The organism is Vibrio sp. 10N.261.51.F11 (genome assembly GCF_041471665.1).
GTDB lineage: Bacteria > Pseudomonadota > Gammaproteobacteria > Enterobacterales > Vibrionaceae > Vibrio > Vibrio crassostreae_C.
In genome coordinates, this window is the sequence record NZ_JBFROW010000057.1 from 1 (window position 1) to 55,440 (window position 55,440).

Sequence of the window (55,440 nt, forward strand, 5' to 3'; positions counted from 1 at the left end):
TTTAACTGATCGGCATTACCGCTAATCCGCGGCTATTTTTAATTATCTAAACGAAGTTCCTATTACTTCGATCTTTCTACTTCTTTGTCTCTTCAACCACGGCTTTCATCAATACTGATGTATCCATGCGGCCTTGTCCTTCGGCAGACAGTGCCTTGTAGGCGTTGTTGGTCTTTTCAGTCAGTGGAAGCTGGATGCCTTGGCGCTCAGCTTCATCTAGACAGAAACCTAAGTCTTTGATCATCCAATCAATTGCAAAGCCAAAATCGAACTTGTCTTGTGCCATTGTGGTAGCGCGGTTCTCCATCTGCCATGAGCCAGCAGCGCCGTTTTTAAGGCAATCAACCAGAGTTGGGATATCCAAACCTGATTTTTCAGCAAGCACTAAGCCTTCAGATAAGCCATTCAACACTCCTGCAATGCAGATCTGGTTAACCATTTTCGCGCGTTGGCCTTGGCCGACTTTACCCATAAGAACTGACGACTTACCGTAAGCTTCGAACACAGGTTGAAGGTCGTTGAAAAGCGCTTGTTCGCCACCACACATGATGGTTAGCACGCCATTTTCTGCGCCCGCTTGGCCACCAGATACAGGTGCATCCATAAAGCGAATACCGGCTTGCTTCGCTGCCACTTCAAGCTCTTCAGACAGAACTGCAGACGTTGTAGTGTGATCGACAAGAATCGCGTTTGGCTTCATCGCTGCCAATGCGCCTGTTTCGCTGGTTGTCATGCTGCGTACGTCGTCATCGTTGCCCACACAAACCAATACCACGTCAGCTTCCGCTACACATTCAGCCACAGATTCTGCCGCTTTACCTTGGTGTTTATCAGCCCAGTCTAGCGCTTTACTGTGAGTGCGGTTAAATACCGTTACTTCAAAACCGGCTTTGACTAGATGGCCTGCCATTGGGAAACCCATAACGCCTAGCCCGATAAAACTTACTTTCATTTCTTTCTCCTTTTATTTGACCAAACCATCGCTATGAAAAGATCGAACACTCTCAATCAATGCATCAATAAGCAGGGTCAAAGCCTTTGGCTGATATTTTCTTTCTTTGTACACTAAATACGCTTGGCGATCACCCCGATGATACTCAGGGAGTACTTAAATCAGATTCATGTCGGGATAAGACGAACAATATAATGAAGTTCAGCGATAAATCGCGACCAGAGAACGCTTTGTCAGCCGTACATTATGGAACGATGATCAAGGAAAATCAGGTATAACGTTCATAAAAAAACCGAGCACTAGGCTCGGTTTTTTGTATTCTACATTTACTCACAAGAGCAAAGCTATCAATTATAGATTGATATTACAGCTCAGCGTTGTGGTAAACCTGCTGAACGTCATCACAGTCGTCAAGCATGTCTAAGAACTTCTGGAATTTCTCAGAATCTTCTTCAGCTACTGGCGTAGTTGTTTGAGGAACGAAAGTGATTTCCTCAACGTCTAGCGTTAGCTCTGGGAACGCAGTGTTTAGTGCAGTCTTCGTTTTGAAGAACTCAGTCGTTGGAGCGAATACAGTGATAACACCGTCTTCTAGCTCAACGTCAGTCACGTCTACGTCTTCCATCATTAGCGTTTCTAGGATGATCTCGTCGTCTTCGCCTTTAAACTGGAATACAGCTTGGTGAGCGAACATGTGAGAAACAGTACCTTCAACACCGATTTTCGCGCCAGTCTTAACGAAACATTGGCGAACGTCTTGGAAAGTACGGTTGCCGTTGTCAGTTAGACAGTCAACGATTACGCTTGTGCCACCTGGGCCAAAACCTTCGTAGCGAGCTGGTTGGAAGTCTTCACCGCCGCCGCCGTTCGCTTTATCGATCGCTTTTTCGATAACGTGTGCTGGTACTTGGTCTTTCTTCGCTTTAGCAATCAGGTGCTTAAGAGGTAGGTTCATGTCTGGGTCAGAGCTGCCGTTCTTAGCCAGTACGTAAATCTCTTTACCGTATTTAGAATAAACTTTAATTTTTGCGCCTGCAGTTTTCGCCATTGAGGCCTTGCGCACTTCAAAACTTCTTCCCATCGGGATCTTCTCTCTGATTCAATTAACGGTGCAAATTCTAGCAAATTACTGTGTCATTTCAATTCTACAGCACTGCTGGGCAAGGTTTGTCTGCGTTTATGCGACACCCATTACCCGTTTGTATTTTTCTACAGACTGTTCAAACCACACCTTTTCATCTGGGTCACCTAGCTTCATTGCTTCTTCAACAATGGCTTCAGGGCCACATTTCGCTTGCTTCAGTTTCCATACAAGAAACGATGCTTGCTTATCCAGTTCGATTTTATTTTTCTCGCTGGGTGGAAGGAGTGAAAGGTTGATAGACATTGCTAGCCTTCGTCTGTAATACACTTGGCCGAGAAATATATCATAGAGCAGCCTCATAAAACCAATACTATGAGTAACAGAAAGGGTTTATGAGACCCGAAACCAAGCAAGTCACTGATGCAGGTCAAGCTAGTTTGGGAAAGTGCGTTTAGCTCAAAGCACCAATAAGTTTGCACGATATAAGCCAGATCTCATATAAAATAAATAAGAAGAACACGGAGCGTCAATAACTGTGATCCTGTTTATTTCTCACTATCAGTGGGAACTCGCGTTAAGCCCTGCTTATTACTCACATTGAAAAACAAAGCAGCATCCCACGAAGACTCCATCAAATGAGAATAGATAGACATATTTTGTTTATTCTTATTTATAAGTAACTCTTTAATCGTGCCCAATGTGTTTGTGTTGGCATCAATCTGAGTCTGACAGTATTTAACAATAATGACAGGAGGAAGAGAGCCACCAACTCGAAATATGATGTATCCATCTCGTTCCAATTCCATACGAGAGTAGATTTTCATATTGTCAGGAGTTCCATCAATATCATTTATAATCTTCTTAAGCTTGCTATAAAACTCTAATCCATCACAAAAACATTTGTCATTAGCAATAAAACCATTGATTTCGTTAGTTTTATTACAATAATCCTCAACGGATTCAGGGGTAACTGGATACCGAGTCTCATTAATAATGTAACTACTTAAAGTTTTTAACAGCTCAGTCTCGCTCTTAGACAGTTTCATACCTAAGTCCAAAGCAACACTTACTAGGTTATGGCTATAAGCTCTGACCTTTTTTTCAAGTAAATCTTTAGGCGCAGATATGAGTAATGACACAACCCCTGATTTAAGTAACAACTCAAGTGCATAGCCCAACATCAAAACACTCGATTTGTAAGCAGCATCTTTGATAGTTAAGACCTCAAAAACATCACTTGATGTGTAAGAGGTAGTAGTCATTAATGATTCAAGTTCTAGTGTTTTCTGATTGCCGTTTTCTCTAAGTAATTTCGCACTAATGAGTTTGCTATCTGCCTCTTTAACCCAATCAAATTTATTGAAGATCCCTTTTTCGCCACTCGATTTTAAAGGTGCTTTCATCAAAGTCCTACTGTCTCGATTCATGTATGTTTAGTTGACTGAATATTGATTTGTAATTGAAGCTTAGAATACCACTGAAATCCGGTCACTAGAGGCATAGTAAGTTGAAGTATGAGCGTATCACTCCTATTCCGGCAACAGATAGCGCGTGCTTCTACCACCAGAACCAGATTTAACTAAGCAGCCATGCTCAATCAAAGCGTTCAAATGACGTGTTGCTGTGGCACTACTCACCTTTGCTACTTTCTGATATTGGCTGGCATTGATACCTTCTGAAAAATCACCATCGAGCATCCTATTCAGCACTTTTACTTGCTCTGCTGTAAGCTTGGTTTGGTCGATGCTGCGCCAATAGTTGGTCTTATATACAGTTTGGTCGACCTCAGCGAAAACCCCTGTAAACGTCTCGTCTAACGTATCTAAGAACCACATCAACCATTCGCTAATATCGAGTCCCCCTTTCTGGGTTCGCTCCAATATCTCGTAGTAATGCTTGCGGTTAGCGAGAATTCCCACCGACATCGCATAGAAGCGTACCGACTGCTGCTCGGCCTGTGCTAACGCCAAGTCGGTCAACAATCGAGTAATACGACCATTACCATCATCTAACGGGTGTAAGGTGATAAACCAAAGGTGAGTGATTGCGGCTCGCAATAGAGGATCGAGTGTGGCGTCGGTAAGTGAATCATTAAACCATTTGATAAATGTATCTAGCTCAGCATCAAGAATGTCTCGGCTAGGCGCTTCAAAGTGCACGGTTGGGCGGTCAATTCTTCCTGATACCACTTGCATCGGAGCGTCACCTCGTAGCTGACCTCCAACTACAGGGTTAAACATGGTGTAGCCTTGAGGAAACAGTCTATCGTGCCAATGTAAGATCCTATCAAGCGCTAGTGGCTCTGTTAGGTTCTGCACCGCATCCAACATAATTTCAGCTAGGCCATCGGTTTGTTCTGTCGTTGGAAAAGGTCGATCTTCACTGACACCGAGTTTATTGGCTAAAGAAGACCGGACCGAGAAAGCATTAAGCTTTTCTCCCTCAATCGCACTGGAATGGACTATGTTCGCTAATAAGGTGTCGAGCATGGTTTGGGATTGATCTGCCGACTGTGAGGTAATCTTGCCCAATAGAATGCCCTGATTAAGCCGTACTTCTCTTAACCTCACGCCTATTTTCTGATTATCCCAAACAAAGTTTGGCCAATTATCTTGCTGCCAAATCCACATATTACACCCCATGATGCGAAAGTATCACTTATTCAACTCATACTATGAGCTGTTTAAGGCAATTATTCAACTCACCTAATGAGCCGAATAATGAGTTAATCGCATCACAGAGGTTGCAAGAGTAACTTCTAACCTACAAAACTATTCACTCACCGCGAACACATCGCAGCGTGAGGCGCAGATGAAATCATTCTTATGCAAGCCTTTGATTGAGTGGCTCCACCAAGTGACGGTGACTTTGCCCCACTCCAATAAGATCGAAGGATGGTGGAACTCTTCTTCTGCCAGTTCTGACACTATGTTGCTGAATGCCCATGCTTGCTTGTAGTTCTTAAACTTGAACACCTTCTCAAGCTGCGGGATGCCGTCTCTTTCGATGATCTGCCAGTCTGACAACTCCAACAGTAAAGATTGTTGTTCATCTTCACTTAGGGCAATCGCGTCGATACTGCAGGCTTCGCATTTTTGTTCATTCAACATGTGTTGGTTCCTTGGGTTCAAAAAGTGGTGGTAGTAACCCCGCATCGATGGCGAGATCAGCTTGCTGTAATAGGTTTTCCTGACTGATTTTAAAGAGCTCAGATAGCTCGTCGATCACGTAATATTTCGGCTGCATGATGTCGATACGATAAGGCGTTCTTAAAACCGTTTGCAGATCGAACCGCTCGCGAACGGCCAAATCCCCTCCCAACGCATACATAGTTTCCGCTGGAGACGAAAGAATGCCACCGCCATAGATTTTCAGTTGTTGGCCTTCTTTTACTAAACCGAACTCAACCGTAAACCAATACAAACGGGCAAGATAAGCGCGCTGTTTAGATGTGGCGGCTTGGCCTAGTTTTCCATAATGCTCAGTGAAAGCCGCGAAATCGGCATTAGTGAGCATGGCACAATGGCCGAAAATTTCATGAAAGAAATCAGGTTCTTGTAAGTAATCGAACTCGTCTCGCGTTCTCAGAAATGTCGCAACTGGGAATTTCTTATTGGCGAGCAAATCAAAGAATCGGTCGAAATCGATCAATGCAGGCACAGGCTGAACTTGCCAACCGGTTGTTTCCATTAGCACTTTATTTATCTCTGGCAGCTGGGGAACTCTGTCTAATGGTAGATCCAGCAAGGTCAAACCGTGCAAATAAGCATCGCATGCGCGGTCATTAATCACGTCCAGTTGCCTTTTCACTAAGTCGTGCCAAATAGCGTCTTCTTCGAGGCTCCACTCAACCCATCCCTCTTGGCTCACGGGCTTAGAATGATATTGAGTCATTACACTCCTCCTTTCGAATGTCTCACTTTAAGCCTATCTCCACTCCTTATAAGCGCCAATTTGCGCGATTTTTCGAAACAAGCGATCGTGTAACATTTTATTTACACAATTCCACCAAGCGCTTATTTTGCTGAACTTTTGACTTTGTAAAACCTAAATACCAGACTGAAAACGTTAACTTTTTGTTAAAGGTAAAGGAATGCACGAAAGCAATAAGCCCATTTGGCAGCCAAGCGAGCAGCGTATCGCCAATGCCAACTTAACCCGATTCATCGATAGCCTTGAACAGTCTTGGTTAAACCTAGATAGGGACGTAAAAAACTATGCCGAACTCCACCAATGGTCTGTAGTTCAGCCGGAATCGTTTTGGCAAAACGTGTGGCAGTTTTGTGGAGTAGTCGGCTCACAAGACTCTATTAACAAGGCAGAAAGCGAGACCATCAAAGCTCAAGGTGGGAGCCGCTGGCAGCAGCCTAAATCGAACCGTGATGCGGTCTGGTTTCCGAATGCTCAAGTTAACTACGCCGAGAACTTGCTGCGTTTGGCACACACCATGCCTGATGAGCTTGCGATTTGGTTTGAGAATGAACGTGGCGAACAACAGAGTTATACATGGGAAACCCTGTGTGAAGCTGTCTCTAGTGTTCAGCAATGGCTTGTCGATAGCGGAGTGAAACAAGGTGATATAGTTGCTGCGTATACTCCCTATCTGCCACAAACCGTGATAGCCATGCTAGCCGCCACCAGCTTAGGCGCGATTTGGACATCGACCTCGCCTGATTTTGGAGTAGAGAGTGTGATTGAGCGATTCGGACAGGTGAAACCTAAGGTGCTGTTCACCTGTGACGGTTACACCTTCAATGGCAAAACGTTCGATATGGCGGGCAAGAACCGTGAAATCATCGAACACTTAAACGAATTAAAACAGGTGTGTGAGATCGGTTATTTGAAACCGAGTAATGACTTAGAGAAGAGCGATTTAGAGAAGAAAAAAGTTGAACATGATGTGTCGATTCTAAGCTGGCACAGCATCATTAATCACTATCAGACAAAACCTCTTCGATTTACTCGTGTCGGCTTCAATGAACCGTTGTTTGTACTCTACTCTTCCGGCACCACAGGCAAACCCAAATGTATAGTGCATTCTGTCGGTGGCACTACCATCAACCACCTAAAAGAGCACCAGCTTCATTGCGATATTAAACCGAGAGATCGCGTGTTCTACTACACCACTTGTGGTTGGATGATGTGGAACTGGCACGTATCTGCGCTCGCGAGCGGTGCTTGTTTGGTGATCTTTGATGGTAGCCCGGTTTATCCGCAACCCAATGTACTGTGGGACTTGGCACAGCGTGCAGACGTATCGACATTTGGCACCTCAGCCAAGTATCTAGAAGCGATTGAGAAGGCAGAACTCTCGCCGATCGACAGTCACTCTCTTCCTCACTTAAGAACACTGTGCTCGACCGGTTCTGTGCTTTATCCAGAACAGTTCGATTACGTCTACAAACACATCAAGCAAGACCTGCATTTAGCCTCAATTTCTGGAGGGACAGATATTTGTGGCTGCTTTGTTTTAGGTAATCCCATCTCGCCAGTGTATCGCGGTGAGTGCCAACAGGCCGGGCTCGGCGTCGACATCAAAGTGTTCAATTCGTCTGGCCACAAGGTTAATCATGAACGTGGCGAACTGGTGTGTACAAACTCCCTACCCAACTTCCCCGCTGGCTTTTGGAATGACACCGGAGAGCGCTATCACAGCACCTATTGGGATAGGTTCGATAATGTGTGGCATCACGGTGATGAAGTCGCACAGAGCGTGCATGGTGGCTACCTGTTCTACGGTCGAGGCGACACCACCCTCAACCCCGGTGGGGTAAGAATTGGGACTGCCGAGATCTACCAGCAAGTGAACACCATTGACGGCATCATCGATTCGATAGCAGTCGGTAAAAACATCGACCGCAATGAACAGGTATGGCTGTTTGTTCAGCTGCAGCAAGGTGTGAGTTTAGATGAAAAGTTACTGACAGCCATCAAAAGCAAACTCAAATCCTCTTGTTCGCCAAGACACGTGCCAAGCCAGATATTTGCGATCAGCGACGTGCCAAAAACACGCTCTGGCAAACTGGTGGAGTTGGCTGTGAAACAGGTGATCAATGGCAAAAATGTAGAAAACCTCGGGGCTATCGCTAACGCCGAGGTTTTGGAAGAGATAAAGAGTGTTGTTTCGCTTTAGTGTTCCTATCTCAAAAAATCCAAGCTAGAAGAAAGTAAAGTAACCAGTTATCTATGCGAAACCTGACGAATATCTGAGTTGATGTCATCAATAAGCTGTCTTGCTGATTCATCTCTTTGCTTCACTAATGCAATGAACAGCAAATCAGTAATAATGTTTTGAGCTGTTCGGGATGCTATCGATGAACTTCGGTATTGGCTTTCATCAGCAATCGTATCAAAGGATAAATCCGCGATGCTTCGAAGTTTACTTTTACGAGCGGAGGTAAGAGCGATGACCTTAACACCTTGCTCCTTTGCTGTTTCTGCGGCGATTAACACATCTTTTCTTTCCCCTGAAAACGAAATAACAACTTGGACATCTTGCGGGGTAAGCGTACGGGCTATCGCTATCTGAACGTGACTGTCTTGTTCTGCTAAAGCGGTAATGCCTAATTTCAGCAATTTAAAGCTAAACTCTTTTGCCGTGAGTGCTGAGCCTCCAATACCCACGACTTGCACTCTATTGGCACCATCTAACAGTCGAATAGCTTCCGTGCAGGTATCAAGTGACAGCGCATTGGTTGTCTGGATCATCGCATCGGTTTTTTCTTGCACAAGCTTTTGAGAAATAACGCTGAATGGGTCATCGGCCAGAATATTACTGTGCAGTGGGGTGGTTTGAATGGCGTGCTTTCGACCTATATCCTCCGTCAGCGCTAACTTGAATTCACTGTAGCCTTTAAAACCAATTCGCTGCGTAAATTTCACGATACTTGATTGACTCACGTTGGTCGCTTGCGCCAGTTCTTGGCTTGTCAATGAGGCTGCCTGTTCCACATTTGATGTTATCCAATCCGCAATTTTTCTCGCATTGGCAGAGAGCTGAGTACGACGGCTGACAATTTTATTCACGACTGACACATTTCACCTCGATTATTTTAGAATAAAATATTCCTAATGAAGAATAATTAATATTCAGTTCAAACCGCCAATTAAGTCGGAATGCCTGGGATTTAGTATAAATTTATCACAATTATTCCACCTAAATCACCACTTCAGAATAACTCTAACTGTGATTTTTATCACTCAAACGGAATATTTTATTCTTTAGTATCGCCCTCAGTTTGTATTGGGTAAGAGAACAAGTAATGAAGATCGATTTGAACCGTTTGGTTACAGAGAGCCGCAATCCTGCAAGCGCAGACATTGATAAGCTATCAACAATTGACATGCTAGCCGTCATCAACAAAGAAGACCAACGTGTTGCGTTAGCCGTAGAAGAAGTCCTTCCTCACATTGCAAAAGCCGTTGACGCGATCACAAGTGCTTTTGCAAAAGGTGGCCGATTAATCTACATCGGCGCTGGCACTTCTGGGCGCTTAGGCATTTTAGATGCAAGCGAATGCCCACCGACTTATGGCACGAGCCCTGAACAAGTCATTGGCGTTATTGCTGGCGGGCACCAAGCCATCTTAAAAGCTGTAGAGAACGCGGAAGATGATCCTGCGCTCGCACAAGCAGATTTAAAATCGTTGGCGCTAACAGAGTCAGACGTAGTCGTCGGAATAGCCGCGAGCGGTCGAACTCCATATGTGTTGGGTGGCCTCACCTATGCTCGATTCATCGGAGCGACCACTGTGTCAATTTCATGTAACCCCGGATCTCCAATGGCAAATTCCGAAGACATTGCGATTACTCCAGTTGTCGGCCCTGAAGTGGTGACTGGGTCATCAAGAATGAAGGCCGGTACCGCTCAGAAATTGGTTCTCAATAAGTTGACCAGCGGCGCCATGATCCGCAGTGGGAAAGTGTTTGGAAATTTGATGGTTGATGTAGAGGCGACCAACGCCAAACTCGTCCAACGTCAAATCAACATTGTTATTGAAGCAACCGGAGTTGACAGCAAACACGCTGAATATGCGCTTAACGCTTGTAATAACAACTGCAAAACCGCAATTCTCATGATTTTGGCTGGCATCAGCGCCGAAGAAGCCTGTGCACGACTCAATAAAAGCGGTGGTTTCATCCGAACTGCACTCGCCGACGAATAATTAAATTCAGTTATAAAAGGTAATTCAAATGGCAAAAATAACGCCTACCATGATTGAAGCTTTACTGTTGGCCGTTGGCGGCAGTGGCAACATTCGTAAATGTGGGAACTGCATGACCCGCTTACGTTTAGCCCTCGTAGACATCAATCAAGCGTCTCTGGATACCATCAAGAAAACCCCAGGCGTTCTGGGTGTGGTAGAGAGTGACGAACAACTTCAGATCATTCTTGGGCCAGGTAAAGCGCAACAAGCTTCTGAGCTGATGAACAGCTTGATGCTTGAGCAGCCTGAAGCGACCGTAAAACAAACTAATGCAGAGGAAGATTTGTCTACGGTTGCGGCTGAACAAAAAAAGCAAATGAAGAGCAAGCAAACCAGTGGAGTACAGCGATTTCTTAGTAAGTTCGCTACCATCTTTACCCCCTTAATCCCTGGCTTTATCGCGGCGGGTCTGTTGCTTGGTTTTGCAACCTTACTTGAGCAGACCTACATTATCGATCAAGAACCAAGCAAGTCGCTGTTAGACCTTGTTGCCTACATGAAAGTATTTGGTACCGGCCTTTTTGCCTTTTTGAGCATTCTGATTGGCTATAACGCCCAGCAAGCCTTTGGCGGCTCTGGCGTTAACGGGGCGATTCTGGCTTCACTGTTCGTCTTGGGATATGACCCAACCGCCACGTCCGGCGTCTACTCAGGGATGAATGAGTTTTTCGGATTCTCTATCGACCCGCGTGGCAACATCATTGGGGTATTACTCGCGGCAATCACCGGTGCTTACGTAGAGAAACTGGTTCGAAAATACATGCCCGATGACCTCGATATGATCCTAACGTCTGTCGTCACGCTTCTCATTATGGGCGCGGTCACCTACTTGTTGATCATGCCGATTGGTGGCGAGTTGTTCAAAGGCATGTCTTGGTTATTCCTTAACTTAAACGACAACCCATTTGGTGCCGCTTTACTGGCTGGCCTATTTCTTATCTCTGTCGTGTTTGGTATTCACCAAGGGTTTGTTCCTGTCTATTTTGCACTTATGGAAGCGCAAGGCTTTAACTCTCTGTTCCCAATCTTGGCGATGGCGGGTGGCGGTCAGGTCGGCGCGTCAATGGCGTTGTACTTCAAAGCCCAAAAAGACTCTCTTCTTCGCACTCAAGTCAAAGGGGCTATTGTGCCTGGTTTGTTGGGTATAGGTGAGCCGCTGATTTACGGCGTCACACTTCCACGAGTAAAACCGTTTGTTACCGCTTGTATTGGCGGTGCAGCAGGCGGGTTCTTTATTGGATTGGTCTCTTACTTAGGGATGCCAGTCGGTTTAAATACAGTGTTTGGCCCATCGGGTATCGTCGCTGTGCCATTAATGACTTCTAACAGCGGTATTTTTGCAGGGATGGCGGTGTTTGTTATTGGTCTTCTTATTTCGTATGTCGTGGGTTTCTTTGCTACGTACATGTTTGGTTCCAAAAACGTTGATTTAACTTAGGTAAAAGCAGTGATGAAATTGAATAAGATCATTTTGAGTACAGCAGTATTGTCTGTTGTGGGTTGTTCGAGTGGCATGAATAAATTCAGTAATCAAGACCTAGAGCAGTACCAGCAACAACCAGAAAAATACGCTGAAAGCGTCGTAAGTACGATGAATAACAGAGAGTTAATTGGTCAAACATTGATGATGGATTTTCGCTCGTGGGGCAAAGACCCATACACCGATGAAGAGATCCCTGTAACTCGAATTAACCATGACATAAGCTCGATGATCACCGACTACCATATCGGCGGTGTAATTCTATTTCGCCAAAATCTAGTGAATTCGAATCAAATCGTCGAGTTCACTGATGCCTTGCAAGAGGCGAGCAGTAACCTACCTCTTCTCATCGCGACTGACCAAGAAGGCGGTTACGTCACTCGATTGCAGAATGGCACAGAGATGCCAGGAAACATGGCGCTAGCTGCCTCTGGTGACGCGAACAATGCTTACGTTGCTGGCAAGATTCACGGCTCAGAGCTGTCCGCTTTAGGCATTAACTACAACTTCGGCCCTGTGGTTGATGTCAATGTGAACCAGAACAACCCAATCATTGGTGTGCGCTCGTACAGCAGCAATGTTGATGTGATCAATGAAATGTCTACCGCCTACATGGATGGTATTCATGAAGCTGGCGTGATCAGTGCACTGAAGCACTTTCCTGGGCATGGCAACGTGAGCGTCGATTCACACTACGATTTACCAGAAGTCAGCTACTCACGAGAAGAGTGGGAAGCGATCGACCTCGCTCCATTTAAGTACGCGATTGAGCACGGTACCGATTCCATAATGTCAGCGCACGTGACGCTACCAAGCGTGGATGACACTATGATCCAAGCGACCTTAAGTGACAAAGAAATGCTAATCCCTGCAACGTTCTCCAAACCTATTTTGACTGGGGTTTTACGTGACAAAATTGGCTTTGATGGGCTAATTGTGACCGATGCGCTCGATATGGGGGCCATCGCTGACAACTTTGATCGCAACTACGCAGTTCACGCTTCACTTTACGCCGGTGCTGATATTGCTTTGATGCCGCTTCAAATTACCAACCGAGATGAAATCAAACAGTTGGAAAGCCTATTTGTCTACCTAGAAGACAAAATGGAAACCAATCCAGAGTTCCTTGAGCGTATGAAAGAAGCCGCAACTCGCGTTATAAAGAAAAAGCTTCAAATGGGTCTGATTTACCAAACCACAGACAAACAGTTTGCCATCGACTCAGTAGGCTCTGAAGCGAACAAACTTGAAGAGAAAAAGGTCGCTGATGCATCAATCACGCTTATTGAAAACCAAAATAATGTATTGCCTGTCGATCCAAGTGAAGCCAGCAATATCCTAGTTATTTCTGATGAAGATAGCCGCAATGCACTTGTAACCAAGTACCTGAACGTTGTGAAACAAGAGACAGGTAATCACCCAATGTTCATTAGCGAGCAGAAAGCGGCATTAATGGAAGATAACTTAAATGAAAATGAGCTTCGTAGCACCATTGTAAAGTCCGATCTGATTATCATGTCGACATACAACCTAATGGGCCACGCGGCAAATGCTCAGAAAATCGTAGATATCGCGAACGCTGAAGGCAAAAAACTGGTGATGATTTCAACGCGTAATCCTTACGACATTGCCCATGTAGACGGTGTACAAGCGAACATCGCTATTTACGGTATCACAGGGTTCGACGTGACCAACAATGACCGCAATTCACTTGAAGCAAACATTAGCTCTGGTATTCGCACCTTGTTTTTAAACCCTCAAACGGGACTGCCTCTGAACGCACCAACAGGAACTCTTCCAGTAGATGTAAAAAATGACAACGGTGACGTTATTTACCCATTCGGCCATTCAGTGAACTACCAATAATTCGTCCTAGGAATAATAAAAATGATAAATAAAAAGTCTGGAGCTACCCTACTAGCACTGCTTCTACCTAGTCTCGCGCTTGCGACTGAAGACAACGCCGTAAAAGTTGAAACGGAAGAGCTAACCCAAAACTTTACCTCTGAGTGGAACGTTGCGTCGAACATTTACATGGAAATGGAAAAGTTTGAAGGGCACAGAGACCCTGATGGCAATGCAGTGATAGACAAACTCACCCCAGTCGCACAGCTATTCATTAATAGCCCTAACTCCAAATGGAGCTATTTTCTTGAACATAAAGTGGCGCGCCGTTCGATCACTGAGGATCTAAATAACACAGATAACTCGTTTCAACGAAACCGTACTCAGATTGGTGCGACTCGTAACTTAGTTCGCAACGATGATGTGGTCTTTAATCTGAACGCTACATACCGAAAAGAATCTAACGACTCTGCACCGGGAACAGATGCTCGTGGCAGCAACAACCTGTACTGGATAATGCCTAGTGGTGAGTTTAAGATCACCGATAAACTCTCATTCTCTTACTGGGATGCGTTTTACTACTATGATCGCTTCGTAGGAGAGAACGATTACGAGTGGGAAGCGGAGCATGGTTTTGCGTATAAACACAGTGATAGTTTCACAGCAAAAGTCTACCTATACACCGATTGGACTTGGGATAACGACCAAAACAAGAACTGGGAACAAAACCAGATTCGTGGGTACTTCCCAACTAAAATTAATGACAAATGGAGCGTGATGCCTTATTTCCGCTACTTCATCAACGAGAAAATCTATGATGCGTCAAACAACTACAACGTCGTCAATGAGACAGACGACGGGCTGCGTTTAGGTTTGAATATCGACTATAAACTGAGCCCTAAATCAACGTTGTGGGTAGGTATGGCTTACGAAGAAACCAAGTGGGATGAGTCTAAGTCTGCGGGCCTAACCAGTGGTTCAGACAACAGCCAGAAATTCTATCTAGCTCAAGCGGGTTGGAAGTATAAGTGGTAACAGCTTGATTATATTTTCGATGTAACAACATACCAACCGGAGGCGCGTTCTCCGGTTGGTATACTAATGATCATGACTTCTCCCGTTTCATTGATACTAATCTGCACCAATAAAACTGCACACTCAATCAAGCGACTTTCCAATACGTGAAGATATTCGTATATTGCTAAATGAGCAATCAGGCTAGAACAGAATAGTCCAAAAACGGTTTTGGTAGCGTAAGGGAAAAGTATTTGCGTTTACATCAGTGAATCTACATGGAATCATTCGCATCCGCTTGATTCTCTGGCATCGCCTCAATAAAAGCAGGTAACTGATTGCACGCTTCGACAATTGAGTTAATCAGCGGATAAGGTGACATATCAACGCCAAAACGCAGCGCGTTATACACCTGTGGCACCAAGCAAATATCGACAATGCATGGTGAATCGGTGAGGCTATACACCGAATCACCGTGTGCTTTTCTGTGCTTTGCCAGTTTCTCTTCTAGAGCACGGAAACCTTGGTTCATCCAATGATGAAGCCAGTCCATTCTCGCCTCTTGCTCGCAAGACAATTCTCGCTCCAAATACTGCAACACGCGCAGGTTGTTCAGAGGGTGAATTTCTATCGCAATATCCTGAGCCATAGCCAACGCTTGATAACGCAGCGGTGTTTGCTCTGGAATGAGCGAGGAGTCAGGGCTGCTCTCACACAAATAGTGTTCATCGAGATATTGAAGAATAGCCAGTGACTGATTGAGTTGAACTTCACCATCCACCAGCACCGGCACTAATTCACTGGCATTGAGTTCGCGATATTGTGGATCATGCTGCTCGCCGCCATTACGCACCAAATGGACCGATTTAGACTCATAGTTGAGTTGCTTTAGGTTTAATCCAATACGCACCCGATAGGCAGCCGAAGAGCGCCAGTAACCGTAAAGTATAATGTTCTTGTTCACGATGCTCTCGCTCATACTGAAACCCTATTACGTGGATTATAGCGCTCGATACTGGCTCACTTTTTGGTCTATCGCGCCAAAAATGGAATCACCCGCCGCATCAAGCATCTCAAACTTGATCGAGTCACCAAACGACATGAATTGAGTCGACGGTTTACCATCACGAATCGTCTCTATCATGCGTACTTCAGCAATACATGAATATCCCACACCACCTTCAGAAATCGAGGTGCCATGGTCAGTGCCTTGTTTATTAGAAACCGTGCCTGAACCTATGATCGCGCCCGCCGATAATGGTCGAGTTTTAGCTGCATGCACAACCAACTCTGCAAAATTGAAAGTCATATCTATACCGGCATTCGGACAACCAAAAGGCTGGTCGTTGTAGGTCGATATCAGCGGTAAATGTACCTTGCTGCCTTTCCACTGTTCGCCAAGCTCGTCAGGTGTGACTGCGACCGGGGAGAACGCCGAAGAAGGCTTAGACTGGAAAAAGCCAAAGCCTTTCGCGAGCTCTGCTGGAATCAAGCCACGCAGTGACACATCGTTCACCAACATCAGTAAACGAATCGAATCATGCGCTTGCTTGGCGCTGGCTCCCATTGGCACATCTCCGGTAACAACCGCAACTTCACCCTCGAAATCAATACCCCATTCGTCGCTGGCAAACTCAATATTGTCACGCGGCCCGATAAACGCATCTGAGCCGCCTTGGTACATGAGTGGATCAACCCAGAAGCTTTCTGGCATTTCAGCACCACGAGCCTTACGCACCAGTTCAACGTGGTTTACATAAGCGCTGCCGTCTGCCCATTGATAAGCGCGTGGAAGAGGCGATTCACAATACTGAGGTGCAAACACTTCACTGCCTGTGACATGTCCGTTGTTTAACGAGGTGTATAACTCTTCTAACTGAGGTGCAACGCTGTCCCAGTTATCCAATGCTACCTGCATGGTTGGCGCTAGATGCATCGCATGGAAAATTTCGGTGGCAGCTACACATTGTTTAAGATCTTTACTTACGACCATCAATAGACCGTCGCGAGTGCCATTTTTCTTGGTTGCTAATTTCATCCTTGTCCCTTACTTCTTATCGTCAGCCATGGTTTGAGAACCTGTCTCTTGCAAACCCGTGTCTTGCCAACTGTAGACATATTCTTTGTTCTCAACGCTATCGAGTTCACCAGAGAACTGCAGCGCATGGCGAGTATCGATCATCACCGCGACTTCATCGGTGAACTTTTTCTTATGCGCTTGCCCAGCCTTAAAGGCTTTAGGATGAGGCCCATGAGTGAAGCCCGCCGGGTGGAAAGTCACCATACCCGCTTCAATATTATCGCGGCTAAAGAAGTCACCTGCGTGATAGAACAGCACTTCGTCGTAGTCATCATTGTTGTGGTAGAACGGCACTTTCAATGCACCTGGATCGCTCTCAATCGGGCGTGGTACAAAGGTGCACACCACAAAGCCTGCGCCAACAAAAGTGGTGTGTGCTGACGGTGGCAAGTGGTAACGATGTGACATCAGCGGTCTGATATCGCGCCAATTCACTTTCACCACCGCTAAGTCGCCATGCCAACCAATTACATCCAATGGATTGAACGGATAGGTGATCACACTGACTTTGTCGTGGCGTTTCACCTGAACCTGAGTTTGATTTTCTGAATACTGAGCGCGGAATTGCTCATTGATAGAAGGTATGTCGAGCACCGCCGGATCAAACACCGCGTGATTGCCGACCATGCCCTTCTCAGGCAAGGAATAAGCCGCGTCGGTGTTCTCAATCATCAAGATGAACATCGGCTCACTTGGCTCCAAGCGCCAATTGGTTGAGCGCGGGATCATCACGTAATCCCCTTCACTCACCTCTAAATGACCATAGTCGCAATAGAGATCTGCCCTACCTTGGTGAATGAACAGCAGCTCATCACCGTCAGAATTACGCACCAAGAAATCCATCTTCTCATCCATGCGCCACACACGGATTTTGCAGTCCGCATTGTGCAAAAGATGAGGCACCGCCCAAGGGGTTATCTGGCTAGCTTTCTCCACCAGCGTAAAATCAAAAGCGCGAGGACGTAAATCACCCTCCCACTCCGACCAACCTGTTGGGGCATGCTGGTGATGAAAGTGAGCGGCAGGGCCAAAGAATCCACTTCGGCCCGCTTCTCGCTCATAAATTGCCTCTTCGGGGAAGTCGGCGTGCGCTTGTTTAGAGCACACCCCCTCCCGATGAGGAAACGAGATCCATTTATGCATCGTCTAATACTCCTCGACGAATCTGGTCCTCTTCAATCGATTCAAACAGCGCCTTGAAGTTACCTTCACCAAAGCCTTCGTTGCCTTTACGCTGAATGATTTCAAAGAACACAGGCCCAATTACCGTCTGTGTGAAAATTTGCAGCAAGATGCCGTCTTTGGTCGGCGCGCCATCAATCAGAACCCGTAAATCGCGCAGCAGATCGGTGTCTTCACCGTGGCCCTTCACACGCTCGTCGACTTTCTCGTAATAGGTATCTGGGGTTGGCATAAAGTCCATGCCGCGATCACGCAGGGTTTTCACGGTTTTGTAGATGTCATCCGTTGCGAGCGCGATGTGTTGGATGCCTTCGCCGTTGTATTCGCGGATGAACTCTTCGATTTGTGATTTGTCGTCTGAAGACTCATTGATAGGGATGCGGATTTTGCCACATGGCGAGGTCATGGCTCTGCTCACAAGGCCTGTCAGCTTGCCTTCAATGTCGAAGTAGCGAATCTCGCGGAAGTTACCGATGCGCTCATAAAACCCAGACCAAACATCCATATTGCCTTGTTTCACGTTGTGCGTGAGATGGTCGATTTCATACAAGCCAACATTGGCTTCGGCCATGCGCTGTTCCGCATCGTCATAGAATCGGAAATCAACGTCATAGATGCTCTGCTTGCCATAACGATCCACAAAATAGAGCAGGCTTTCACCGATGCCGTAAATGGCAGGAATACTCAGCTCCATCGGCCCTATTTCTGTTTTGTACTCTTCACCGCCGCCCTTAAACGCTTGTTCCATTGCAGCTGTCGCTTCGTTGACACGAAAAGCCATGCCACAGACCGATGGCCCATGCACTTTAGCGAACGCTTCCGCTTGGCTGTGTGGCTGCTCATTGACGATAAAGTTGATGTCACCTTGTCGATACAGCCAAGCCTCTTTTGAACGGTGCTTAGCGATCTCGGCAAAACCAAGTGACACAAACAGCGCTTTAAGTTGCTCGATTCCCTTGTGGTCAACGGCCGTGTATTCAACAAACTCGAATCCATCCGTACCAAGCGGGTTGTATGTATCCACCATGAACTTTCTCCTTGTACCTATTGGTTTTGTATTACGTGTTTTTTGTCCTTAATTAAATTTGGCCCACAAGCGGAAAGATTGGAATGCATCGAAGGAAATGGGCAATAACGCTAAAAACCCGTCAAGTTGTAAAATAATTGTTACACACAAACCCTCGCAACAGGAAAGTGAGTGCTATCAAGGGATTGAAGAGTGGTGGTTTGATTTACAGCAAAGCAAGAGATGTTGCTTAATTGTTACAAGTGATTTTTTTGGCTAAAGCAGAAAGAGATAAGTGTATGTTGAACGTAAAAAGAGCATCACAAAACAGGTGATGCTCTTTTAAAAAGCTTCATATCCCAGCGGTATTCTTATGGGACGAAGTATCAAACCTAACCCATTACTTTAATGGTTGACGGTCAAATAGAGGTTGTTTCTCTCGTGAGCACGTCATCAATTTAGGCAATCACAGAACGAGACTTTTTCAAGCGAACTGAAAGCACGGACATTAAACTGATAAGCACCAATAGCCCGGTACCGGCACCACTACGTTCAACATCTTCAGCGCTATCATCACTTCTTTCAGCAATGTCTTCACTTGTTGCTCCAGATATCGGGATAAGTTTTACAGCCACCACCCTCTCGTCACCTACTCCATCATTACAATAAGCAAAGTGTGCGGTTGAATCATAAGCCATAGAAGAGGAGCTACTTTCACTCGCAAAACATTGTATTGCCGTCCCTGAGATAACACCCGCGTCATTAATGTCGGTTGCGTCCAATATTCTAAAGTGGTTGTTGGCATCACTGTCGTCACCACCGTTAGTTAGGTCGTCTAACCACCAAGCTTGATCATTATATCTTGCACGTCTATCAGCATCGGTACCAGTGTCGTTATAAGGGAAAATGAAGCCGCGATGCCTTCTTTCATGTCCGTCTACTTCAGCGTGAGTTTCGGCGTCAACATAGCCAACGATTTCATTGTAGCTGTTGATCTCACTTGCTTTTCCCTCTGCACTGTCAAAGAAAATGTCTTCACCTAAACTTGCGAAGAATGTGGCTGTTGGCGTTGTGTCATTCGCATCAGCGACGAACATACGATTATCAGACACACGATCCGACGGATAATCACCATCTCTTTTTGCATAACCAATAACCATCATGTTTTCATTAATGTCTGTTGCGACAGAATTACTGTGAATGTATGAATCACTCACTTCTACCGTCGTATTAGCGATAAATGTAGTCGTCCAAGCATTTTCCGAAACGCTGAAATTTGACGTACTGCTTGGCCTAAACACAGCAGCCTGCATAAGAAAGTTATCTGAATCATCTAGTTCCGTATTGTAACCAACTAAAACAGGATAAGAGCTATATGTCCCTCTAGACGAAATCGTTGCAGCCCTCACACTCGCTTGTGCTGAAGCTTCATCATCGTTGTAAGAGTAATAGGTCGAACTGGTTTCCCAATCGGATACTGCAAAACGGTTTCCATCATCATTGGGACCATTCGCATCGGTTATATTCCAGACAAAAGCTCGATTAGCAAAAGCAAAGTTCTGACACTCTGGATATAAAGCAGGCTCAATATCTTCATCGATACAATTATCTAGATCCTCAGCATCACTGTCGGATGTGTACGGAGAGTCATAATCTTTGTATCCATCACTGTAATAAAAAGTCGCAACGGACGCGCTTCCGACCACATAGCTTTCCCCTCCATAACTGAAAGAGTCAAAAGCCATCGTTCTTCCCATTTGGGAGATTATATTCGCTTCGCCGTCAGCATCGCTGATCGTAATGCTGGTATCGGCTTCAGGTTGGAGAACCGTAAATTCAGTGCCTGTATCGTAGTAACCACGCTGCCTATACAACTGAATATATTGGTTGTTATAACTGTAGTAACCACTGCTGGTGTTACCAAGAACAAAACCATTCTCGTCAACTTTAGTGATGACCTTCTCCTCTGTTCCATCAACAAAGGAATAACTATAACTGCTCACATCAGGTGGGTTGCTGCCAACATCTGGGATCTCGCTTAGCGAAGAAGAATCATAAAAAGCCGTGGAATTGGTCTGATAGCTCGGCCCGTAATACGCATCACGCTCATTTTTCAAGCCTCCAATGCCCGCATCATCATCGCCATACCACAATAAAGAACTCCAAGCTTCACAAGTCGCGTAGCCAAGTTCGCTCGTGCAGTAGCTATAGATATCGTCATAATCCAAATAGTAGAACGTGTTATCGATACCAAAGGGGACCTCCTCTTTAAAGGAAAAACCTGGTTCTGCATTTTGAGCTTCCCCTGCGAATGCGTAGTCGGTGTCACCACAACTGGTACTAAAGCAATCCGTTGTACCAAGCTCTGGTTCAACTGCGACCCCATACACCGATTCCGTTTCTACTGGTGATTCCTCCAAAACCACCCTATAAAGCGCAGCGTTACTATAAGAAGCAACCAACAACGTAGAAGAGACAACGACTGATTTTTTTACCATTGCCTTCATTCTACGGCTCCTAAAAAATAATCCATTTCAATACCAACGATAGCTTTCTGCCTTTATTGCTAAAGGCATTAAATTCATGAGTTCAATAGTGGACTAGGATAAAAATAGAAAATGTGGAAACTATGTAGAAACAATGGAGGTTTAAACAACCTGACTTGATGGGCTAATGATCTGATGCTCTTATAAAGTTAAGCGCTAACTTTCATCTCCTAGATTTATCCATTTTCTCTGCTAATTTGATCGCTAACCTATTTGCGTCAAAGAATTACACTTATATTTGGTTACGAATAGGAATTAAATGATGAACAAAATCACGACAGCATTACTTTTACTGACATCGACATTCGCGCTTCAAGCGTGTGCTGAAAGCCGTGAAGGCCCAAGAGAAATGCCAAGCTTTGAAGAAATGGATGCAAACGGTGATGGCGAATTACAATTAGAAGAGCTCAGAGGTCCACTCGCCGATGACTTTGATAAACTAGACGCAGATGGAAGCGGTGGTCTATCGGAAGAGGAAGTTCCGCCACCACCACCAAGACGTCAATAATGGTTAGAGGGTTATCCTAAAATAGTGATAATTCAATGCGAGCTGATGGGGTATAGCACCCTGTCAGCTCGCTATTCATTTCTAACAAAAGAGTGCTTATACATGGCCTAAGATGAATAAAGAAATCAATGTCCATATTTCCCACACGATCGAGGGCTAATATTGGTTTATCTCATTTTATTGTCTTAACTCACTCTATCGTCTTAATTCACTTTAATTTCTGGAGAGAACGTGCGCATATCAATTTTCACCAAACTGTTTGTTTCAATACTAATGGTATGCGTGACCATGCTCTTTGTACTGACCTATTTTATTAACTCCAGTTTTCAAAGAGGGCTCCAAGATTTCACAAATAATAATGAGATTGCCCTAGCTCAAGAACTCGCCAATAACTTAAAGCAATATTACTCACCTTCCGAAAAGTGGAGGCGGCTAGAGCGTGAACCACATTTAATCGCCAGTAGCATTAGCGGCCCCTCACGACCACATCCTCGTGACAGACACCCATCGCCACCACCATTAAGAGAGCCGGAAGCGCCAGGCCTTCAACCTATTTGGCAACGACTCAACATTTTAGATCAAGACGGGCGAGCCATAATTGGACCGCCTGAAAACCTACATCATCTTGAAGATGGTCAGCATCAAGCACTAGTCGAAATAACACTGGATGATCAAGTTATTGGGTATATCTCCATCGTCCAGATGGATGAAATATCAGGGCCTTTAGCAGAAAGCTTTTTCAAACAACAAACGACGCATGTAAGCACTATCGCATCGATTACCGTGTTGCTTTCATTCCTTATCTCTTTGTTTCTTGTTAGGCGATTTTTGAAACCATTGCGTGCTTTGTCGAAAGGTGCCAAATCTATCGAAAATGGCGATCTCGATTTCTACATTAAAAAAAGCGGCAATGATGAATTGTCCGATCTCATCGGAATATTCAACGGTGTTGTCGAGACACTAAGAAAACAGAAAACACTTAGAGAACAGTGGTTATCAGATATTTCACATGAACTTAGAACGCCTATCACCGTGCTTAGAAGTGAACTAGAAGCGCTACAAGACGGTATCCGATCTCCTGAACCAAAATACATCGACTCGTTACATCAACAAATCATCACACTAGGTCAACTCGTTGAGGATCTTCACCAACTCTCCCTGTATGACATCGGATTTAACCTCAATGTTAAAAACAACGTTGATATACATAAACTGATTGATTCTGTGATCGTTCAAAACTCGATCCGTTTAGAACAAAAAAACATCACATTAACAAAGCACTATGACCATTCGGCGCCACTGTTTACCTCGTGTGATGAGAGATTACTGACACAACTGTTTGTGAATCTGTTAGAAAATAGCGCGCGATACACTGGCGATAATGGGTATGTATCGATAGATGTTACCGACATTAGTGATAGTATTATTATCAACGTTGAAGACAGTGATCCAGGTGTACCTGATGCATCACTTCCACGTCTATTTGAGAGGCTTTACCGCGTTGATAAATCGCGTAGTCGCTCAAGTGGCGGTTCTGGACTTGGATTATCTATCTGTAAAAATATCGTTGAAGCGCACCAAGGACACATTACTGCCGACCACTCAGAATTGGGTGGACTACGAATCATCATAGCGTTACCAAAGGAAATAAAATCGTGATTTTAGTCGTCGAAGATGAGCCTGCATTAGCAAGTGTACTGTGTGAGTACTTAGAGCACTCTGGCCTTGAAAGTCATCATATTATCGATGGTAACCTTGTCATTGACTGGGTAAAGCAAGCATCGCCTAAACTCATTATTCTCGACCTCATGCTACCCAATAGAGACGGGTTGGATATTTATCGAGAGCTGAGAACGTTCAGTGACATCCCAGTGGTTATGGCGACAGCCAAGGTCGAAGAGATCGATCGACTCGTTGGGCTTGAATTGGGTGCAGATGATTATATATGTAAGCCGTACAGCCCGAGAGAAGTAGTCGTGAGGGTGAAAAATATTTTGCGCCGTTCCAACAAGCCCCAAGCCACGTCAGCAACGAACGCCATTGATATTGATGAATTGAGTATGACCGCCGTCCTATGTGGTATTAAGCTAAGTTTAACGCCAGCTGAGTTTCGGCTTTTGCACCTTCTCTATCAAAATGTTGGCCGCATTTATAGTCGCGATCAATTGATTGATAAAATCTACGACGATAGAAGAGTGGTCAGTGATCGCACTATCGATAGCCATATCAAAAACTTACGCAAAAAAATGGTCTCGATAAATGAAAAATGTGACTACATCAAATCCATTTACGGGATAGGTTACAAACTAGAAATAGAATAATACGAATCAAAAAGCCGCTGTAGTCAGCGGCTTGATGAGTTCTAGAACGAACCTAATTCGAATATAAGATTCAATTTAATCCCAGTTGAGAATCGACCAGTTCGGTTGTTCAGCTAACGCTTTTAAACGCGGACATGGGTTCACCAGATAGGCAAAATCGGCGTGTTCACACAAAGGTAAGTCGTTGATTGAATCCGTATAAAAGTGAATGTCTGAGTAGTTAGTTTCTTGATTGTCTAACCACTCTTTTAAACGCGTCACTTTGCCTTCACGATAGCTTGGTACGCCTGATATTTGAGAAGTAAAACGGCCTTGGTTTTCAATCAAATCAATACCGAGTGCATTCTCGATACCAATCTTACGGCCGACCGCTTCTACTAAGAAAGTGACGCTGGCTGAGATGATCAACATGTCGATATCGTCACGCTCTAACTGCTCAATCAAAGGTTTCGACTGCTTGAACTGTTTAGGCAAAATATGCTGTTCAACACACTCTTCCACCAAGGCGGTGACTTGCTCTGTTGGCATATCGGCTAATGGCTGCATGGAAAACGTGAGGTAATCTTCCATGTTCAGTTTGCCTTCCGAATACAGGCCCATTAAGCGTTTATCTTCATCAATAAAGTTGGGCGCAGTGGCAATGCCCTTTTCAACCAAGAACTCATTCCAGAGCATCGCTGCATCGGCATTGATCAGCGTTTCGTCCATATCAAATACATACAAAGGTTTGAACATCTTAGGCTCTCACAGGTTGAATTTCGTTAAGGTTAAACAGGAGTTCAAGTTGGCTGCCGTTTGCCAACAGTCGCTCAGAGGAACGGTTAAGTAAATCGACAGTTAATTCACATTCATCGACGTCCACTTGGTAGCGAATCACATTACCCAAGAGCTGGTGGTTACGAATTGTGCCCGTTTTCGGCGCAGAGATATGCTCGCCATACTGTCGGCCTTGCTCTTTCACGTAGATAGATTCAGGGCGAATCGCCACTTTCCACTCTGTTTCAATATTGAAAAGTTGCTTGGCTTTGTTCGCTTGCACCAGATTGTAGTGCCCCATGAACCCAGCAACAAACTCATTAGCAGGTTGAGTGTAGATCTCTTCGGGTGTGCCGGCTTGTACGATCTCACCTTTATTCATCAAGAAGATGCGGTCAGACATGATCATCGCTTCTTCTTGATCGTGAGTCACGAAGATCGTGGTCAGGTTCATCTCTTTTTGAATATCTCGAATCTGTTGGCGAAGGTGTTTACGGATCTTCGCATCCAACGCCGAAAGTGGCTCATCGAGCAATAGAATACGCGGCTTGACCACCAAGGCTCTTGCCAAGGCAACACGCTGACGCTGACCTCCCGAAAGCTGATGCGGGTAGAATTTCTCTTTACCCGTTAAGTCCACCAGTCCAATCACTTTCGCCACTTCACGTTTAATCTCGTCAGCAGCAAGCTTTTTCATCTTGAGGCCAAACGCAATATTGCCTTCAACCGTCATGTTCGGGAACAGCGCATAAGATTGAAACACCATGCCGATGCCACGTTGTTGCGGCACTTGGTGAGTAATCTCTTCACCGTTGACCCAGATCTCGCCACCATCAACAGGATTCAGGCCAGCCAAGCTGCGCAGTAGAGTCGATTTACCACAGCCACTTGGGCCAAGCAGAGTAATGAATTCGCCCTTCTCGATGGAAAATTCAATATCTTCAAACACCGTGTTGTCACCAAAGCTCTTGGTGAGGTTTTTTGCATTTACATAGCTCATTATTTTGTTCCCTGGCTGAAACGACTTGCCAACCAAGTCAGTAAGAAAATAAACAGGAAGTACGTCATCACAAGGGCTGACGTGAAGTGGCCGCTGGTTTGACGCATGTTGTATAGGTAGATTTGCAGTGTCTCGTAACGTGTACCCACCAAGATATTGGCAAACACGAACTCGCCCAATAGGAACGAGAACGACAAGAACAGTGACGCCATTAAGCCTTTCTTAAGGTTTGGCAGAATAATCAACAAGGATGCTTTAGTAGTACTCGCGCCGAGCAGGTGTGCCGCGTCCATCAAGTCTTGCAGGTTGATCGCTTCAAAGCTGTTGGCAATCGCGCGGTACATGAATGGCAGCGCGATGGTGAAATAAGTACCAATCAAGATCCACGGTGTGCCAATCAGTGATATTTCGCTATCGGCATACAACTGAAGCAAGCCAACCGACGACACCACGGGTGGCACAGCAAATGGCAATAAGATCAGGATATTCATCACCTTGTCGAGCTTCGGAAAATAGTAAAACACCACGAAAATCGCAGGCAGAACCAACACCACACTCAATGACAGCGCCGCCACACAGATAAATAGCGAACGACCAAAGGCTTGTAAGAAGCGAGGATCGGTCAGCAGGTTGATATACCAATCTAACGTGAAGCCATCCGGCAGGATCGTCGCGCCCCATCGAGAAGAGATCGAGTAGATAAAGGTCGCTAAGATCGGGATCACCATGATGCCGACAATCGAATAGACAACCGTTTTATGAAAGCGAGTATTTACGGTATTCATTACTTTCTCTTCCCTGCGTAGCTTTTGCTGATCAGCCATTGGTTAATCACGGTGATGAAGGCCAGCATCGCCATCAGAATCACAGAAATTGCGGCGGCTAGGTTTGGTTCTAAGAACAAGTCGCCCGATACCAAGCTCGCGATTCGAATCGTAATCACGTTGTAGTTGCCCGAGGTCAAGGCATACACGCTCGCATAGGCGCCAATCGCATTGGCAATCAAGATGATGAAGGTGCCGAACAAAGCCGGAGATAACACAGGCAGCGCTATTTTGGTCCAGTATTGCCAAGTTTTCGCGCCAAGCAATGCAGAAGCGGCTTGCCAGTCGTCACTCAGAGCATCAAACGCTGGATAGAGCAACAACACCGCCAATGGGATCTGGAAGTAGATGTAAATCGCCAGCAAGCCCCACTTGCCGTAAAGGTCGAAATCACCCAGCAATCCATACTGCTTGAGCAACAAGGTAATCGCACCGTTGGTCCCAAGGATGATGATGAAAGCGAAAGACAACGGAACGCCAGAAAAATTACTGCTCATGTTGGTGAAAGCAATCACCGCATCGCGGATTTTAGAATCAACGCGGCGCAGTGAAGAAACGAGCAGAGTCGCAATCGCTAAGCCAACAATGCTCGACCAAATCGACAACCATAAACTGTTGCCAAAAGCCTGCATCATAAAGGCAGAATCGAACACTTCAGCGTAGTTTTCGATAGAGAGTTCGTCGTCATAGAAGAAGCTGTTGATCAGCACCCAAACCATAGGTGCCAGTTGGAACAGATAGAAAAACAATGCGAAAGGCGCAAGCCACAAAGCGGGCTTGAAGCGTTGAAACAAAGATTTGGTTTTGGGTTTAAGCGCAGAGCCATCGCTCTGCGTGATTACAGAACTGCTCATAGGGCCAACAATTCCTGAGTGTAAGATTTATCGTGATCTAAGTTGAGTAGCTGACACACGCTGCCGCAGATGTCGGTCTGTTTCACTGCACAAGCTTGGTGTGTAAACTTATCGCCAATCACAAAGAAAGGCACTTCACGCTCTTCAGGCAGAATGCCACCATGAGACAGGTCATTGTTCATGCCATGGTCACTGGTGATGATCACTTGATAACCATCATCTACCCATTTCTCAAGGTAGTTCGATAGGTAGATATCCGCGCCACGAGCACTATTACGGTACTGGCGAGAATCCAGCCCGTGCTTATGTCCCATGTCGTCAATGTTCATTGGGTGAATCAATAAGAAATCAGGCTGATGAGTGACGCGCAGGTGCTCAGCATCCAAGAACAAGGCTTCATCTGGGTAGTGGTCCCAGTGGTAGAAACAACCGTGTTGGATGTTCATGGTTTCATCGTTGGTGAAACGGTCACGTACTGCATCAAATGGCGCTCGGTTATATAACTCGCTCACCCAATGATATGCCGCTGCAGCCGTCACTTTGCCCTGCGATTTAGCCAAGCTAAAGATCGACTCGTGATTCGATAAACGCACGATTTGGTTGTTAACGATGCCACTCTCGACAGGGCGAACCCCAGTTAAAATGCACTCATACAGTGGACGGGACATAGATGGCAGCTCACACTGCACAGGGTAAAGCGTGGCGCGCAGCTTGTTTTTTTGCGTGCTCATGACTTGCGAATCGCCTTGTTGATTTTGGGAAACGCTGTGATTACTGTTTTTCGAGTCACTAAGTTCTAGAAGGCCGTTCAGGTAGCCCATGCAATCACGGGCTACCTGATAGTTCAGTCCATCTAGAACAACAAGGATAACCTTATTGCTCATGGTCTATTCTCTATTGCTTGTTTCTATAAGCCACCTATTGAAGGTGGTGTGTTAAGCGGGGTTATTGCTGGTGAATCAATACGCTTTCTTGCCATTGACGTGGCAGGCGACGTGCTGATTTTTCCCATGCTGAGAAGTCAGTCACTGGGTGAACATTGCTGTATTCATCGTTTGAGATCAGCTTGTCTTGTACTGATTGAGGTAGCGTAACGCTGCTACGGATTGGGCGCGCGTAACCTTCTGCTAAGTTGATTTGGCCTTGGTCACTGAAGATGTATTCACGAGCCAACTTCGCCGCATTCGGGTTTTTCGCGTATTTGTTGATGATGGTGGTGTAACCAGAGATCACTGAACCATCTTGTGGAATGCTTACTGTAAAGCGCTCACGGTCGATCTTGTCGCGGTAGTTCAGTGCATTGAAATCCCACATGATTGCCACTTCCACTTCACCTTTTTCAAGGTTCGCGATGCTTGGATCTGTGTAAGACAGGCGGCCTTGCTTCGCTAGCTCACCAAAGAATTTAATCGCTGGTTTTAGGTTCGACTCGTCACCACCGTTAGCAAATGCAGCCGCTAGAATTGCGTTGTTTGCTTGCGCAGCTACGCCTACATCACCGACTGTTACTTTGTAGTCGCCTTCTAGTAGATCGCTCCAAGATTTTGGGGCATCTTCAACAAGGTTATTGTTTGAAATGAACGAGATAGTACCTGTGTAAGCCAGAGCCCAGTGACCATCTTTGTCTTTCGCCCAGTCTGGAATGTCATCCCAAGTCGTTGGCTTGTATGGCTGCGTTACGTCTTTCTGCACAGCGACACGTGCAAAGGCGAAACCAACGTCACCGATATCTGCGGTTGCGTTTCTTTTCTCTGCTTCAAATTTCGAGATCTCTTGTGCCGAGCTCATGTCTGTATCCTGATGCTTCAAACCGTAGTTTGCTTTCAGGTCAGCCCATGTGCCTTTCCAGTTTGCCCAACTGTCTGGCATACCCACACTGTAAACTGCACCCTCTTTTTGAGCGGCTTCAATCAGTGACTCAAGATCAGCATCCTTCGCCATCGCTGGCATTGAAAGTGTTGCCGTTATTAGCGTTGCGCCGATTAATTTTGCAGGTGAACCAATCAGTTTGGCTGGCGATACAGTTGAACGGCTAAGCAAAGTTTTCATTGTCTCTATCCCTCTGGACTAGGTCAGTAAGTTCGTTTTGTATGCTATCGCCAGAGTGTGACGCTTTCGCGCAACTTATTTGACAGTTAGGGTGCATTTTCGTGGCAGTTATATTTCACTCATATGACAGTAAGCCTTTGTTTACTGTCACATTCCTGTTAACTCCATGGTTTACCTTATTGAGCATACGAACTTATGGACTAGATCAGTAATGAGAACATTGGCTACAGCGCAATCAGGGACACAGCTAGGCAGAATTAAGGCGAGCATTAGAGAGCAGCTTCAATCAGGCATCTTCACCGAAGGGCAAAAACTGCCATCCGAAAGAGAGCTCAGCGAGCTGTTTTCAACCACACGAATTACGCTCAAAGATGCGTTGGTCTCATTAGAAACCGAAGGTTTGATATACCGAGAAGAGCGCCGAGGCTGGTATGTGTCACCCGAACGTGTTCGCTATAACCCATTATCACGTTCTCACTTTCATCAAATGATTCGCGAACAACATCGTATTGCAGCAACCAAGTTGCTCAGCACCCGAACAGAAATGGCCGCAGGCGATTACGCCAAAGCATTAGAAATAGAACAGATAACCCCGATACACGTGATTGAGCGATTACGCTTTATTGATGGCAGAGCGGTGCTGTTTGTTGAAAACGTCTTAAAAGCGCCGTTGTTTGAGAAGGTGTTGTCAGAAAACCTCACCATGTCACTAACAGGAATCTACCGAGAAAAATACGGCTACGAGACCCAACGCTCGCGTTTTGATGTGATTCCCACTTCTGCCCCTGCTCATGTCGCCAAGGCGCTGAATTTGGCAGAGGGCCAGCCTGTTTTGAAGATCTGCCGAGTGAACTACAAACAAGACGGTGAGCTAATGGACTGCGAGTTGGAGTACTGGCGACCGGACTCTGTGGTGATTCATATTGATAGTATTGGTTAGCGCCACATGGCCATTTGTATAGTTTTAGGCTTAAGTTTAGGTTTGGGAAGAAAAAGCTAACATACAAAAACTCCGACAAATTCTGACGGAGTTTTTTAACGATCGAACCTTGAAGCTGTGCAAGCTATCTAACTCATGAATCAAGCTTGAGGAACTGTCTTACCCTTGATGAATCTGGGTTAGTGAAAAACTTCTCTGGGTTGGATTTTTCAATCAATATGCCTTTTTCAAGAAACACCACCTGATCCGATACCTGACGCGCAAACTCCATCTCATGTGTCACAACCACCATGGTGTAGCCCTCTTGCGACAGTTTCTTCATCACCAACAACACCTCTTCGACCAATTCAGGGTCGAGCGCGGACGTTGGTTCATCAAACAGCAACACATCCGGTTCCATCGCGAGAGCTCTGGCAATCGCGACACGTTGCTTTTGCCCACCCGATAACATGCTTGGGTAACTCTCTAGTTTGTGTGACATCCCAACCTTGTCGAGTTGCTTACGAGCCATCTCCTCGGCGTCTGATTTCGCTATCTTCTTAACATGAACCAGCGCTTCCATGACGTTTTGCAACACGGTTAAATGCGGCCACAAGTTGAAGCTTTGGAAAACCATTCCAAGACGCTCTCGAAGTTTCGCCAACTCTTTGTATTTGAGTGGCTTACCCGTTTCAGAGTTGATACCAATACGCTCATCACCCATAAAAATCGTGCCGCGCTCTGGCTGCTCTAACCAGTTCATGCAACGCAGTAGCGTCGATTTCCCCGAACCTGACGAGCCGAGAATACTCACCACATCGCCTTTGTTGATGTTGAGGTTGATGTCTCGCAGTACTTCGATGCCATCAAACTGTTTCGACAGGTTTTCAACCTTGATGATCGTCTCTCGTTCTTCCAATAGTGGCTCGCACTCAATCACTTCCAAATTCACGCCCAAAGAAGGGTTAATCGGTGCTTCCGTTTCAATAATCTCTGATTGTTTAAGCATGGCTAAGTCCTCTAAGTTCAACTTTGGTTTGGATTCGTTTGGTGATGGTTTCAAGTGCAATACTCACGGCCCAGTAGAGCGCGATAGCAATGATGAACGCATTCAATGGGATGAAGTAGGTCGATTGAATGCTGTTGGCGGCCGCGGTAATTTCTGCGACGGTGATGATGCTAAGAAACGCAGTGTCTTTTAAGCAGATGATGAGTTGGTTCGTGATCAGTGGAACCGACTTAAACAACACATTTGGGGTAATAACTCGGGTAAATGTTTTGAATTTAGAGAAGCCATAAGCGTGCGCCGCTTCGATGTAACCAGGCTCTAACCCCTTACGAACACCTCTGAAAATCTCACAGAAATACGTACCATGATAGAGGCTGAGTGCGATGATTCCCGCAGTCACTGCATCTAGTCGAATGCCAACCTGAGGCAAACCGTAATAGAGCAGATAGGCAAAAATCAGAAACGGTAAGGTGCGCATCATGCCTATCAAACTGTTGATGGTGTACTTAACACCGAGTCTCGAGTTTTCGAGACAGTACAACAAACCAATGCCTATGACGAAACTCAAGATTGAAGACGAAACAAAAAGATAAAACGTGGTCACAAAACCAGAAGCAAACAGCTCTTTTTGTTGCCAGATAATATTCCATTCTTCCATATTTACTCCTTAAATTTACCCACTCAATGACGCTTCACAAGCAGGTAAATGGTGTAGCTGACCAAGTAGTGATGACGGCCAAACTGTTGCTGCTACTGTAAACAGATGTATGCACTTATTGCTGCAGATAAGTGGCTCGGTTTTCAGCCACAGCTTGCAACTTCACCAACACGCCAATAATCAACATGTAAATGGCACCGGCACATAGAATCGGCCCAAGTGGTTCATAGGTAACCGCAGAGATTCGATTGGTGACACGAGTTAGGTCGACGATGCCGATCACCGCAATCGCTGGGCTGCCTTTGATTAAGAACGACATCTCATTGACTAGCGCTGGTAGGCTCATGATCACCATTTGCGGGAACATGATGCGGCGAAAATAAGTGATACGTCTCATACCAATGGCTTCTGCCGCTTCCATTTGTCCTTTTGAAAAGTTAAGAAAGGCATTGCGCCAAATCTCTGCATTGAATGCCGATGTATTGAGTGTGAGAGCTAAAATAGCAGAAACGTGTTTATCTAAATTGATGCCAAATGACGGAAAAGAAAGGAAAATAAACAGAGCCAGTGTCACCAAAGGCGTTGCTCGTGCCCAGCTGACATAGATACCCAACATTTGATCCACAAACGGGATTTTCATCATTCTAACTAAGGCAATCATTAGGCCGATGACGACACCTAATACAATCGATACTGCCGATATCCATGCCGTTGCCCACGCGCCCTGTAGTAACTGTTCCCAAGCGTAATAATCCATAAACGACCTCTTTGATCAGCGACTTCTTTCGATAGATTGTGCGCCAAAGACTCATGGGTTAAACCGCTTTGAACCCATTGGCATGGACACAAACAGCCGCTAACTGTTTGTGTCGGCGCATGCTTATTCATCTATTGAACGGCTGTTAGCTTGTGATACTGCTCAACCGAAGTGATGGCTTCTGAAGGGAGTTGGTCGAACGATTCACCGAACCACTTCTTCTGCAACTCTGCCATTTTTCCTGTTTGCTCAAGGTGTAGGAAGAATTCCGTTAGGTAAGCCAAAAGCTCAGGATTATCTTTAGGAACTGGCCAGCTAACGAAACCTGGGCCAGAGACTGCTTCGCCTTTTTTGAATACCTTTGACTTCGACTTCACTACCTCGTTAACTGAAACCACACTGTTGATCACATAGTCTATTCGGCCGATTGCCAAGTCGGAATACGCTTCTGGGTAGGATTGATACTGCACCACTTTACCCAAAGATTTGCCTTGTGCTTCGAGCATCACTTCGAGCTCTGGAAGCCTTTCTAGCAAAGCACTGCCCGCTTGTAAGCCCACTGTTTTTCCATCTAAATCGGCTACCGTATTAATATCTTCCGCGTCAGCTCTGGTTAAGAAGTAATGCTGCGCTGAAGCGATAGGTGGAGTGAAATCAAAGGCCTTCAAGCGAGCATCGGTAATGATCGCGCCAGTTAACGCCACATCATATTGACCCGCAGATACCGAAGCGAGTAGTCCTGTCCAAGGTAAGATCTCTTGTTCGATATCGAACTTCGAATATTCACGTAACTCATCAAGCAAATCTTTGTTAATCCCCGCAGGCTTACCGCGGTCGATATAGTTGAATGGAGAGTAGTTGTCTTCTGTCGCCACTTTCATGAAGCCTTGCTTTTCGATGGCTGCAAGCTCCGATGCTTGTGCGACTCCAAAACAACCCAGTACAACTGTCGCTGCCGCTGTTGAAACCCATGCCTTCATCGTCATTCCCTGTTTCATACGCTTTCCTTATCGAGATTATTTGCCTGCCTTTACTTTATGAACGGAATGCATCGGAGACGTAGAGCCAATTTAATTTTCAGGTTGGGACAGAACGATTTTCTAGTTTGGGACAACGTAATTTTCGGGGTTGAGAGAGAGCAAAACACACTCTTAAAACATCAATATGAACTCTGGCGCATTTCTTGCTCTTTTATACAAATTGGACTGAGGTTCACTGAGAATAAGGACTGTATCTCATGGCGATAAATCACAATTGTTTCATCGAGTTTGATTCCAAAAGAAGCCTGCAAGAACAAGTACGTAGCTATTTGGTGACGGCGATATTGAATGGTATTTTTCCGGCTGAACAAGCGCTTCCGTCTTGTCGTAAGCTGTCTAGCCAATTGGGTGTTTCACGCAATACTGTCTCCTTGGTGTACGACAGTTTGCTCGACGATGGCTACCTCATCAGTAAGCCTCGCAGTGGTTATTACCTTTCAGAAAAGTATGAAAACCCGAGTGATACTATCGACGCGAGTTTGGATCATTTTGAATCAGCCGACAGCGACAATGCACCGGATTGGAGCAAACGCGTTAAGCTGCAATTGGGCCAATACCCACGCATCGTCAAACCCTCGCATTGGAGTTGTTACCAATACCCATTTATTTTTGGCCAACCCTCTATCAATGACTTCCCATTGGCGCAATGGCGAGAAGCCACAAGAAAGGTCACCTCTGATCCACATGACCATCGCTGGCTGTGTGACAAGGTCGATAAAGACGTCGACATGCTGGTCGAACAGATACGCACAAGGGTGCTTCCTCAGCGTGGTATTCACGCCCAAAGTGATGAGATCCTCATAACCTTAGGTTCGCAGAATGCACTGTATTTGATTTCGACTTTGCTCATGAACCATCAGAGCCGAGTCGGAGTCGAGAACCCCGGCTACAAGGAAGCGAATCACATCTTTAATCTCGCAGGTGCGCAGTTACACCCGCATCAAGTAGATGAACAAGGATTGAGATTCAATGAACACTCTTCACTGTGTGATCACTTCTATGTCACGCCCAGCCACCAAGCTCCAACCGGCGTCACCATGAGTGACGAACGTCGAACTCAGTTACTGGAAATGGCCAAAGCCAATGACGCGGTCATTATCGAAGATGACTATGACGCCGAGTGCAACGTGGAGTGGAACCCTAAACCCGCGCTAAAAGCCAGTGACAAGGAAGGACGTGTCATCTACGTCAGCAGCTTCTCTAAGCTATTAGCACCCGGCTTGAGGTTAGGCTACATCGTGGCACCTGAAGAGTTGATCTACGACCTTAGAATACTGCGTCGCTTGATGTACCGACATGCGCCAAGCCGCGTTCAGATGGAAGTGGCGCACTTTATTGAACAAGGCTACTACGACAGCTTTGTGAGGCGCTTTAGGGAAAACACGCGCCAGCGCTGGAAGCTTATCAACGATGCAGTCTTGAAGTACCTACCTGACTGCAAGCGACTGGCTCAGAGTGAACAAGCCAACTCTCTGTGGCTACAAACGCCCAGCCACATCAATAGCCAACGTTTAGCATCACGAGCTGCCCAAAAGGGCATATTGATTGAGACAGGCTATTCACACTTTATGACTAATACCGAAACGGAATCGGGCTGTGAAGCATTGTCAGAATATGACCCCAATTCCTATTTTCGATTGGGCTTTCACGCCATCGACAAAGATCTGATCGCACCCGGTATCAAAGAGCTGTCAGAGGTGATGAAGATCTAGCATCACTCAAAAGCTGTTTGCCCAGAGTGATTCTGTGGATAAACGTAAAAAGAGCATCAATCGATGCTCTTTTGTCGTTTCTGAAGGTTAGGTTTGGCACGTTGAAAAGAACGGGGAGTCCTTTGTCAAAGTGCCTTAGTTGCTGTGTTGGCTATCTTATTGGAGGCTTAAGAAGCGAGCTCAAACAACACTTCATCAATGATCTTAACGCCTTTCTTTATCTCGCTTGGCTGAATAACCAAAGGTGGCGCAACGTGAATGCGGTTATTCACAATGAAGGTCAACAGGCCTCGCTTGGTCAATTGTGCTTTCAATTGCCCCATTTTTTCATTGCTTAAAGGCGTCTTGCTTTCACGATCTTCCACCAGCTCTACAGCCCAGAACATCCCTTTACCGCGCACATCACCAATCATAGGGTGCAACTCTTGAAGGCTCAGTAGAAGCGGTCCTAGAACGCTGTTACCGACGTTATCAGCATGTGTGACAATGCCCTCTTGCTCCATCACATCGAGCGTTGCAACGATAGAAGCCATCGCCAAAGGATGACCAGAGTACGTTAAGCCACCCATAAAGAAGTTTGACTTAAAGTGCTCAACGATCGGTTCGCTGACCACCACGCCACCAGCCGGCACGTAACCTGAGTTCACCCCTTTCGCGAAAGTAATCAGGTCCGGTACGACATTAAAGTGCTCAAACGCGAACCACTTACCCGTGCGACCAAAGCCGACCATCACCTCATCAAAGATCAATTGAATGCCATGTTTGGTTGCTAGCTCACGCACGCCGATAAGGTAATCTTTAGGCGGAATGAGAAAGCCAGCCGTTCCCGGAATGGTCTCTAGGATAATCGCCGCAATCGCCGTTGGTCCTTCGCATTCAATCACTCGCTCTAAATGCTGCAGGGCACGCTCACTCTCTTCTGCCTCAGTCGCCGCGTTGAATTCGCTTCGATAGAGAAATGGATTGAAGAAGTGAACGTGCCCACGGCTATACTCGTTTGGAATTCGACGAAAGTCCCCCGTCGCAGCAATAGCAGTACCTGTATTGCCATGGTAAGAACGGTAAGCAGATAGCACTTTGTCGCGCCCTGTAAATTGTCGCGCCATCCGAATCGCATTTTCGTTGGCGTCTGCGCCTGCATTGGTAAAGAACACCTTCTTAAACGTGCTTGGCGCTTTCGACAAAATGCGCTTGGCCGCCAAACCACGAGTGAGGTTGGCTGTCGCAGGGGCAACAGTTACCAAAGAGTCCGCTTGATCTTTAATGGCTTTGATCACTTGTGGATGCTGATGACCAATGTTGGTGTTAACCAGTTGGCTACTAAAATCAAGGTACTCTTTACCTTCGTAGTCCCACATTTTGCATCCTTGCCCACCCGCAATGGCGATAGGCTCCGCTGCTTCTTGAATCGACCAAGAATGAAATACGCTCTTGTCGAGGTCGATAATATCTTGGTTCACAAGCTGTTCTGTTGATACTTCCATTTCATCGTCTCCATTAACAACACTAGATTCACAGCCGCTCGTGCTTGGCTCGTCTTCGAGAATGAAAGACACAAAACACGACATTGAAAAGGCTGCGCTATCGGATGGAATAATCTTCATCCCAAACAGGGCGGAGGTCATAGTGTCAGTTTCAACAAAACATTGGGCCAGTACATCAGCCCAAGTCTCATCCCCGATCCAACAAACAGCCTGACCCAATCCAATCGTCGATCTGGCTCTATTCAAAACTCTTAGGTGTGAATAGATTGAAAGGCAGACGAGACAGGTCTCATCGAACGCTAATTAACGCAGCAGCAATATCAAAAGCAAAGAGGTGAGCAAGAGTGGAATTAGGATTAGCGATGACATTGATTCTGTTTGCAGGAGTAGTTCGAGGCTATTCAGGATTTGGGTTTGCGATTATCGTAGCGCTTTCCCTCAGCTTTATTGTTCCACCATTGCAAGCGGTAACCATCGCTATCTTGTTGGACTTTTTAAGTGCCTTTCCTCTGCTCAAGCGAAGTAAAACTACCATCAATATCCGGCTTATTGCGCCGCTGTGTATTGGCATGTTGGTTGCGGTGCCTTTCTCGCTGTATTTCATTAGCACGATATCGGAATCAGGCTTGAAGGCCTTTATCGCGATGATGTCTTTGGTCGCTGGCACGCTGATTATTTTGGACTTACGCCTCACTTGGTTGCACCAACGACACGCGTTTTGGGCGGGAGCCATTTCGGGGTTTAGCATGACCACCGCTTCTTCTGGAGGTCCGCCATTAGTGACGTATTTGATGAACCTGACCATTAAAACCAGTGAACAGAGAGCCACCGCGATTGTGTTTTTTCTGCTGAGTTCAGCGATTTCACTGATCGGCTTCATATGGATTGGCGCATTTAACCAAGAATCGTTCATCACAGGTTTATGGCTATTACCGGCAGCTTTGATTGGCAATGTACTGGGGCAAAAACTGTATCTATCAGTACCGAACTTGTCTGCAAAAACAACGACCGCGCCGATTTTGATCGGCATGGCACTACTTATGTTAATTTCAAATTAGAAGGATGTATTTATGGATAAGATAGCGTTCATTACAGGGGCAACCTCTGGTTTCGGCAAAGCGGCAGCAAAACGTTTCGCAGAAGATAACTGGTCGTTAGTGCTGTCTGGTCGTCGAATCGAAAGGCTACTCGACCTAAAGGAAGAATTAACGGTGCCTGTGCATGTAATTCAACTCGACGTTCGAGACGCAGACGCCGTAAAACAAGCCATTGATTCACTACCTGCTGAATTCTCATCGATCACCGCATTGGTCAATAATGCTGGGTTAGCTTTGGCACCAGAAGGCGCGCCTGATGTGGACTTGAAAGACTGGCACACTATGATCGATACCAATGTCACAGGCTTGGTTAATGTTACTCATGCGCTGTTGCCTACGTTAATTAAAAAAGGCGCAGGAAGCTCAATCATCAATGTTGGGTCAATCGCCGGACAGTGGCCTTACCCAGGAAGCCATGTGTATGGTGCCAGCAAAGCGTTCGTAAAGCAGTTCAGTTACAACCTACGTTGTGACTTACAAGGCACAGGGGTACGAGTGACTGACCTCTCCCCTGGTATTGCAGAAACGGAATTTACTCTTGTAAGAACTAAAGGTAACCAGACGGCTTCAGACAACCTTTACCAAGGCACTACACCGTTGTCAGCAGAGGATATTGCCGAGCAGATGTTTTATATCGCAACCTTGCCAGATCACATCAACATTAACCGAGTCGAAGTGATGCCGACACGTCAAGCATGGTCTGCGTTCGCAATCGATAGAGATTAAGTTCAAACCGACACATACAAAAAAGGTGGTCTTTTCAGACCACCTTTATCATTTCTTTCACACGATACTTCAAATATAACCAACGGCATAAAAGACTATGTCTAATTCGCCTCATTACTCTTTTAATGAAAGTAAGATTAGAGATACTCAACTAAACAATGTGCTGCTCATGTTCTTTGTTTGATTCCGTCTCTTTCGACAAGAAACTCGCTACGATCTCTCTCAGTTTGCCTTGGTTAACCGGTTTAGGTAAAAACTCATCCATGCCTACATCGAAGCACAAATGCTTGTCTCGCTGCACGACGTTGGCCGTCAGCGCAATGATTGGAATATGCTTTGCAGCCCCTTCTTCGAGCGCTCGGATCTGCTTGGTCGCTTCGAAGCCATCGAGAACCGGCATCTGACAATCCATAAAAATCATCTCGTATTCGTTGGCTTTGAATTTCTCGACACCAATTTCACCGTTGTCGGCAATATCAACCTCAAAGCCAAGCTTCTTGAGCATCATCTTGGCGACTTGTTGGTTTACTCGCGAGTCTTCAACAACTAAAACTGTACCACTAAATTCTCCGGCAACTGCGACAGGTTTTGACTCTGCTTGAATTGGAGCTTGTTTATCGGCTGGTGTGGCGTTTACAGAGACAATGGGAGCATCTTTAACAACCGCTGCAGGTTTACTTAACGTCACAGGTTCATTGTCTTTAAACGCAACCTCTCCTCTGTTCGGATAGGTAAAGACTGAAGTATCAGCCGCTCTCGCGAGTACCTCACTGATGGTCCATTTAAGCTGATTATCTTGGTAAGGACGCGCAATGTAGGCAACAAAACCGACTTGTTTAGCACGAGCTTCATCTTGCTTTCTAGGGGCAGCAGAGATCATCACTAACTTGGGACACTCGCTACCAAAGCGTTCAACTAAGCTTCTCGCCAGTTGAAAGCCATCAACGGACGGCATTACTTTGTCTATCAGAACGAGATCATAAGGTGATGACTTAGCCACAGACTCTGAAACCAACTCTAACGCTTGGTTTGCCGTTTCACAGCACTCAGACTTAACGCCAAAGGATTGAAGCTGTGTAGACGTTATACGCATGTTCAGCTGGCTATCATCCACAAGCAGAACCGAAACCTTATTGAAATCGATATTGCTTTCATCGGCTTCTAAACACGGGTCAAAGTCAGCCGTAAAATAGAAGGTACTGCCTTTACCTTCAACACTGGTGAGTTCAAGCTTGCTGCCCATCAATGTCACTATCTTCTCGCATATTGTTAAACCAAGCCCTGTGCCTCCGTAAATACGGGTGGTACTGCCGTCGGCTTGTTGAAACTTATCGAACACCGATTTCTGTTTGTCTTCTGCAATACCGATACCGCTGTCGACAACCTCGAACCTCACTCTGAGTTTTTGCTCAGGCTCAACCACCTCTTCCAAACGAAGCGAGAGCGTGACGTGGCCATGCTCGGTAAATTTAATCGCGTTGCCTACTAAGTTATTTAGGACTTGTCTTAGTTGAGTACCGTCGCCAATCACCATGGTTGGGATCTTAGGGTCGATCGCTAATTGGAATCGAAGCCCTTTCTGTTCGGCTTTCACTCGAAAGGTTGATTCAACGTCGGCCGCAATGCCCATCATTTTCATCGGCTCTTGCTGAAGCTCTAGTCGCCCCGCTTCGATCTTCGAGTAATCGAGAATGTCGTTGATTAAGTCGAGCAACGTAAGCGAAGAGGTGTTGAGCATGTTGATGTACTCTTTTTGCTCTTTCGGCATATCCATTTCAGAGAGCAAAGACGACAACCCGATAATCCCATTCATTGGTGTACGGATTTCGTGACTCATATTGGCAAGGAATTCACTTTTATTACGGTTGGCCACCTCAGCAACATCTTTAGCTTTTTCCAGCTCTTGATATTGTTGACGAATACGTTCTACCGATCGGTTATAGCTACTCTCTAGAGTCGATATCTCATCTTTGTAAGTAGAGTGAGTTGGCGTTATAAAGCGCGGTTTGTTGTCTTCGACCTGTTGTTGGTTGATTTGGGAAGACATAGTCATCAAACGTTTTACGACAAGACGATAGACGATGGTTAAACATACGAGAGACAACAAGAAGATTTTAACGGCTTCGAAGGCGAGCAACAATAACACTCGTTCTTCAAAGTCATCTAGGATCATGCTCAAGTCTGATTGCACCGTGAGCGTCGCCAACGGGAAGTCTGTGCCGCCCATCTGGTGCACCATTTCCCAAGACTGAGAATAAGATTGGCCTTCGGTCTTTTGACCTAACTCTAGAATTTTTTCATCGGGACTTTCGATAAGAAGGTAACTGACCGAAGGGAGGCGAGAGATGCCTTCGGCTTGCACAAACAATTGCTCTCGATCTTCAACCCACAAACTTGCCGTTAAACCAGAAAGGTAGCCAGCCTTGACCTGCTCGATCTGAGAGCTGATAAAAGAAACTCGACTTTGGTACTCTACATACAACCCGAGACCTGTCACTATAACTGTGAATAAGGTACTGATCGCTATTATCATCCCGATCAACTGTCGGGAGAGTCCAACGTAGCGTTTTCCTTTTGTCACCATACACAAATTACCATTATTGTTATCCTAGCAAACTACAATTACTCAACTAGTATAATAGTAGTCATTCATCAAATAACTAGGGAAGGTTATGAAAAAACATCTTATCGTTGCATCCATAGTCAGTTTGTTTTCAAGCAGTTATGCTTCTGCAAGCGAACCTCTTCACTACTACATTATTGCGAGCCAAGCGCAACCTTTTCAAATCGAAACTGACGGGTCATCTCACAGAGGAATTGTTTCAGATATTGTGGAAGCCGTTTTTGATGACAGCCAATATGAGATCAACTACCACACCTACCCTTTTAATCGAATGATCGACAAGCTCGATGCGAGAGAGAATCCAAACTGGGTTACCTATGGCAGCCCTAGTTGGGGGAATATTCAATCTGCGAACCTATCTGAAGACCCGATTTACAATGTAAAACACGTATTACTCAGCAGCGGTAAAAAGCCATTTGAGTTCAATACAATCGATGATCTCGATGGGAAAGCCGTGGTATTGCTGAAAGGATTTGAGTATCCGAACTTGGAACCTTATATCCAACAGGGCAAGCTCAACGAGATTCGAGTAAAAGATTACACTGCTGCGTTTCGTGTCCTGAACCGAGCACCTGGCGACACCGTGTTTGTGGAAATGGAATCACGAATCAAATACAACCTAAACGAGCAAAAACTGAGTATTGATGATTACCAGATGCATGAGTTTGGTTCTGTCATCAATAACTACCCTATCCATTTGGCGTTTGACCCTGAGATGGATCCTAAGCTGCAAAGCTTCATCAACCAACGCCTAGACCAAATGAAAGACGATGGACAGCTTGACGACATCGTACATAGTTACTTATAGCACCAGCGTAACGTAGAACTTATCAACGGATAGCTTAGTCACGTACGTTAACTCTCGTTGATGCCTGACTCTCTAAAACCGAAAAGGCCGCCCTGCTTCATACTAGATAGCAGGGCGGCCTTTTAAAAGCGTCTAAGGAGTAATGATAAGCATGCCGCTATCTGAATCGACGAATCAGTGCGAAGCAATTAAATGCAGTTGCTGAGTGCGAAGCTGGTGACGCACTGCCATCAGAATCTTACCCAAATGGTTCTCGCCGGTTCCATCGCCGCCATCGCCCCAGAAGTGGTCTTTGTGCGAATGTTCTTTGATCACCGAATCTCCGGTATTGGTAAGAAACAGCGCAAACTGTGGATTCTGTCTGAACTTCTCCGTCACAATAAACTGCATCACTTCAACACGAATGTCATACCAATCTTCGCGAACTTGGTCTTCGTAGTCACGACTTAAAGAGAACGCTTCAGCAGGTGTACTGGCTTCCAAAATGGTATTACGTAGCGCTTCGGAGGCAAACTTCATCGCTTGATAATAATGTTCGCTGGTTGCCCAAACTTGATCACCCACCTTGATAGGACAAGCGGCAAAATTTGACAGGTATCCGTTCGGATCTTCGGGTTCGTAAAACAGCACTTCTTTAGCTTGAGCCACAGAATTAGACATAGCCTTCTCCTTACCAACGACATCACATATTTTTGCTTTAACTTTAAAATTAGTGGCGTTGCATATTGCTGTCAAACAACTTGATTAAAGAGTATGCCATGGGCGTGTTTTTAGTCTTAAGTCGATGATTTCAAAAAGGGTATAGCGAAGCTGTAAACTAGAGAAGAGAATCAAACTATTGATCTTGCATAGATAAGAATTATGAAGAAGTGCTTATAAATCAAAGGGTGGCATGGTGCCACCCTTCTAAATGCAATGGGGATTATTAGTGAATAAGACCTAGCTCCCTCGCTTCTTCCAGACTCAAACCGCTTTCTCTAATTTCTCTTAGAGTCTCGATACGACGACGAGCTTCAGCAGACTTCATTTTCTTTTCTGGTTTGAAAGATACTTCTTCTTCAGCATCCCACTTGTTTGCAATATTTGTCATTTCATCATGGTTGATAGAATTAATGGACATGTTTTCCTCCGAAAAGCACCATGTAATGGACAGGTAATCTGTAGCAAATGCTTTTTCGCTTGTTAAGAAATTCTGTACTGAAGTGTGATGATTCCGACGCTTCACAAAGCTAATTAATAAATGCCTCATTTAAACTTTGCCAAAGCCATTTTCTGCAATTATATTTAAAAGATTCCCCATAAGAAATGTGGTTTGATCCAACTCTCATTTTCCCCTCTTTCAATGCAATCAAATCCGTTAGCTTTCACATAGGCTAAGGCGAGATTTTCGGCTTAGCCGGAGAATCTGGCTGCGGGAAAAGCACCTGCGCACGATTGATGACCAAGGTTTACCCTGCGACAGAGGGAGAGATACTGTTCAAAGGCAGAGACATCTCTACGCTGAAAAGCCGTAAAGATATCTTGGATTATCGCAGCCGTGTGCAAATGGTGTTTCAAGACCCCTTTGGTTCACTCAATCCCACTCACACTATTGATCACCATTTAACGCGCCCACTTAAGATCCATAAACAGGTAGCCACTAAACAGGCTCTCACAGAGCGCCTCAAAGAGTTATTAACTCTGGTGGAGTTACCCATCGAAACGCTAGCCAAATACCCGCACGAGCTCAGTGGGGGCCAAAGACAGAGGGTTAACCTAGCCAGAGCACTGGCCGTTGACGCTGAGGTTATTCTTGCTGACGAACCCACCTCGATGTTGGACGTTTCGATTCGACTTGGCGTGTTGAACTTGATGCAAAAAATGAAGAAAGAGTTAGGCATAGGCTTTTTGTACATAACCCACGACCTTGCCACGGCACATTACATCGCTGAAGAGACGGCGGTGATGTACAAAGGGCAGATCGTCGAGTGGGGATCAACCCAGTCGATCTTGACCAATCCACAACACCCGTACACTAAGTTGTTGATCTCTGCGGTACCAGATCCCGATCTGCCATTTGGCGAACTCGTCAAAAATGAGCCAAACTATTCAATAGACGCTGATCGTATTCGAGAGCAGAGCAGTGAAATACAGCATGAAATCAAACAAGTTTCTGATAATCACTTTGTAAAACAGTGGGATAACGTTGCATGAATGAACTAGACACTTGGTTAGAGCGGATCGGAGATTGGTACAAAGACCGAAAGCATGATCAAGTGGACCGGTTAGAACCTTTGATCTTAACGCCTCCAGATGCGCTCTGGGGGCCATTGATCACGGATGAGCAGAACAAAGGCATCGCATGTTGGCTAGACGGATGCCTGAGAATCTTTACTTTCTATCGCCACCTCGCGGATTCATCGAATCCGGACTTGGCTTCGCAGGAGGCCAACAGCTCAAGCCATCAAGATAAAGCCTACCAATACCTAATGTTTGCCTACAGTAAGCTGCAAGCGGTGTCATGTGACCCAAAATCAGAAGCAGGATTGCAAGAGTGGTGTACACAGCGGCTACAACACTTGTGTGTATTGGCTTTGGAGTTTACGAACCAACAGCAAGAACCACGTTGGAAAGCAGAGTCTGAAAAATTGATCGAGTCGCATGTACGCTTTATGGCAACCCATCCCCGAAACGATGATCAAGGAATTATTCAACGCCATCTCCACTGATCAAGCCCTTCTCGATCAAGCATCAAATCAGAATCTCACCAGAGCTAGATCCGTAGAAAGCATGATCGAGCCTTGATCATGCTTCCGCGTTTAACTCTGTAAGCTATTGAATTTTAATGATTGACTGAATTTTAGGCAAAAAAAAGCGAGTCCCTTGGGAACTCGCAAAAATCTATTCAGTATGATGTAACAAAATATGAGCCAATCTATTAATCACAAGAAAGGACAAAGGTTGTCTATTCGGGATAAATAATAATCAACTAGATGCGCTACTTTGTCATCACTTTGTCAGCGTTAGGTGCGATTTTAATCAGCACCTAATGTGTTCAAAACTATCCATTCAGCGACGGTAAAACAGGCTTATCGCGATAGGATAATGACTAGTGGCCAATCGCCATTTCATCGAGCGCAAGGAACACGTTTTCGTCTAAATGACCTTCATGAACTTGTTTACACACTTTACGACGCACCGCTAAACCAGAGATCAAACGTTCAATGGACAGATGTCGATTGCTGGTGCTATCTCGGTCGTTATATAGCTCAATCAAGCGACTCAGTGTTTCGTATGGGATAACGTCCTCCCCTACTCTCAACCAATCAAGCTTCTCAATGAGCTCTGAGCACTCTTCTTTGATTGAGGCATGTGAGTGCCCTGTCATAGCAGATAAAGCCGTTATGCTGCGTTCTAGAGCCTCTGCAGAGGTATATTTAGAGAGAGTAATCATGATCTCGTCAGCGTTGATCTCAACAGAGTGTTTACGCTGCTTAACTCGACGTCCCAATTTGCCTCTTGGCGACGGTGCTTTACGCTGAATGGGTTCAAACTCACCATCGATAATCTCAGACAGCTCTTCCAGTTTCTGCTTAGACACCATTTCGTTACGAAGTGGGTTCGGCAGCGTTGGTGCCATATTACGCTTACCCGCGTTAGTGGTACGCGCTCTTGAGTAACGTAAGACCTCTTCCACATTACATTTGATATCTACCTGATAATCAGTCGTTTTCCCTTTTTCGATCAACGCGGTGATCGTCAAGTGATAACCCCATAGATTAACCAGGAAGGTATCTTCTTGATCCCCGACTTCACCCAGCTTTCTGAGCTCGCGGATCAGATCCATCGAGAAACGACGCCAATCGATGTTACGCGCCAATTTCTGGTTGAGCTCACTGAGCAACATGCTATCTGAATGGCGACGTGCCATGCGGCTTCTAAAGTACGAATACACTTGGAAAACCAAGGTATGTTGCTTCAGGATTTCTGGCGGAAATAGGAAGAAATAGTCACGCGTCAGCAGCTCTTCGTAGAACGAAGGTTCCCAAACCAGGATGTATAGGTTCGGTTTAATGCGAATTTCGCCGTCAGAGCCCTCTGTAGGCGCTTCTTCCGATGCTGTAATGGTTCTAGCTAAGAATCGGAAACGATCACTCTTAAAGCCTTCTGGCATGTTCTCACTAAGCCAGCGACCTGTAAGCTCATGCAGTTGGAAATCCGTGAATTCGATACGATCAATACTGTCGCGGATCGAATCACGTGCAGGGCCGCTGTCTTTCTTGCCACGTAAAGACAAAATATCAGTGATGTAGAGTGGTGTTTTGTTCGGCGTGTGTTTCGCGTCTAGGTGGTAATCATCTTGGTGATGATCATGATATTGAACGGTGAGAGTGAATAACGCGAATAGCGTCATCAGATCGTCAACGGTCATGATATTTTTAGAAGATCGTGTCTCGATTACAGCGCGAGTGCCAGAGATCGAAACCATGGATTTCTGGTAGCTCTTACGAGTTCTAGGTGGCGCTAACGCTTGATCAATAATCCCCGCCCAATTGGTTGGCGAAACAATGAATTGATCCGCTTCATCTTTCATCGTTGGTGGGGTATTCAACCCATGTTCATTCAGTAAGCGCTTGTTTACTTTGGTTTGAGCTAGGGCTTTAGAGCGCTTTTGCTTTTCATTTTGCTTCACGCTTTCTGTCACTAAGCTGGTGGCACCCAGCACCGATATCAATTGGTTTGGGTTCACAAAGCGATGCAACATGGTTTTACCAGCAAGGCCTTCTTCAAAGCGAACGGGGATTTGTTTGAACAATCCGATATTAACTGCAGCTCTCAGCCTTTGCTGTAAGGCTGCGCGAGTGACTTGACCATCGGTTGATTCAATAATCTCAGTGGTGGAAACGTACCCGTCTTTACTGCTAAACCCACGAAGTGAAATTAGGTTAAGAAGCTCAACTATGCTTTTGGTGACACCTTTGAAGTGTTGATATTGTTCTATCCATTCAACGGCTGTTTCAGATACCTCAAATAAATGACCATCTTTGTGGCTTCGTGCCTTAATTAACAATTTCTCTTCTGGTTTCATTTTTGATCCGTATCACACTAACCGTAATTTCACTATAGTTCCTGAATGATAAAGAAAGAATGATCATAAATAAAGAGAATTTATTGGCTTTTAAATAACTGATCTTTTTGATTAATATGATCTTAAATGATTAAGTGATCTAATGATCTGGACGTGACTTTGCTTATAAGTGGCTGAATTTAAAGCATTAAAATAAATCGCCTTGGAAAGCATGATCATAAAGGTTCCGAAACTATGATCATTAAACTTAAGAAAGCATGATCACAGAACATCAGAACGATGATCATTAAGTCATTGTAAGCATGATCATTATTGGTTCGAAAGCATGATCATTATACTTATACAGCTTATCCACAGATCGGAATTCAACATCGGTTTCTAAGTCGCTTTTGACTTGTCTAAGTGGACACTTGTGGCGGCCGATCTATCGGAACAATGATCAAGAGAGCATACTTTTTTATCGTTCCTACCCTATTGAGTGCAAAATTTAGTCTGTATCCGCTGGAAATGGATTGCTTTGATGTATTTAGCGCTGGTGGGTCTTAACTAGGAAGCATGATCATGAAATTGTCATGTTTGTGTATTCTCGGTCTGTGTCGATTGAATTTTCAATCATTGAGCCCTTATTGGTGTTGAATCCCCATTCCAAAAGCATTTGTCCGTAACTTAGCTCATAAATTGCATGCTTCCGGAACGATGTTTACTTGATCATTTTTCCGGAAATTGATCATTTCCAATGTTCAGTTGCTCGGATCAATATTGCTCAGTTTACGCCTTGATCATGCTTCATAATTTGGCGTTATTAATTATCTTATACTGGATGTGTTCCATGATCATTCTTCCGGTTGAACTCCAATCCTTTGTCGTTTTTTGACACCCCATCTTCTCTTCTGTTTTGAATCTTATTGTTCATTGAGCGTTTTTTAATTTTTATTGTATTGAAAATCTATAAATTCGAATGCAAATCACACCAACCGTAATCTACGGTTGTATTTCAATCGTTCCGAAGGTTTTTCGCTGAAATTCCATTTACATTGTAAATAAGTGATGCTGTAACATTTAAAATGTAGGTTAGAAATAACATGGTTATGCATGATAAAAGCGGTGATTTTTGTGTTTGTCTAAGGCGATGTTTCATCAAATTGTAAAAACGCGGTCTATTTTATGTGATTTCACTCATAAATGTATGTTCATGTTTTTGTTGTGTTTGTTGTTAATCGCTGTACAATTTGTACTTAGTTAATCATTACGGAAACTGGCAATGAAAAGAGAACAAACGATTGATAAGCTCTATCAGCTAGCCGAACAAACTCAACAAGTTCAGGCTGACCGAATTGAGATTATTTTGGAAGAGCGAAGTGATGAACATTTCCCTCCAATGTCTAAAGCTATGATGGAGACTCGTTCTGGTTTAACGCGTCGTAAACTCGATGAAGCGATCACTAAACTTGAAGCTGATGGCCATCAGTTTACAAAGAACAACGCCAATCATTACTCGATTTCATTGACAGAAGCTCACATGCTGATGGACGCGGCAGAAGTGCCAAAGTTCCATGAACGTAAGCAGCACGCTGACAATAAGCCATGGATTATCAACGTACAAAACCAGAAGGGTGGTACGGGTAAATCAATGACAGCGGTTCATTTAGCCGCTTGTTTGTCTCTGAATTTGGATAAGCGCTACCGTATCTGTCTGATTGACTTGGACCCACAGGGCTCTTTGCGTCTGTTCCTAAATCCACAAATTAGTGGGGCAGAGCACGACAGCATCTATTCTGCCGTCGATATCATGTTGGACAATGTGCCTGAAGGCCAAGATGTCGATCTAGAGTTTCTTCGTAAGAACGTACTATTGCCAACTCAGTATCCAAACCTGAAGACAATTTCTGCTTTCCCAGAAGATGCGATGTTTAACGCTGAAGCGTGGCAAAGCCTTTCACAAGATCAGTCACTTGATATTGTTCGTCTGTTAAAAGAGAAGCTTATCGACAAAATCGCCGATGATTTCGATGTGATTATGATTGATACCGGCCCGCACGTTGACCCTCTAGTATGGAATGCAATGTACGCGTCGAACGCACTTCTGATTCCATGTGCAGCTAAGCGTTTGGATTGGGCTTCAACGGTTAACTTCTTCCAGCACTTACCAACGGTTTACGAAATGTTCCCGGATGACTGGAAAGGGCTCGAATTTGTTCGTCTAATGCCAACTATGTTTGAAGACGATAACAAGAAACAGGTGTCAGTTCTGACTGAAATGAACTACCTGTTGAATGACCAAGTAATGATGGCAACCATTCCAAGAAGCCGTGCTTTTGAAACCTGTGCCGACACTTACAGCACGGTTTTCGATCTAACGGTGAGCGACTTTGAGGGCGGTAAGAAAACTCTAGCTGTTGCTCAAGACGCAGTACAAAAAAGTGCTCTAGAATTAGAGCGCGTATTACATAGCAACTGGCCTTCACTTAATCAGGGATAACAACAATGGCAATTAAAACATCTGACTTAAATGCAAAGCTATTTGGTAAAGCAAACAAACGTCGCGTAGCAACACCACAAGAAGCGCAAACAGCGGCAAAAGAACAGGCTCAAGTGATCGAGCTTTCTGTTGCTGGCGAAGATCTGGTTTCATTTGAATTGGTTCGAATTCCTGCGGCTGAAGTGGCAACTCGAACGGTTGTTTTTGAAGAGAACGCTCGTGAACAATCTTTCTTAAACGAGCACGCGCTTTCTGATGTTCTTACAACATTGAAAGAACGTGGTCAGCAATACCCTGCAGTTGGTCGTAAGAACAAAGACGGCAAGATTGAAGTTCTTGATGGTAGCCGTCGTCGTATGTCATGTATTTTGGCTGACAAAGAGTTCCTAATCTATGTTGCTGAAAACATTAACGGCGAACACGCTAAGTTCCTATCAGACGTAGCTAACGCTCATAAACCGCTTTCTCTTTACGAGAAGGGCAAAGAGATGCAAGCGAAGCTGGATAAAGGCGAAGCTGAAGATCAGAAAGCACTGGCGAAAATGTTCCAGTGCAGTGAAGCTTTAGTGAGTGGTGCATTGAAAGCAGCTGCTCTACCACTTGAATTGCTACAAGCTTACCCAAATGTGAGCGACCTTGGTCGTCCAACTATTGTTAAACTGCACAAGCAGTTTGGTGGATTGACGAGTGAACAGCAGCAAACACTGCTGACTAAGTGTGATGCTTCTGAAGGTTTCGTATGGCAGCGTAGCGAAGCTCAAGGCGTAACTCGTCTAACCAAAGACGTGACCGAAACATTGGAAGGTTGGATTCTTGAATTGGCGCCAGCGCCAGCGAAGAAAGCTTCTCCAAAAGTTGAGCTTATTAAGGGCCGCGCATCATACAGCCGTAAGGGTTCAAACTTGGCGTTGAACCTTAAGAAAGTTGATGATGCAACAATGGAAGAAATCCTCGCCTTCGTTCAATCGAAGCTCGACTAAGTCGACGACTTTTCATTACTCCTCTAAAGCCGCTTAATGCGGCTTTTTATTTGGCTGTGATAAACTGTGTTTAGATGAATCTGGACGCTAACTATGACAAACCCAACCAACACTTTTCTACATACACTTTCTAATATTGCTCAGCATAACGATCACCGTTACGGCGTGGTCTTTGATGGCGATTTTTATTGGCAAAACTCTGCTGTTTTTACCTTCCTTCAAGATTCAAACACTCCGAGCATCTTCCAGGTTGGCGGTACGCCATTTGAAGGTGTGATTCATGCTCCAGTAAAAAAAGGCCAACAACTGCTTGGTCGTGAGTGCCAAGTTCTTGTTTGTGATTTTAGAGAGCAGTTCGATGCGAATGGTTTTAGTGCCGCGTTGGGTTCGTTAGTTGGTGGTGGGTTGTTGTTGGTGTTGCCGCCAAAAGTTAATGCCTCTGAAGATAGTGAAAGCTTTGGCCAACGTTGGTTAAAACGTCATTTCGATAAACTGATGTCTGTTTCACAACACAATGAAGCCTGCGATGTAGTTCAAGCAACTCACGTTCTTCCTCAGATGCAAAGCGCCCAAAACGGATTGGATAAATTTGAACAGCAAAACACGGCTGTTGAATTAGTCAAAAAAGTGGTGTCTGGACACCGTAAACGTCCTTTGATTCTCACTGCGGATAGAGGGCGTGGTAAAAGTTCGACATTGGGTATTGCCGCTGCGCAGCTGTTAGTTGAGCGTCACGGGTTTAATATTGTTGTTACCGCACCTTCAGTGAAAGCGGTAGAGCCGGTATTTTCCCATGCTAGCCAAGGGTTGGAATCTTGCGAAGTGGTAAACGCTACTCACATTCGTCATCAAGGTGGCAGTTTAAGATTCGTCGCAACAGATGAATTACTTAAATCTAAGCCTGATTGCGATCTGTTATTGGTTGACGAAGCAGCTGCAATTTCAATTCCGATGCTTAAATCCATGGTCGACATCTATCACCGTATGGTCTTTTCAACCACGGTACATGGTTACGAAGGCAGTGGGCGAGGGTTCGGTATTAAGTTTGAGTCTTGGCTTTCTGAGCATCGTCCGGGGTGGAAAGGCTTTAAGCTCGAACAACCGATTCGTTGGAATAACAAAGATCCGCTAGAGGATTGGTTGTTTGATTGCTTTCTACTTGGTAATGACGCATCAGTCACTGAATCGGCGGTTGATGAACTCGATGGCTTTTCTGCTGACGCAATCAAAAAATTAAACTTAGTCGAGTTATCAAAAGCAGAATGCTTGGCTAATCCTGAGCAGCTACAACAATGTTTTTCTCTTCTTGTGGATGCGCACTATCAGACCTCGCCTAATGACTTAATGCAGTTTCTCAACAATCCAGCAATCCGTTTATACGCCGCTTGGCAGCAAGGTGAATGTTTAGGTTGTATGTTGGTGACGGAAGAGGGTGGTTTGGACAGCGAGTTGATTACTCAAATTCAACTTGGAAAACGCAGGCCTCAAGGTCACCTTGCTCCAGTATTACTGGCAAACCAACTTGGCTGTACTCATGCGGCGAGCAGTCGTTGCCTTCGAGTGATGCGCATTGCTGTTTCAGCGCGTCATCAAGGTTTGGGTATTGGCCGTTGGATGTTGGCTCAGTTATCACAGCAAACCAGCCAAGCAGATTATCTGGCGACAAGTTTTGGCGCGACCAGCGAATTGATTTCTTTTTGGCGTGGTAGTGAATTTGAAGCTGTGCACATCGGCCACCAGCGAGATCAGGCCAGTGGCTGTCACTCGGTTCTGATGGTTAAGGCGCTTAACTCAAACTCTCAAGGCTGGATAAGCCAAGTTCAAAATCACTTCGAGCGTAGCTACTGTTTTCTTGTTTCAGGTTCTTTGGTTTCACTTGAAACCGATATGGTACGAGCGCTGCTGCCAAAGAGTGTTCACACTGTTAGCGAGTTTGAAACTCAGTTAGTTAGAAATCACGTGAACGGTGGCAACAGTTATGATGCGATCAGCTTCAGCGTACTGAACTTGATTCTACTCAGCAACGATCGAAACATAGGTATTTCTGACTTACTCATCGCAAAGGTTGTTCAGCAGAAAGAGTGGGGGACTTGTGTCGAACAGTTTAATCTTGTTGGTCGAAAACAAGCAGAGATTCAGTTTCGTAAAGATGTCGATGTTTTGCTAGCAAATTTACAGTGTAAATAGGCTAGCCATCATTTAAATAGACTGACCGCTACAAATTAGATTTACAGTGTAAATTAGAATCTTGGATTTACACTGTAAACTGAAGCTCCATATTGAAAATCCGTTTTTACCCTGATTATCTGTTACATCACTTCTGTTTCATCTCACCACTACAGCCTTTAATCTTCTAAAGCTATTCGCCTTTACTATCTTGCACCAATATCGAATCGACATTCAATCGCACGAAATATTCTGAAAAAATTTTCCTATGTATTTGTAAAGGCGAAGCAGATCATAAAATGTGTAAGTCTTATTTATGAGTCATGTTTGCAGAATCGAAAGTAAGTGATGTGACGCTGATTATTCTAATAATGTGATACTCAGCGCAGAATGAATTATATAGACTGAATAACAACTGAGTCATTAGGGATACTCAATTCGAATGTGGGATAACATCGTTACATTGTCGGAAGACAAGCAACAAGTAATGGCATGTCTGCCAACCGGGACTGTGGTTGACGCAAGCTTTGATAACAAGACGCTGCCACCAACCTTGGAAGCTTTGAATGCATCAAACTATTTTCTTTTCGAAGAAGAGGTGTTGCGTTTCGTTACTCTTGCTAAAGAAGGTAAGGGTGAAGCTTATGAAGGAATCTTGATTGCCGAAGTTCGAAATGCCACTGTTGCGGTCGAACTGTCTGATGATGAGATGTTGGCGAGCCTCGTGGTCACTGGTCCCTACAATGGACACCCACTGCGTGGCAGCGACATCATTCATTGTTTATCTCAAGCTCAAATAACAAAAGGAATAAATAAGTTAGCGCTCAGAAAAGTTCTGATGATGAGTAGCAAACTTAAGCCCGGCGAAAAGTTTACTCAGCCAGCCGCTAAAGGGACACAACCAGTAAAAGGTAAAGACGCTAAGTTTGCCGCTTTGGTTGAAGATATTACTCGTCAAGTATTGAAGCCTCGCAGTAAAGACGAAGGCAAGATTGATATGCGAGACTTGGGACAAACCATTACCGTCGGTCAAAATGATCACTTAATGAAACGAACCCCCGCTACCAAAGGCATCGCTGGCTTTACCGTTCAAGGCCGAATTATCCCACCGCTTCCTGGACAAGACAGTTTAATCAAGCCTGGAAAGGGCACTTACATCTCCCCTGAAGATCCCAATTTACTACTCGCCTCACACCCTGGATTGCCCATCATTAAAGACCGAACCATCGAAGTGGATGACGCCTTATGTGTCAGCAACGTCGATGTCTCAACTGGGCACGTTAAATTTAAAGGTAATGTCTTTGTCTCTGGCAACATCGAGCCGGGGATGATCGTCAAGGCGACCGGAAGTGTTACGGTTGGTGGCTTTATCGAATCGGCCGAAGTGCAAGCTCAGGGGGATATCAAAGTCGCCAAAGGCATTATCGGCCACACGACCAAAGAGGGTGAGCCAAAAAGTTGTAAGGTATTCAGTAAAGGCTCTATCACAGCAAGCTACGCACAGAATGCCGAGCTACAAACGGCCAATGACCTTCGACTTGGTGTGCACAGTATGAGTAACGACATTCGCTGTGGTAACAACCTTATCGTGATGGACAGCTTGAAAAAACACGGCACGCTAAGCGGTGGTGAAGCCAAAGTTGGCGGAAAAGTAGAATGTGTCTTCTTAGGTGTTGAGGGAGACACCGCAACTAAGGTACATGGTTTTGCGCGCTACGATGGTTACCGCCAAAAGATAGCTGAGCTGAAGGAAACTTATAAATACACTCAAGAGCAAACCATGGGTGTGATTCGCCAAGAGTTAGAATTTAAGAAGCGCCCGAAAGCAGAGAGAAGCGAAGAGCAAGCCCTAGAAATAGAGCAGCAACGTGAGAAGAATAACCTCGCAATAGAAAACACAAAGTCGCAGCTAGATACACTCGAAGCGGAGTTTGCAACCAACCTTGCTGAATGCACTGTAGAGGTACACGAAAAAGTGTATACCCGAGTGACGATTCAATTTGGTGATGAGACAGTCACAACCAAGCGAACCCATGGTGGAAGTGTTTTCTCATTCAACCAATACGAGATCCAATGTTCATTCAAGATGGAGCAAGAGGATATTGCTTTGTAGACTTTTGTGCTGAACACAAAGTTACGTATGGTTAAGGTGCCGATACTGACAAATAAAAAAGGGGAGCTGATGCTCTAATGCCGTTCACTTAAG

46 protein-coding genes and 2 pseudogenes are annotated in these 55,440 nt (G+C 45.2%); 19 read left to right on the forward strand and 29 right to left on the reverse strand.

Translation table 11 applies throughout. The annotated features are described in order from the left end of the window. Positions 1 to 76: 76 nt before the first annotated feature. From AB4351_RS17050 to phhA, 8 genes and pseudogenes are all read right to left on the reverse strand, one after another. On the reverse strand, positions 77 to 952 hold the full coding sequence (locus tag AB4351_RS17050) for an NAD(P)-dependent oxidoreductase (RefSeq protein ID WP_017070192.1): 876 nt from the start codon (positions 950 to 952) through the stop codon (positions 77 to 79). A 12-nt stretch (positions 953 to 964) separates the two neighbouring features. Next, positions 965 to 1,129, reverse strand: a pseudogene (locus AB4351_RS17055) (LysR family transcriptional regulator); the annotation flags it as partial. Positions 1,130 to 1,316: 187 nt separating this feature from the next. After that, positions 1,317 to 2,033 (reverse strand): YebC/PmpR family DNA-binding transcriptional regulator, encoded by a 717-nt coding sequence (locus AB4351_RS17060; protein ID WP_010432326.1) that lies wholly within the window; start codon positions 2,031 to 2,033, stop codon positions 1,317 to 1,319. Positions 2,034 to 2,129: 96 nt separating this feature from the next. After that, a complete protein-coding gene (locus tag AB4351_RS17065) occupies positions 2,130 to 2,339 on the reverse strand; it encodes a DUF3283 family protein (RefSeq protein ID WP_008216860.1) in 210 nt (69 codons plus the stop codon). A 242-nt stretch (positions 2,340 to 2,581) separates the two neighbouring features. Beyond that, the gene (locus AB4351_RS17070; RefSeq protein WP_136974001.1) at positions 2,582 to 3,439 is read right to left on the reverse strand and encodes a hypothetical protein; all 858 of its coding nucleotides are present in this window, start codon (positions 3,437 to 3,439) and stop codon (positions 2,582 to 2,584) included. Positions 3,440 to 3,565: 126 nt separating this feature from the next. Next, positions 3,566 to 4,666, reverse strand: coding sequence for a Fic family protein (locus tag AB4351_RS17075; RefSeq protein ID WP_017065111.1), 1,101 nt, complete (start codon positions 4,664 to 4,666; stop codon positions 3,566 to 3,568). A gap of 141 nt (positions 4,667 to 4,807) precedes the next feature. Beyond that, complete coding sequence (locus AB4351_RS17080; RefSeq protein WP_017065112.1) at positions 4,808 to 5,146, reverse strand: 4a-hydroxytetrahydrobiopterin dehydratase; 339 nt, start codon at positions 5,144 to 5,146, stop codon at positions 4,808 to 4,810. Further along, on the reverse strand, positions 5,136 to 5,930 hold the full coding sequence (phhA, locus tag AB4351_RS17085) for a phenylalanine 4-monooxygenase (protein WP_017065113.1): 795 nt from the start codon (positions 5,928 to 5,930) through the stop codon (positions 5,136 to 5,138). The genes AB4351_RS17080 and phhA overlap by 11 nt, the downstream gene beginning before the upstream one ends. Before the next feature lie 199 nt (positions 5,931 to 6,129). Between phhA and AB4351_RS17090 the strand changes: the two genes are divergently transcribed. Further along, positions 6,130 to 8,169, forward strand: a complete 2,040-nt coding sequence (locus AB4351_RS17090) for an acetoacetate--CoA ligase (RefSeq protein ID WP_372126679.1) — start codon at positions 6,130 to 6,132, stop codon at positions 8,167 to 8,169. A gap of 47 nt (positions 8,170 to 8,216) precedes the next feature. Here AB4351_RS17090 and AB4351_RS17095 read toward each other — a convergent pair whose 3' ends face one another. Next, positions 8,217 to 9,071: an SIS domain-containing protein gene (locus tag AB4351_RS17095; protein WP_017065115.1), complete on the reverse strand. Its 855-nt coding sequence runs from the start codon at positions 9,069 to 9,071 to the stop codon at positions 8,217 to 8,219. 227 nt (positions 9,072 to 9,298) lie between these two features. Between AB4351_RS17095 and murQ the strand changes: the two genes are divergently transcribed. Genes murQ through AB4351_RS17115 form a run of 4 tightly spaced genes read left to right on the forward strand, consistent with a single transcriptional unit; the run spans position 9,299 to position 14,603 of the window. Beyond that, positions 9,299 to 10,201 carry an N-acetylmuramic acid 6-phosphate etherase gene (gene murQ / locus AB4351_RS17100; RefSeq protein WP_136982536.1) on the forward strand — a complete coding sequence of 301 codons (903 nt, stop codon included), beginning with the start codon at positions 9,299 to 9,301 and terminating at the stop codon, positions 10,199 to 10,201. 28 nt (positions 10,202 to 10,229) lie between these two features. After that, complete coding sequence (gene murP, locus AB4351_RS17105; RefSeq protein WP_017065117.1) at positions 10,230 to 11,681, forward strand: PTS N-acetylmuramic acid transporter subunit IIBC; 1,452 nt, start codon at positions 10,230 to 10,232, stop codon at positions 11,679 to 11,681. 12 nt (positions 11,682 to 11,693) lie between these two features. After that, positions 11,694 to 13,589 carry a glycoside hydrolase family 3 protein gene (locus tag AB4351_RS17110; protein ID WP_137001644.1) on the forward strand — a complete coding sequence of 632 codons (1,896 nt, stop codon included), beginning with the start codon at positions 11,694 to 11,696 and terminating at the stop codon, positions 13,587 to 13,589. Positions 13,590 to 13,610: 21 nt separating this feature from the next. Continuing rightward, positions 13,611 to 14,603 carry an OmpG family monomeric porin gene (locus tag AB4351_RS17115; protein ID WP_017065119.1) on the forward strand — a complete coding sequence of 331 codons (993 nt, stop codon included), beginning with the start codon at positions 13,611 to 13,613 and terminating at the stop codon, positions 14,601 to 14,603. Between the two features lie 253 nt (positions 14,604 to 14,856). On the opposite strand, the gene maiA is transcribed toward AB4351_RS17115, so the two are convergent. The 5 genes from maiA to AB4351_RS17140 form a co-directional block, all read right to left on the reverse strand. Beyond that, positions 14,857 to 15,561 carry a maleylacetoacetate isomerase gene (gene maiA, locus AB4351_RS17120; RefSeq protein WP_372126681.1) on the reverse strand — a complete coding sequence of 235 codons (705 nt, stop codon included), beginning with the start codon at positions 15,559 to 15,561 and terminating at the stop codon, positions 14,857 to 14,859. 21 nt (positions 15,562 to 15,582) lie between these two features. Continuing rightward, a complete protein-coding gene (locus AB4351_RS17125) occupies positions 15,583 to 16,620 on the reverse strand; it encodes a fumarylacetoacetate hydrolase family protein (RefSeq protein ID WP_372126683.1) in 1,038 nt (345 codons plus the stop codon). 9 nt (positions 16,621 to 16,629) lie between these two features. Next, the gene (locus tag AB4351_RS17130; RefSeq protein ID WP_372126685.1) at positions 16,630 to 17,805 is read right to left on the reverse strand and encodes a homogentisate 1,2-dioxygenase; all 1,176 of its coding nucleotides are present in this window, start codon (positions 17,803 to 17,805) and stop codon (positions 16,630 to 16,632) included. Further along, positions 17,798 to 18,871, reverse strand: coding sequence for a 4-hydroxyphenylpyruvate dioxygenase (gene hppD, locus AB4351_RS17135; protein ID WP_017067769.1), 1,074 nt, complete (start codon positions 18,869 to 18,871; stop codon positions 17,798 to 17,800). The genes AB4351_RS17130 and hppD overlap by 8 nt, the downstream gene beginning before the upstream one ends. A 437-nt stretch (positions 18,872 to 19,308) precedes the next feature. Next, positions 19,309 to 21,357 (reverse strand): DUF3466 family protein, encoded by a 2,049-nt coding sequence (locus tag AB4351_RS17140; RefSeq protein WP_372126686.1) that lies wholly within the window; start codon positions 21,355 to 21,357, stop codon positions 19,309 to 19,311. Between the two features lie 301 nt (positions 21,358 to 21,658). On the opposite strand from AB4351_RS17140, the gene AB4351_RS17145 reads away from it, so the two are divergent. The 3 genes from AB4351_RS17145 (at position 21,659) to AB4351_RS17155 (ending at position 24,225) form a co-directional block, all read left to right on the forward strand. Then, positions 21,659 to 21,904: a hypothetical protein gene (locus AB4351_RS17145; RefSeq protein WP_017072318.1), complete on the forward strand. Its 246-nt coding sequence runs from the start codon at positions 21,659 to 21,661 to the stop codon at positions 21,902 to 21,904. A gap of 288 nt (positions 21,905 to 22,192) precedes the next feature. Next, positions 22,193 to 23,563, forward strand: a complete 1,371-nt coding sequence (locus AB4351_RS17150; protein WP_108092646.1) for an ATP-binding protein — start codon at positions 22,193 to 22,195, stop codon at positions 23,561 to 23,563. After that, complete coding sequence (locus tag AB4351_RS17155) at positions 23,560 to 24,225, forward strand: response regulator (RefSeq protein ID WP_010432275.1); 666 nt, start codon at positions 23,560 to 23,562, stop codon at positions 24,223 to 24,225. The genes AB4351_RS17150 and AB4351_RS17155 overlap by 4 nt, the downstream gene beginning before the upstream one ends. Before the next feature lie 75 nt (positions 24,226 to 24,300). On the opposite strand, the gene AB4351_RS17160 is transcribed toward AB4351_RS17155, so the two are convergent. The 6 genes from AB4351_RS17160 to AB4351_RS17185 form a co-directional block, all read right to left on the reverse strand. Then, a complete protein-coding gene (locus tag AB4351_RS17160) occupies positions 24,301 to 24,960 on the reverse strand; it encodes an HAD family phosphatase (protein WP_108166877.1) in 660 nt (219 codons plus the stop codon). A gap of 1 nt (position 24,961) precedes the next feature. Then, positions 24,962 to 25,981, reverse strand: a complete 1,020-nt coding sequence (locus tag AB4351_RS17165; RefSeq protein ID WP_017078395.1) for an ABC transporter ATP-binding protein — start codon at positions 25,979 to 25,981, stop codon at positions 24,962 to 24,964. Beyond that, positions 25,981 to 26,766 (reverse strand): ABC transporter permease, encoded by a 786-nt coding sequence (locus AB4351_RS17170; RefSeq protein WP_372126688.1) that lies wholly within the window; start codon positions 26,764 to 26,766, stop codon positions 25,981 to 25,983. Before AB4351_RS17170 ends, AB4351_RS17165 begins: the two co-directional genes overlap by 1 nt. Further along, positions 26,766 to 27,659, reverse strand: a complete 894-nt coding sequence (locus AB4351_RS17175; protein WP_372116816.1) for an ABC transporter permease — start codon at positions 27,657 to 27,659, stop codon at positions 26,766 to 26,768. The genes AB4351_RS17170 and AB4351_RS17175 overlap by 1 nt, the downstream gene beginning before the upstream one ends. Next, positions 27,656 to 28,543 carry an alkaline phosphatase family protein gene (locus AB4351_RS17180; RefSeq protein ID WP_372126690.1) on the reverse strand — a complete coding sequence of 296 codons (888 nt, stop codon included), beginning with the start codon at positions 28,541 to 28,543 and terminating at the stop codon, positions 27,656 to 27,658. The genes AB4351_RS17175 and AB4351_RS17180 overlap by 4 nt, the downstream gene beginning before the upstream one ends. 61 nt (positions 28,544 to 28,604) lie before the next feature. Further along, positions 28,605 to 29,708 carry an ABC transporter substrate-binding protein gene (locus AB4351_RS17185; protein ID WP_372126692.1) on the reverse strand — a complete coding sequence of 368 codons (1,104 nt, stop codon included), beginning with the start codon at positions 29,706 to 29,708 and terminating at the stop codon, positions 28,605 to 28,607. Positions 29,709 to 29,919: 211 nt separating this feature from the next. On the opposite strand from AB4351_RS17185, the gene AB4351_RS17190 reads away from it, so the two are divergent. Beyond that, on the forward strand, positions 29,920 to 30,648 hold the full coding sequence (locus AB4351_RS17190) for a UTRA domain-containing protein (protein ID WP_372126694.1): 729 nt from the start codon (positions 29,920 to 29,922) through the stop codon (positions 30,646 to 30,648). A 133-nt stretch (positions 30,649 to 30,781) separates the two neighbouring features. On the opposite strand, the gene AB4351_RS17195 is transcribed toward AB4351_RS17190, so the two are convergent. The 4 genes from AB4351_RS17195 to AB4351_RS17210 all read right to left on the reverse strand — a co-directional run bounded on the left by AB4351_RS17195 (position 30,782) and on the right by AB4351_RS17210 (position 34,049). Then, entirely contained in the window at positions 30,782 to 31,636 is an 855-nt protein-coding gene (locus tag AB4351_RS17195; RefSeq protein WP_017070176.1) for an amino acid ABC transporter ATP-binding protein, read from the reverse strand. Then, on the reverse strand, positions 31,629 to 32,294 hold the full coding sequence (locus AB4351_RS17200) for an amino acid ABC transporter permease (RefSeq protein ID WP_372126696.1): 666 nt from the start codon (positions 32,292 to 32,294) through the stop codon (positions 31,629 to 31,631). Before AB4351_RS17200 ends, AB4351_RS17195 begins: the two co-directional genes overlap by 8 nt. 115 nt (positions 32,295 to 32,409) lie before the next feature. Further along, positions 32,410 to 33,051 (reverse strand): amino acid ABC transporter permease, encoded by a 642-nt coding sequence (locus tag AB4351_RS17205; protein WP_017066356.1) that lies wholly within the window; start codon positions 33,049 to 33,051, stop codon positions 32,410 to 32,412. A gap of 131 nt (positions 33,052 to 33,182) precedes the next feature. Further along, the gene (locus AB4351_RS17210) at positions 33,183 to 34,049 is read right to left on the reverse strand and encodes a transporter substrate-binding domain-containing protein (RefSeq protein ID WP_065584482.1); all 867 of its coding nucleotides are present in this window, start codon (positions 34,047 to 34,049) and stop codon (positions 33,183 to 33,185) included. Positions 34,050 to 34,288: 239 nt separating this feature from the next. Between AB4351_RS17210 and AB4351_RS17215 the strand changes: the two genes are divergently transcribed. Beyond that, positions 34,289 to 35,803, forward strand: a complete 1,515-nt coding sequence (locus tag AB4351_RS17215) for a PLP-dependent aminotransferase family protein (RefSeq protein ID WP_372126698.1) — start codon at positions 34,289 to 34,291, stop codon at positions 35,801 to 35,803. 167 nt (positions 35,804 to 35,970) lie between these two features. On the opposite strand, the gene AB4351_RS17220 is transcribed toward AB4351_RS17215, so the two are convergent. After that, a complete protein-coding gene (locus tag AB4351_RS17220) occupies positions 35,971 to 37,287 on the reverse strand; it encodes an aspartate aminotransferase family protein (RefSeq protein WP_061038567.1) in 1,317 nt (438 codons plus the stop codon). Between the two features lie 362 nt (positions 37,288 to 37,649). Here AB4351_RS17220 and AB4351_RS17225 point away from each other — a divergent pair, with 362 nt between their 5' ends. Further along, positions 37,650 to 38,345 carry a sulfite exporter TauE/SafE family protein gene (locus tag AB4351_RS17225; protein WP_017061223.1) on the forward strand — a complete coding sequence of 232 codons (696 nt, stop codon included), beginning with the start codon at positions 37,650 to 37,652 and terminating at the stop codon, positions 38,343 to 38,345. A gap of 12 nt (positions 38,346 to 38,357) precedes the next feature. After that, entirely contained in the window at positions 38,358 to 39,110 is a 753-nt protein-coding gene (locus tag AB4351_RS17230; RefSeq protein ID WP_017061222.1) for an SDR family NAD(P)-dependent oxidoreductase, read from the forward strand. A gap of 151 nt (positions 39,111 to 39,261) precedes the next feature. On the opposite strand, the gene AB4351_RS17235 is transcribed toward AB4351_RS17230, so the two are convergent. Further along, positions 39,262 to 41,694 carry a response regulator gene (locus AB4351_RS17235; RefSeq protein ID WP_372126700.1) on the reverse strand — a complete coding sequence of 811 codons (2,433 nt, stop codon included), beginning with the start codon at positions 41,692 to 41,694 and terminating at the stop codon, positions 39,262 to 39,264. An 88-nt stretch (positions 41,695 to 41,782) separates the two neighbouring features. Between AB4351_RS17235 and AB4351_RS17240 the strand changes: the two genes are divergently transcribed. Next, positions 41,783 to 42,541 carry a substrate-binding periplasmic protein gene (locus AB4351_RS17240; protein ID WP_372126702.1) on the forward strand — a complete coding sequence of 253 codons (759 nt, stop codon included), beginning with the start codon at positions 41,783 to 41,785 and terminating at the stop codon, positions 42,539 to 42,541. Between the two features lie 174 nt (positions 42,542 to 42,715). Here AB4351_RS17240 and AB4351_RS17245 read toward each other — a convergent pair whose 3' ends face one another. Together AB4351_RS17245 and AB4351_RS17250 are read right to left on the reverse strand one after the other, a co-directional pair. Continuing rightward, positions 42,716 to 43,276 (reverse strand): NADAR family protein, encoded by a 561-nt coding sequence (locus AB4351_RS17245; RefSeq protein WP_372126703.1) that lies wholly within the window; start codon positions 43,274 to 43,276, stop codon positions 42,716 to 42,718. A 190-nt stretch (positions 43,277 to 43,466) separates the two neighbouring features. Continuing rightward, positions 43,467 to 43,661, reverse strand: a complete 195-nt coding sequence (locus tag AB4351_RS17250; RefSeq protein ID WP_017061218.1) for a hypothetical protein — start codon at positions 43,659 to 43,661, stop codon at positions 43,467 to 43,469. A 218-nt stretch (positions 43,662 to 43,879) separates the two neighbouring features. Here AB4351_RS17250 and AB4351_RS17255 point away from each other — a divergent pair. Together AB4351_RS17255 and AB4351_RS17260 are read left to right on the forward strand one after the other, a co-directional pair. Then, positions 43,880 to 44,734: pseudogene (locus tag AB4351_RS17255) on the forward strand (ABC transporter ATP-binding protein); the annotation flags it as partial. Continuing rightward, complete coding sequence (locus AB4351_RS17260; protein ID WP_372126705.1) at positions 44,731 to 45,249, forward strand: transcriptional regulator; 519 nt, start codon at positions 44,731 to 44,733, stop codon at positions 45,247 to 45,249. The pseudogene AB4351_RS17255 and the gene AB4351_RS17260, both read left to right, overlap by 4 nt. Before the next feature lie 380 nt (positions 45,250 to 45,629). Here the strand turns inward: AB4351_RS17260 and AB4351_RS17265 are convergent, their stop codons facing one another. Continuing rightward, positions 45,630 to 47,609, reverse strand: coding sequence for a replication initiator protein RctB domain-containing protein (locus tag AB4351_RS17265; protein WP_017061215.1), 1,980 nt, complete (start codon positions 47,607 to 47,609; stop codon positions 45,630 to 45,632). A gap of 1,261 nt (positions 47,610 to 48,870) precedes the next feature. On the opposite strand from AB4351_RS17265, the gene AB4351_RS17270 reads away from it, so the two are divergent. The 4 genes from AB4351_RS17270 to AB4351_RS17285 all read left to right on the forward strand — a co-directional run bounded on the left by AB4351_RS17270 (position 48,871) and on the right by AB4351_RS17285 (position 55,347). Further along, positions 48,871 to 50,088, forward strand: coding sequence for a ParA family protein (locus AB4351_RS17270; protein ID WP_017061213.1), 1,218 nt, complete (start codon positions 48,871 to 48,873; stop codon positions 50,086 to 50,088). Between the two features lie 5 nt (positions 50,089 to 50,093). Beyond that, complete coding sequence (locus tag AB4351_RS17275; RefSeq protein WP_017065141.1) at positions 50,094 to 51,068, forward strand: ParB/RepB/Spo0J family partition protein; 975 nt, start codon at positions 50,094 to 50,096, stop codon at positions 51,066 to 51,068. 93 nt (positions 51,069 to 51,161) lie between these two features. Beyond that, positions 51,162 to 53,255, forward strand: coding sequence for a GNAT family N-acetyltransferase (locus tag AB4351_RS17280; protein WP_372126706.1), 2,094 nt, complete (start codon positions 51,162 to 51,164; stop codon positions 53,253 to 53,255). A 421-nt stretch (positions 53,256 to 53,676) separates the two neighbouring features. Beyond that, positions 53,677 to 55,347: a DUF342 domain-containing protein gene (locus tag AB4351_RS17285; protein ID WP_017071245.1), complete on the forward strand. Its 1,671-nt coding sequence runs from the start codon at positions 53,677 to 53,679 to the stop codon at positions 55,345 to 55,347. The last annotated feature ends 93 nt before the right edge of the window (positions 55,348 to 55,440 follow it).

Coding starts and splice junctions, on each gene's coding strand:
- AB4351_RS17065 (WP_008216860.1), bottom strand. CDS start 2,339: ATGTCTATCAACCTTTCACTCCTTCCACCCAGCGAGAAAAATAAAATC.
- AB4351_RS17270 (WP_017061213.1), top strand. CDS start 48,871: ATGAAAAGAGAACAAACGATTGATAAGCTCTATCAGCTAGCCGAACAA.
- AB4351_RS17190 (WP_372126694.1), top strand. CDS start 29,920: ATGAGAACATTGGCTACAGCGCAATCAGGGACACAGCTAGGCAGAATT.
- AB4351_RS17115 (WP_017065119.1), top strand. CDS start 13,611: ATGATAAATAAAAAGTCTGGAGCTACCCTACTAGCACTGCTTCTACCT.
- hppD (WP_017067769.1), bottom strand. CDS start 18,871: ATGGTGGATACATACAACCCGCTTGGTACGGATGGATTCGAGTTTGTT.
- AB4351_RS17235 (WP_372126700.1), bottom strand. CDS start 41,694: ATGGTGACAAAAGGAAAACGCTACGTTGGACTCTCCCGACAGTTGATC.
- AB4351_RS17205 (WP_017066356.1), bottom strand. CDS start 33,051: ATGGATTATTACGCTTGGGAACAGTTACTACAGGGCGCGTGGGCAACG.
- AB4351_RS17110 (WP_137001644.1), top strand. CDS start 11,694: ATGAAATTGAATAAGATCATTTTGAGTACAGCAGTATTGTCTGTTGTG.
- AB4351_RS17200 (WP_372126696.1), bottom strand. CDS start 32,294: ATGGAAGAATGGAATATTATCTGGCAACAAAAAGAGCTGTTTGCTTCT.
- AB4351_RS17250 (WP_017061218.1), bottom strand. CDS start 43,661: ATGTCCATTAATTCTATCAACCATGATGAAATGACAAATATTGCAAAC.
- AB4351_RS17180 (WP_372126690.1), bottom strand. CDS start 28,543: ATGAGCAATAAGGTTATCCTTGTTGTTCTAGATGGACTGAACTATCAG.
- AB4351_RS17185 (WP_372126692.1), bottom strand. CDS start 29,708: ATGAAAACTTTGCTTAGCCGTTCAACTGTATCGCCAGCCAAACTGATT.
- AB4351_RS17140 (WP_372126686.1), bottom strand. CDS start 21,357: ATGAAGGCAATGGTAAAAAAATCAGTCGTTGTCTCTTCTACGTTGTTG.
- AB4351_RS17265 (WP_017061215.1), bottom strand. CDS start 47,609: ATGAAACCAGAAGAGAAATTGTTAATTAAGGCACGAAGCCACAAAGAT.
- AB4351_RS17195 (WP_017070176.1), bottom strand. CDS start 31,636: ATGCTTAAACAATCAGAGATTATTGAAACGGAAGCACCGATTAACCCT.
- AB4351_RS17090 (WP_372126679.1), top strand. CDS start 6,130: ATGCACGAAAGCAATAAGCCCATTTGGCAGCCAAGCGAGCAGCGTATC.
- murQ (WP_136982536.1), top strand. CDS start 9,299: ATGAAGATCGATTTGAACCGTTTGGTTACAGAGAGCCGCAATCCTGCA.
- AB4351_RS17210 (WP_065584482.1), bottom strand. CDS start 34,049: ATGAAACAGGGAATGACGATGAAGGCATGGGTTTCAACAGCGGCAGCG.
- AB4351_RS17215 (WP_372126698.1), top strand. CDS start 34,289: ATGGCGATAAATCACAATTGTTTCATCGAGTTTGATTCCAAAAGAAGC.
- AB4351_RS17165 (WP_017078395.1), bottom strand. CDS start 25,981: ATGAGCTATGTAAATGCAAAAAACCTCACCAAGAGCTTTGGTGACAAC.
- AB4351_RS17275 (WP_017065141.1), top strand. CDS start 50,094: ATGGCAATTAAAACATCTGACTTAAATGCAAAGCTATTTGGTAAAGCA.
- AB4351_RS17240 (WP_372126702.1), top strand. CDS start 41,783: ATGAAAAAACATCTTATCGTTGCATCCATAGTCAGTTTGTTTTCAAGC.
- AB4351_RS17060 (WP_010432326.1), bottom strand. CDS start 2,033: ATGGGAAGAAGTTTTGAAGTGCGCAAGGCCTCAATGGCGAAAACTGCA.
- AB4351_RS17280 (WP_372126706.1), top strand. CDS start 51,162: ATGACAAACCCAACCAACACTTTTCTACATACACTTTCTAATATTGCT.
- murP (WP_017065117.1), top strand. CDS start 10,230: ATGGCAAAAATAACGCCTACCATGATTGAAGCTTTACTGTTGGCCGTT.
- AB4351_RS17130 (WP_372126685.1), bottom strand. CDS start 17,805: ATGCATAAATGGATCTCGTTTCCTCATCGGGAGGGGGTGTGCTCTAAA.
- AB4351_RS17260 (WP_372126705.1), top strand. CDS start 44,731: ATGAATGAACTAGACACTTGGTTAGAGCGGATCGGAGATTGGTACAAA.
- maiA (WP_372126681.1), bottom strand. CDS start 15,561: ATGAGCGAGAGCATCGTGAACAAGAACATTATACTTTACGGTTACTGG.
- AB4351_RS17070 (WP_136974001.1), bottom strand. CDS start 3,439: ATGAAAGCACCTTTAAAATCGAGTGGCGAAAAAGGGATCTTCAATAAA.
- AB4351_RS17220 (WP_061038567.1), bottom strand. CDS start 37,287: ATGGAAGTATCAACAGAACAGCTTGTGAACCAAGATATTATCGACCTC.
- phhA (WP_017065113.1), bottom strand. CDS start 5,930: ATGACTCAATATCATTCTAAGCCCGTGAGCCAAGAGGGATGGGTTGAG.
- AB4351_RS17230 (WP_017061222.1), top strand. CDS start 38,358: ATGGATAAGATAGCGTTCATTACAGGGGCAACCTCTGGTTTCGGCAAA.
- AB4351_RS17175 (WP_372116816.1), bottom strand. CDS start 27,659: ATGAGCAGTTCTGTAATCACGCAGAGCGATGGCTCTGCGCTTAAACCC.
- AB4351_RS17080 (WP_017065112.1), bottom strand. CDS start 5,146: ATGTTGAATGAACAAAAATGCGAAGCCTGCAGTATCGACGCGATTGCC.
- AB4351_RS17225 (WP_017061223.1), top strand. CDS start 37,650: ATGACATTGATTCTGTTTGCAGGAGTAGTTCGAGGCTATTCAGGATTT.
- AB4351_RS17160 (WP_108166877.1), bottom strand. CDS start 24,960: ATGTTCAAACCTTTGTATGTATTTGATATGGACGAAACGCTGATCAAT.
- AB4351_RS17050 (WP_017070192.1), bottom strand. CDS start 952: ATGAAAGTAAGTTTTATCGGGCTAGGCGTTATGGGTTTCCCAATGGCA.
- AB4351_RS17170 (WP_372126688.1), bottom strand. CDS start 26,766: ATGAATACCGTAAATACTCGCTTTCATAAAACGGTTGTCTATTCGATT.
- AB4351_RS17075 (WP_017065111.1), bottom strand. CDS start 4,666: ATGTGGATTTGGCAGCAAGATAATTGGCCAAACTTTGTTTGGGATAAT.
- AB4351_RS17150 (WP_108092646.1), top strand. CDS start 22,193: ATGCTCTTTGTACTGACCTATTTTATTAACTCCAGTTTTCAAAGAGGG.
- AB4351_RS17285 (WP_017071245.1), top strand. CDS start 53,677: ATGTGGGATAACATCGTTACATTGTCGGAAGACAAGCAACAAGTAATG.
- AB4351_RS17125 (WP_372126683.1), bottom strand. CDS start 16,620: ATGAAATTAGCAACCAAGAAAAATGGCACTCGCGACGGTCTATTGATG.
- AB4351_RS17145 (WP_017072318.1), top strand. CDS start 21,659: ATGAACAAAATCACGACAGCATTACTTTTACTGACATCGACATTCGCG.